The following is a 57,056-nucleotide window of genomic DNA, read 5'->3' on the forward strand; positions in this document are numbered from 1 at the left end:
CAGCAACACCCAACGAGCAGACGCTCTTGCACCCTGGCTGGACTACTACAACAATCGACGCCGCCACAGCGCACTCGGTGGGCACCCCCCGGCCAGCCGACTGTGACCAACCTATTGGCCGGATACAGCTAGGGCGTGTCTAGGCGAGGCGCGGTCGGTCAGTGGTGCAGGCCGCGCTTGCCGGGCGTCCACCGCGACCAGGTCACGCGCTTGGTCGACGGATTCCTGGCCGCGTACGCCTGAGTATTACTTGCGCGCCTTGGCGCGGTCGTGGGACCAGCCGGCGAGCAGGATGCCGACGACGGTCGCGGCCACGTAGGCGGTCAGGCTCGCCGCGAAGCCCCCTGGGAGCCAGCCGAGCAGCCCCGCGTTGTCGTGGTCGACCAGCTGTCGGATCGCACCTTGCGCACCGACCACGAGTAGCACCATGCCGATGATCTGCAGCACGTCGAATTTCATGGGAGCCCTTCGTCGTTTAGCAATGCGTTTGCATTGTAATAGGATGCGAGTACTGATGCAATGCGGCCGCATTGCATAGCCGGGAGGGTGCATGCCGAAGGTCGTCGATCATGAGGCGCGACGCCGGCATCTCGCCGAGGCGGTCTGGGCCCTGACGGTCCGGGACGGCCTGGAGGGCGTGACCCTCCGGAAGGTCGCCGCCGAGGCGGGGGTTTCGATGGGCCAGGTGCAGCACTATTACGGCAGCATGGAGAAACTGGTCGGCGACGCCGTCGCCCGCGCCGTCCATGCCCTCAACGCCAAGATCGAGTCGTCCATCCAGGAGGCGGCCGCGCGGGCGGGCGGGACGGCGAGCGCCGAGACCATGCTGCGCTCCTGCCTGCACGCGATGCTCGCACGCGACGAGGAGAGCCTGCGCCTGCTCCGGCTGTCCGTCGCCGTGCTCGGGAAGGCCATCTCCGATCCGGCCATGGCGGGCGTCCTAGCGCCCGGCGACGACGAGCTTCTCTCGTTCACCGCCGGATTCATCACCGAGGCCCGCGCCGACCGCGGCACGCCCGCCCGGGGTGACGCCCGGCTCGACGCCGACATCTGCTGGAGCCTGGCCGTGAGCCTCGGCGTCGACATCGCGATCGGTCACCGGACACGCGACGAGGCCGAACGACTCCTGGACTACCACCTGGAGAACGTCCTGGGCTGAGCTCAGGTCCGGGCGGTGACGCGGATCTTCGACTGCTTGTGGTCGTTGGCCTCCCAGTCCTCCATGAACGTGGCGTCGAGCTTGTGCTCGGCGGCCAGGGAGACCAGCGTCTCCGTCCGGTAGTAGAAGTCCTCACGCAGCACCTGGTGCTCTTTGCCCTCGGTGCGGTTGAACGTGAAGTCGAAGAATCCGCCCGGCGCCAGCACCCGTCCGACATGGGCAAAGCACTCGTCGATGACGTGCAGTGGCGAATGCGAGAAGACGCTGTGCGCGTGAACGACGTTGAAGTGCGCCGCGGGCAGGAACTCCAGCTGCAGGTCCCGCACCGGCGTCAGGTGCGGCACCTTTTCCTGAAGGTCATAACGGACGAGCGTCTCCTCGGCCGCGAAGAGGATGTCGGGTGAGATGTCGATCCCGTAGTAGTTCCCGGCATCCAGATGGTCGATGAACAGGCGCCCCGCCCGCAGGTTGCCGCACCCGATCTCCAGCATCCGGTCGCCCGGCTTGAGCCCGTGCTTGACCAGGTAGTCGAACTGCAGCTCGCCCAGCGCCAGCCATCGCTTCTCCGAGGGCGTCCCGACCGCGCCGAACGGCGTGCGCGAGGCGTCCGAACGCATGACGGCGCGGTAGTAACCCACGTGGTCACGCGTCTTCATCCTCAACCACGCGTCCCGCGCGAGGCGACGAGCGTACGGCGGGACCCTCCTGGGATTCCGCGCCGCGTACCGAACCTTGTGCGTGAGGCTCGCACGATTCTTGGAAGCCATCGCCCCAGTGAAGACCCACGGCCCCCGCCAAGCAAGGCTCAAACATTAAAGGTCGTTCTGATCGCCACGTTCATCGCACTGAGCGGTGACCCGGCCGAGGACAGGCGCGTGCTGCCGCGTACTGGGGCCCCGTCGTCACATCGTTGGGGCGCGCGTACGAGGATGGGGGCCATGCGTCTTCGGATCTTCACCGAGCCCCAGCAAGGGGCTAGCTACGAGACATTGCTGTCAGTCGCCAAGGCCACGGAGGACCTTGGGTTCGACGCCTTCTTCCGGTCGGACCACTACGTCAAGATGGGCGACGTGCCCGGCGACCCCGGGCCGACGGACGCCTGGATCACGCTGGCCGCGCTGGCCCGCGAGACCAGCCGCATCCGGCTCGGCACGCTGATGACGGCGGCCACGTTCCGGCTGCCCGGCCCGCTGGCCATCTCGGTGGCACAGGTCGACCGGATGAGCGGCGGCCGCGTCGACTTCGGGGTCGGCACCGGATGGTTCGAGGAGGAGCACACCGCGTACGGCATCCCGTTCCCGAGCCTGAACGAGCGGTTCGAACGGCTTGAGGAGCAGCTGGAGATCATCACTGGGCTCTGGCGGACGCCGCGCGGCGCGACGTACGACTTCGAGGGCAAGTACTACCGGGTGGCCGATTCGCCCGCGCTGCCCAAGCCCGCGCAGGCTGACGGCCCGCCTGTGCTCATCGGCGGTTTCGGTGCCAAGCGCACACCGCGGCTGGCCGTCCAGTACGCCGACGAGTACAACCTGCCGTTCCACAAGATCGATGACACGGAGATGGCGTTCGGGCGCGTGCGGAAGGCCTGCGAGGAGGCGGGCCGCACCAAGCCGATGGTCTACTCCGCCGCGCAGGTGGTCTGCTGCGGCCGCGACGAGGCGGAGCTCAAGCGCCGCGCCGACGCCATCGGCCGTGACCTGACAGAGCTGCGCGAGAACGGACTGGCCGGCACGCCCGCCGAGCTGGTCGACAAGATCGGCAAGTTCGGTGAGGTCGGTGCCGAGTGCCTCTACCTCCAGGTGCTCGACCTGCACGATCTCAACCACCTGGAGCTGCTGGCCTTCGAGGTCCTCAACCGCCTCTGACCAAGCCTCTGACCAGGCCTCTGATCAATGAGTCCCGCACCCGGACACTCTCCGGGTGCGGGACTCCAGTGACGGCTTTAGTGGGTGGGCTCCTGGTCGGGGCGGGGCTGTTTCGGCAGCAGGAACGTGACGGCGAAGCTCAGCGCGAGCATGCCGGCCACGACCCAGAGCGTCACGTTCATGGCGTGCTCGAAGTGCGCGCCGGACGCCGTGAAGTGCTCGCCGAGCAGGTTGAAGAAGAGCGTGCCGAGCACGGCGGCCCCGAGGGCGCTGCCGAGTTGCTGGACGGCGGTCAGCGTGCCGCCGGCGGCGCCGGTCTCGTGCGGTTCGACGCCGGCGAGGACGGTGTCGAAGAACGGGGCCATCAGCAGGCCCATGCCGATCCCGGTGACGACGAGCGCGGGGGCCAGCTGCCAGGGGGTGACGCCCATTCCGGCGGCGTGCAGGGTCGCGGCGATGCCGAGGACGCCGCCGGTCATGATGACCGTGCCGCCGTGGATGACCTTACGGCCGAAGCGGGCCACCGCCTGGGCGAGACCGAAGCCGACGATCATGCCTGCGGACCACGGGATCTGCGCCATGCCCGCCTTGAACGGCGAGTAGCCGAGGCCCAGCTGCGTGTAGAGCCCGAACACCAGGGCGAAGCCGGTCATGCCGGAGAAGAACACGATCCCGACGGTCAGGCCGCCGCTGAAGCCGCGCTTGCGGAAGAGGCTCGGCATCACCAGCGGGTCGCCCCCGGCGCGCTGCTTGCGGAGCTCGTACCAGATGAAGACGGCGAACACCGCGGCCGAGCCGGCCATCATGGCGAACGTCCAGGCCGGCCAGCCGAGCTCGCGGCCCTGCACGAGCGGGTAGACGAGCAGCCCGGCGCCGAGCGCGGCCAGCACGGCGCCGACGAGGTCGAGCCGGCTGGCGTGCCGGGCCTTCGACTCGGGCAGGAACTTCAGCCCGGCCAGCAGCGCGGCGATGCCCACCGGCAGGTTGATCAGGAAGATCATGCGCCAGCCGGTGCCGAAGAGGTCGGCGTCGATCAGCCAGCCGGCCAGCACCGGGCCGCCGACCGACGACAGGCCCATGACCGGCCCGAACGCGCCGAACGCCGCGCCCATCTCCTTCGGCGGGAACATCTCCTTGATCAGGCCGAGCCCCTGCGGCAACATCACGGCGCCGAACAGGCCCTGCAACACCCGGGAGCCGACCAGCATCTCGGGTGACACCGCCAGGCCGCACAGCAGCGACCCGGCCGTGAAGCCCGCGGCGCCGATCAGGAACATGCGCTTGCGCCCGTACAGGTCGCCGAGCCGGCCGCCGGTGATGAGGCCGATCGCCATGGCCAGCGTGTAGCCGGCGGCGAGCCACTGGATCATGCCCGCCGACCCGCCGATGTCGGCGCGGATGGTCGGGGCGGCGATCGTGGTGATCAGCGCGTCCACCAGGTCGAGGATCTCGCCGGCCAGGATCACGAAGAGGGCGACCCAGCGCCAGCGGTAGGGAGTCTGCGCGGCCCCCGCTTCGGGGCCCGCGTCGAGGGTGGTGGTCATCGGTGCCTCCGGGAAGTTGGAACATAGTTCGTCGTTACGAACACTGTTCTACGGAGGAACAGTGTTCGTGTCAAGTACGATGTTCGTGACGAGGACGCAGCCGAGGAGAAGCCGGAGGCCGGACGCAATGACAACGGTCGATCAGGGCCAGGACGCGGAGCTCCCCGCGCCACCGTGGCGCAAGCGTCGCCGCAGCACACCGGCGAAGGCCAAGCAGCCGCTCAGCCAGGATCTGATCGTCGACACCGCGCTCCGGATCCTCGACGCGGAGGGGCTCGACGCGGTCAGCATGCGCCGGGTCGCCCAGGAGCTCGACACCGGGCCCGCCTCGCTCTACGCGCACGTGTCCAACAAGGAGGAGCTCCTGGAGATCCTGCTCGACCGGGTGTCAGGCGAGATGCGCCTGCCCGAGCCGGACCCCGAGCGCTGGCGCGAGCAGATCAAGGAAGTGGCCTACGAGATCCACCGGGTGCTGAGCGCGCACGCCGACATCGCCCGGGTGCCGCTCGGCATGATCCCGACCGGCCCCAACGCGCTCCGCATCAACGAGCGGGTGATGACCATCATGCTGGCGGGCGGGGTCCCGCCGCAGATCGCGGCCTGGGCGGTCGACCGCTTCTATCTCTACATCAACTCCGACGCCTACGAGGGCTCGATCCATGTGACCAAGCAACGGGCCAGCGGCCTGGAGCCCGCGGAGTACATCGCGAGGTTCCTCGGCCAGGTCCGCGAGTACTTCACCAGCCTGCCCGCCGACCGTTTCCCGGTGACCGTGCGGCACGCGCCCGAGCTCATGTCCGGCGACGGCGAAGACCGGTTCGAGTTCGGGCTGGAGCTGATCATTCGCGGGCTGGAGTCGTACGTGGAGGGCTCCCAGGACTCCTAGCCGACCCCCCGGAAGTCCTAGCCGAAGACGCGGTCGAACGCGGCCTGGCGCGGGGCGCCCTTGGCGGTGTCCCAGACGGCGAAGACGACGTGCTCGAACCGCCCGGCGAACTCGCCGCCGCCGGCGCGCAGCGGCTCGGCGAACGCCTGGGCGACCTCGGCGGGATCGTTGCGGAAGACCCCGCAGCCCCACGCGCCCAGCACCAGCCGCCGGTGCCCGTGCCGGAGGGCGACGGCGAGCACCTTGCGCGCTCGCAGGCGCAGGACCTCGGGGATGCGGGCGGCCTGGCGTTCGTCGCGGATCGCTCCGCGGTTGGGCGCCGGCGAGGTCAGGAAGGCCACGTCGTACGGCTCGTCCAGCAACCGGCCCGCGTCGTCACGGAACACCGGGACGGCGGGGGAGTAGATCATGTGGTCGCTGTAGAGCAGGTCACCCTGCGAACGGTGGAAGTCATAGAACTCGCGGGCCGCACGCAGCGACGCGTACAACGCCGACGATCGGGCCAGGCCTTCTTCCTGGGCGTGCGCGCCGTTCAGGAACCCGCCGCCCGGGTTCTTGGCGGAGGCGAAGTTGAGCGCCAGCGGCACGGAGCCCAGACCGGAGAGCCGCCGCGCGGCGGCCAGCGTCGTCTCACCGGTGACCTCGATGCGGGTCTCCAGGCCCGGTGACTCCGGCAGGCCCGCCAGCAGGGCGTCGAGCTCGTCCGGCCGGTGCAGGACGGTGCCGCGCACGGTCGCCTCAACGGCGTCGGCGATGGTGACCGTGCTGCCGGAGGGGGCCACGTAGTCACCGCGGTCGAGGATGCTCACGGTCTCTTGGGCGGTCTGCCGCCTGGGATGTCTGCTCATCTCACGCAGAGTCTCCCGGTCGGACGCGGCCGGTGACAACGCGATATCACCATGAGTCCGAAATGCCGGATCTCACTGCACATGTGGGGCTGGTGGTGTAGGTGTGGTTGCTTTGCTCCCCCGAAAGAAGACAGAGAAATGCCTGAATACTCATCCGTCCGCCGCGTTCAGTACCTGGGCCTCGCCGTCGTCCTCGCCGTGTCCTCGCTCGGGGCCGGTGCCTGCAAGCCGGGGAAGAAGAAGAAAAAGTCCAAGTCCGGCGGCGTCACGACCTCGCAGACCTCGCCCGCGCCCACGTCGCCGGGGACCGCTCCGGTCCAGGACAACGGCCTGGCGAACAAGCCGCCGAAGGTCATCCTCTCCCAGGTCGCCACCGCGCTGCGCGGTGCCACCTCCCTGCGCGCCAAGGGCACCATGAAGGACGGCCGTGACCTGCTCGCCTTCGACATGACGTTCACCAAGCGGGGGGCCGCCAAGGGCAAGGTCCGCGGTCCGATCCTGCGCAAGAACGTGACCGTCGAGGTCATCCTCGTCAACGGCAAGGCCTACCTTCGCGGCCGCCAGCTCTGGCTGGCCGCCGGCGGGCAGGCCGCAGCCCGGCGCATGGGCTCCAAGTGGATGGTCGTACCCGGCAAGCAGCAGCCGGCCGGCGGCAATCTCAGCATGAACGGGTTCGCGAAGTCGCTGAAGCCGAGCGGCCGGGTGGTCAAGCTGCAGCCGGTGATGCTCCGCGGGCAGCGCGTGATCCGGCTGATGGACATGGCCGACCGCTCGGTGCTCTTCGTCGCCACCACCGGGAAGCCCTACCCGTTGCGCGTCGCGCAGAAGGGCGGGAAGCAGGTCATGGACTTCGATCAGTTCGACGCCCCCGTCACCATCACCAGGCCACTTAACGTGGTGACCCGCCCCTAACGGGAGATTTCCGGGCATCCGGCGGCGGGCGCATGTTGCGAAATGATCAAATGGGCGCGTCTTTCTGGCATGCTTTCCAGCGATATGCAGCCCCCACGTTCCCGCCAGGGCCGGCGCCGGCGCCGGCCCGACCCCCCACGGCGGCACCCCGCGCCCCCGCCGGCGGCGTCCGGCTCGTACGAGCAGGGTCCGTACGAGCACGACCCCCACGGTGCCGGCCAGCAGCAGAGCGGACACGATCCCCAGGGCCGCGGCCCCGGCGGATACGATCCACAAGGCCGCGGCCCCTACCCGCCCGATCCGAACACGCCCGATCCGAACACGCCGGGTCTGTACGGACCCGATCCGTACGGTGAACCGCCCCGCCGCCGGGATCCCTACCAGGGATCCAGCGGGATGGGGCAGGACCTCGACCGGGCGTTCGTGGGTGCGTCGCGCAGCCGCCGGTTGTTCCGCGCCATGGTGGTGATCGTCGTCGGGCTCATCCTGCTGGCCGGGATCGCCGCGTTCGGCTTCCTGCTCTTCGGCTCGCCCGGCGGCAAGGGCGGCCTGGCCGCGCCGCGCAACGACCCCGGGCCGAAGAGCAGCCCCCAGGGTCACGCCGACGCGGCTCCGGGCACCCCGCCCGTCATCACCCCGCGGCGCGCGCCCTACATCCCGGCCGTCGGCACCGGACGCTTCGTCCGCCCGGCGGCGGGGACGAGCCGCGTGTACGGCCGCGGCAAGGTGATGCGCTACATGATCGAGGTGGAGGGCGGCATCCGCCAGCAGCCCCTCGTCTTCGCGCGGAGCGTGGAGAAGATCCTGGCCGACCCGCGCGGCTGGACGGCCGGGGGCCGGTGGGGTTTCAAGCGCGTGGACTCCGGCACGTACGACTTCGTGGTGCGGCTGGCCTCGCCTGGAACGGTCGACAAGTTGTGCGGTGCCTACGGCCTGGAGACCAACGGCCAGGTCAACTGCAGCGGCGGCAAACAGGTCGTGGTCAATCTCCGGCGCTGGCTTCTGCTCACCACGTACTACAGGCAGCAGCCGGACCAGTATCACGCGCTCGTCATCAACCACGAGGTCGGCCACAGGCTGGGCTACAACCACATGACCTGCGGCAGGAAGGGCCGTCTCGCGCCCGTCATGCAGCAGCAGATCTTCGGCCTGAAGGGTTGCCTGGCCAACGGCTGGCCGTACGACCGGCGCGGCCGTTTCATCACCGGCCCTGGTGTCCCTTAAGCCGTTCCAGCGGAAATGCGTTGGGTGGCGGCGGCCCGTTCCGCCATCCTTGAGACGTGCTTCTGACGATCACGACAACGCTGTCCCCGGCCACGGACCTGGGCTTCCTGCTGCACAAGCACCCCGACCGGGTTCAGCCGTTCGAGCAGGCCTTCGGCACCGCGCACGTCTTCTACCCGGACGCCGGCGCGGACCGCTGTACGGTCGCGCTGCTCCTCGACGTCGACCCGGTCAAGCTGGTGCGCACACGCGGCAAGGGCACGCCCGACTTCTCACTCGGCCAGTACGTGAACGACCGGCCCTACGCGGCGTCGTCACTGCTGGCGTCGGCAATGGCCAACGTCTTCCGTACCGCCATGCGCGGCCGTTGCGACCTGCGTCCCGAACTCGCGGAGACGGCGCTCCCCTTGGAGATCACGCTGCCCGCGCTGCCCTGCCGGGGCGGCCCCCAACGCGCCGAACGTTACTTCGCGCCGCTCGGCTGGCAGGTCACGGCGGCCCGCGTGCCGCTCGACCCGGAGTTCGAGGCCTGGGGCGACTCTCGATACGTCTCGCTGACGCTGACGGGGCAGCTCAAGCTCTCCGACGCCCTCAACCAGCTGTACGTGCTGCTGCCGGTGCTGGACGACGCCAAGCACTACTGGATCGCGCCTGACGAGGTCGACAAGCTGATCCGCGCAGGCGAGGGGTGGCTGGCCACGCATCCGGACCGGGCCGACATCACCCGCCGCTACTTGGCCAACCGGCGCGGGCTCGTCCGGACCGCGCTCGGCCGGCTCGCCGACGCCGACGACGCGCCCGAGGACGAACTCGATCGCGACCCGATCGAGGAGGAGCCGCCCGCGGTCGATCCCACGGCGGCCGAGCCGGGCACCGCGCCGGAGGCGGAGTCCGCAGCCGCCGCACCGCCGGTGCCGCTCGCCGAGCGGCGCATCCAGGCCGTGCTGGAGACGCTGCACGCCCAGCAGGCACCGCGCGTCATCGACCTCGGGTGCGGCTCGGGCAAGCTGGTCGCGCGCCTCAAGCAGGACGCCTACTTCCAGCGGATCGCGGGTGTGGACGTGTCGGACCGCGCTCTCCAGGGCGCTCGCCGCCGCGGGCAGCCCGAGGACGTCGCGCCCGACCGGCCGCCGCGGGTGGAGATCTTCCAAGGTGCCCTGACGTACGCGGACGAACGTTTCCGCGGCTACGACGCGGCCGTGCTGATGGAGGTCATCGAGCACATCGACCCGCCGCGGCTGCCCGCCGTGGAACGGGTGGTCTTCGGCGACGCCAAGCCGCGCGTGGTGGTCGTCACCACGCCCAACTCCGAGTACAACGTGCGGTACGAGGGGCTCGCACCGGGCGCGATGCGCCACCCCGACCACCGCTTCGAATGGACCCGCGCCGAGTTCCGCCGATGGGCCGAGCGCGTCGCCGCCGGCCATGGCTACCAGGTCCACTACGTGCCCGTAGGCGACGACGATCCCGAGGTCGGCGCCCCGACCCAGCTGGGGGTGTTCACCCGATGAGCGAGACGCGCGGCACCGAGACTCACGGCATCGAGAATCGCGGTACCGAGATCCGCGTGCCCGAGATGGGCCTCGTCGTGCTCGTCGGCGTGTCCGGCTCCGGCAAGTCGCACTTCGCCCGCAGGCACTTCAAGCCGAGCCAGGTGGTGTCTTCGGACTACTGCCGGTTCGTGGTGTCCGATGACGAGAACGACCAGAGCGCGACCGGCGACGCGTTCGACCTGCTGCACTACATCGTCCGCAAGCGGCTGCGGCGCGGCCTGCTGACCGTCGTGGACGCCACGAACGTGCAGCAGAAGGCCCGCCAGTCGCTGCTCCAGATCGCCAAGGACCACGACGTGCTGTCCGTGGCGATCGTCCTGGACGTGCCCGAGCACCTCGCCGCCGAGCGCAACGCCGCGCGCCCTGAGCGCGACCTGCCCGACCACGTGATCCCGCGGCAGCGCCGCGAGCTGCGGCGCGGCCTGCGGTCGCTGGGCCGCGAGTTCAAACGGTCGTACGTGCTGTCGGGCGTGGACGAGATCGACGCCGCGACGATCACGTACGAGAAGGCGTGGACGGACAAGCGCGAGATCACCGGGCCGTTCGACATCATCGGCGACGTCCACGGCTGCCGCGCGGAGCTGGAGGAACTGCTCGGCGAGCTCGGCTACGAGATCGAGTGCGACGCGCTCGGCCGCGCCGCGGGCGCGAACCACCCCGGCGGCCGCACCGCCGTCTTCGTCGGCGACCTGGTCGACCGGGGGCCGGACACGCCGGGGGTGCTGCGCCTGGTCATGGGCATGGTCGAGGCGGGCCAGGCTCTGTGCGTCTCCGGTAACCACGAGAGCAAACTCGTCCGGGCCCTGCGCGGCAGGAAGGTGCGCGTCGCGCACGGCCTGGCCGAGTCGCTCGAGCAGCTGGCCGCCGAGCCGGACGACTTCCGCGACCGGGCCCTGCGGTTCATGGACGGCCTCATCAGCCACTACGTCCTGGACGAGGGCCGCCTGGTGGTCGCGCACGCGGGGCTGAAGGAGGACTACCACGGGCGTGCCTCGGGACGCGTCCGCTCGTTCGCGCTCTATGGCGACACGACCGGGGAGACGGACGAGTACGGGCTGCCGGTGCGTTACCCGTGGGCCAACGACTACCGCGGCAAGGCGATGGTCGTGTACGGGCACACGCCCATTCCCGAGCCGGAGTGGATCAACAACACGATCTGCCTGGACACCGGCGTGGTCTTCGGCGGGAAGCTGACCGCCCTCCGGTATCCGGAGCGCGAGCTGGCCGCCGTGCCCGCCAAGCAGGTCTGGTACGAGCCGACGCGGCCGCTCGTGCCCACCCCGGCCATGAAGGCGGGCGGGCACCGCGAGACCGACGTTCTCAAGATCGAGGATGTGCTGGGGAACGAGGGAGTCGAGACGACCCTGATGGGCCGGGTCTCGGTCCGCCATGAGAACGCGCTCGCGGCGCTGGAGGTGATGAGCCGGTTCGCGGTGGACCCGCGCTGGCTGGTCTACCTGCCGCCGACCATGGCGCCGCCCGCCACCTCGACCCTGCCCGGCCACCTGGAACACCCGGCCGAGGCGTTCGCCGCGTACCGCGAGCAGGGCCTGGACCGCGTGATCTGCGAGGAGAAGCACATGGGGTCGCGGGCCGTCGTGGTCGTGGCGCGCGACGCCGACGTCGCGGCCGCCCGCTTCGGCGTGACCGACGGCACCACTGGTGCGATCTTCACCCGTACGGGCCGCGCGTTCTTCCGCGACCCGGCGCGGAACGGCGAGGTCCTCGACCGTGTCCGGACGGCCATCACCAGTGCCGGGCTCTGGGATGCGCTGGAGACGGGCTGGCTCGTGCTGGACTGCGAGCTGCTGCCGTGGTCGGCCAAGGCCATGGACCTGATCCGCACCCAGTACGCGGCGACCGGCGCGGCGGCCCGCGCCGCGCTGCCGGTGGCGTCGGACGCGCTCGCCCGCGCCGCCGCCCGCGGTCTCGACGTCGGCGGCCTCCGCGAGCGCATCGACCGGCGGGCCGCGAACGCGACGCTGTTCCGCGACGCCTACGCCCGCTACTGCTGGCAGGTGGACGGACTGAGCGGGCTGAAGCTCGCGCCGTTCCAGGTGCTGGCGGGGGAACGGCGTACGTGGGCCACGTTCCGCGAGCACGACTGGCACATGGAGATCGCCGCACGGCTGGTCAAGGCCGACCCGTCCGGGCTGCTCACCGGCACCGGCTCCATGGTGGTCGACCTGGGCTCGGAGACGTCGGTGGCCGCCGCCACCGGCTGGTGGACCGAGCAGACGGAGGCCGGGGGCGAGGGCATGGTCGTCAAGCCGCTGGGCCCGCTGCCCGAGGACCGGAAGGTGCAGCCCGGCATCAAGTGCCGTGGCCGCGAGTATCTGCGGATCATCTACGGCCCGGACTACGCCGAGCCGGAGAACCTCGACCGGCTCCGCAACCGGTCGCTGGGCCGCAAACGTTCGCTCGCGATGCGCGAGCACGCGCTCGGCCTGGCGGCACTCGACCGCCTCACCGCGGGCGAGCCGCTGTGGCGCGTCCACCAGGCGGTGTTCGCCGTGCTCGCGCTGGAGTCCGAGCCTGTGGACCCGCGTCTCTAGGACTGAGTCTCCAGGCCCGCGCTTGTGGACCCGCGCATGGAGGGGGACCTGCGTTTACCTGGCGGGTTGTGTCGAGGCGGTCGCTTCTCTGCGGCGTCGGCAGAGGAGCGACCGCCCGCGTCCGTCAGGTTGTGAAGAGCATGTGGAAGACGCTCCCGTGGTGGGGGCGGTGGTGCGCAGCACCGTGGTGATGGTGGTGGACCGCCGCAGCAGGCGCGCCCCAGGCGGGGGCCGCAGGAGCAGCGGGGGGCGGCGCCTGGAAGTTGGCAGCCATGTTGCTGAGGGCCTCGAGCTCGCCATAGTCGAGGAAGATGCCCCTGCAGTTGTCACATTGCTCGATGTGGACGCCGTTGCGGGTGTACGTCCGCATCACGCCACGACACTTAGGGCAGTGCATGCCTTCTTGTCCTTCCGGTATGGAATCCCCAGGTAGAGGCTAAATCTAGAGCAGTCTCCACGTCACGTCATGCCGGGATTCCCGCAATGGAGATTCTGCGGCAGGCATCGACGAGCGCGAGTTCCGGCTCTTCGAGCGGTCGGTCGCCCTCCCGCGCGGATATGACGCACGTGGCGGCGATTTGGATCACGAGAGTTCGGGCAGGTACGTCCAGGGTCGGCCACGGGTCCCCGTCCGCCGGCACCGCAGGCCCTCCCGCCGCGCGGTAGGCCCCCAGCAGGCGTTCCCAATCCTCCGGCGGCAGCACGCCCGCCGAGTAGAGCGCGGCGGGACGGGCGAGATCCCACGCCGGATCGCCCACTCCGAGGTCCTCCACATCGATGAGCCGCCACGCCCCGGAGGCGTTCCGGACCATCTGCCCCAAGTGCCAGTCGCCATGGATGAGGCACCGGGCGCCATCTGCGGGCTCTGCGGTTTCGCCGCGAATCCAGGACGGAAGTGTGGCGAACGCGCGACGGATCTCGGTCGCCGCCGGACCGTCCTCCAGCCGTGAGACGAGGCGCGCGACCCGGGCCGGGCGGCCCCAGCTCGGTGCCCCCGTGGGCACGGTCCCGGCGTGGAGCGTGGCGAGCAGCCGCCCGGCGTCCTCCCACGGCAGCGGGCCCGCCGGGTCCACCGGCGTCGCGTACGGCCAGACCGTCACCACCCGGCCCTCGATCTCCCGCCGGGGACCCAGGGGCGGGAGCAGCAGATCCGGGAGCCCGGCGGAGACGTCCATTCGCCGCTGGAGCAGGGGACCGCCGTCCCGGTCCGGCTGATGCGCCTTGACGACCACGTCCCCGACCCGTACCACCAGTACCGAATGCCGGTCGTACAGCACCTCTGCTTCGGCGTCCGCACACACGTCCGCTCGCGCGTCTGCCCGCGCGCCCGCCCGCGCGCCCGCCCGCGCGCCCGCCCGCGCGTCCGCTCGCGCGTCTGCCCGCGCGTTCACCGACGCGTCCGCCCGCGCGTCCGCGCTCGCCGACCGGGCCGTGGTGCGGGCTAGGTCGGCGAGCGAGGCGAGCAGGGTGGAGGGCACGCGATCAGTTAACCATCCGCCCTACCGGTCGTAGACCTCCATCTCCCAGAGTGAGTAGCCGTACGTGGTCGCCCGTTTGAGGCCGTACATGCGGATCCAGCGGGCGTCTCTCGGGGTGAACGAAACCCAGTCATCGCCACCGTTGCCTCCCGTGACGGTGCGCACGGTCGTCCACACGCCACCGCCGGTGGAGGTCTGCACCCGGTAGTCGCGGCCGTAGGCGGCCTCCCACTTCAGGTTCGCGAAGCCGACCTTCTTGACGGTGCCCAGGTCCACCTCGATCCACTGCGTATCTGTCCGCTGGCTGGACCAGCGGGTCGTCATGCTCCCGTCGACGGCCTTGGGTCCTTCGAACCCGGCCTTCTCGACGCTGGAGGTCTTGGCCGGGCGATTCAGCGCCAGGTTGGTCTTCAGCCGGTAGTTCGCCGTGAGGGTGGTGGCGGTCGCCGGGGCCACGATGTTGTGGGCCGACGCGCCGCCGTCGGACCAGCCGGCGAACTCATAACCCTTGCGGGCGACCATCTGTGTCGTGGTCGGCGCCGAGACCGACACCGTGGAGCCGATGATCACTGTGCTGGTGAACGGCGCGGCCTTGGTCGTCTGCAGCAGGGTCAGCGGGATCCCGGCCGGGTTGGAGGCGACCGTGAGCTGCGTTGTCTTGGGCTGCAACATCACGCTCTTGGTGTCGGTCAGCCCTTCGGAGTCGGTCGCGGTGAGCCGCAGCTCGATCCGGGAGGGGTACTCGTGGTCGGGTGCGACGAACGACCCGCTCTCGCCGTTCTGGCCGGTGACGGTGTGCTCGTGGCAGTCGCTCGGGCAGTGGTGCATGATCATCTGCCACTTCAGCGAGGCGCCGGTGAGGGCGCCGTCCTCGGCATCGGTGCCCCCACCGGAGAAGTCGACCCGCTCGCCCACCTGCCAGGTCAGGTCGGCGCCCGGTGCCGTGATCGTCGCTGTCGGCGGGGTCGAGCCGGCCACGATCGGCTGGGTCGAGGTGTCGGCAGCGCCGCGCGCGTCGGTGACCCGCAGGCCGACCGTGTACGTCCCCTTGGCCGAGTAGGTGTGGCTGGGCCTGGGGTCGGTCGAGTCGTCGTAGGCGCCGTCGCCGTCCAGATCCCACGCGTACGTGAGCGGCAGGTCCCCGTCGGCGTCACTGGACGTGGTGCCGTCGAAGTCGACGGTCAGCGGCAGCGCGCCGCTGGTGACGCTGGACTTGATCGCCGCCACCGGCGGGTTGTTGACGCCGTTGTAGACGTAGCGAACGATCCGGCCGCCCATGATGTCGGTGCCGAAGAGGTCGCCGTTCGGGCCGGACTGGAGCTCGACGATGGTGCCCGCGTCGGTGGCGAATGTCTCGATCTTGGTCTTGTCGGGCAGTCCGTTCGTGCCGGGCTTCATCGCCCACACACAATTGCGCGAGTAGTCGGTGAAGAACAGCGCGCCTCTGTACTGCGCCGGGTAGGTGGTGCCTGCGTAGAACGAGACGCCGCTCGAGGAGGAACTCCCGGTGCTGCACGTCTCGTTCGGCACGACCTTGGCGCTGTGGTGGTAGGCGTAGTACGGGGCGGTCACGGCCGAGGTGCCCGCACCGTAGAGGTTCTCGCAGATGTTGAGGTTGGCGGCGTCATAGGCGGATTGACGTGCTGTCCCCTCGTAGCAGGGCCACCCGAAGTTCCGCATGGTGCCGAACGGCTCGGTCAGGCGGTTGATCTCTTCCCAGGCGCCGTAGCCGACGTCGCCCAGCCAGACCTCGTTGGTGCCGGGCCGGATGGTGAAGCGGAAGGGGTTGCGCAGGCCGTACGCGACGATGCGCCGCACGTTCACGCCGCCGCTGGGCAAGGGGTTTCCCGCCGCGCCCTCACCCGTGTCGGGGTTGACGCGGATGATCGTGCCGTCCAGCGTGGCCGGGTCGCCGGTGGTGCGCAGGTCCTGCGAGCGCAGCGCGCCACCCTGGCCGGTGGGGGCGGTGAGCGCGGTGCCGGCGGCGCCGGGCGGGTCGCCGCAGGCGTTGTTCTTCTGGCCCCAGTCGGCGTAGTTGAAGCTGGCGCCGTCGCCGCCGCCCGCGTAGAGCATGCCGTCCTTGCCGAACGCCAGCGAGCCGATGGAGTGGCTGGAGAACTGCTGGCACCAGTCCTCGATCAGCACCCGCTCGCTGACCGGTCCCGCCTGTGCCGCGCTGGACAACGCGGCGCGCGCTTGGACGGCCGGGCTCAGGACCGAGATGCGCCCGGCCACGACACAGCCCTCGTTGTAGGCGCCCGGCGGGTCCGGGCAGTTGTCGCTGGAGCCGTCGGCCGAAGGCCAGCGGGGGAAGTTCCCGCCCATGACGCCGTTGTAGCTGTACATCACGTACACCCGCGGGTCGGCAGGGAACTCCGGGTGCAGTGCCATGCCGAGCATGCCGCGGTCCCACCCGTTGAACGTCTGCTGCCGCAGGTCGGCGAAGATCTCGGGCTCGGTGTCGGCGAGCGAGTCGAAGACCTTGATGATCCCGCTCTTCTCGGCCACGAAGACCCGGCCGTCGGGAGAGAACTCCACGTTGGTGGGCGCGGTCACCTTGCCCTTGAAGAGCTCCTTCTGCTGGAAGTTGGCCGGCAGCGCCGCGGCCCGCGCGGTCGCGTCGACGGGCTGCTGCCAGGCGATGACGGCCAGCAGCGTGGCGGCCAGTGCCACGGCGAGCAGTCCTGCGAGAAAGGGATTGTGGTTTCGAATGAATCCGGGCGAACTGCGTGCTCCCACGGACGGCCCCCTTCGTGCCCCGTACGGAGGCCAGCGATGTGGCGCTCCTGCACAGAAGATGAATCAACTCTGGGGCTTAAGGGGCGGTTGGACCTCTATTGGCCAGCGGTTCATCCACAATTGGTCACCGTGTCAACCGATTAGCGTGATCGTGCGACGCGTGCTCTGATTTGTGCCGGAACGGGCCTGTGTCGAGCGCGCGGCCGGATCCGGCCATCTTGGATCGAGACCCTCGCCAGTCACTGTCCGGATGCATCAGATTGCTGTTAGTAGTCAACGGTGGTCTGAGACACGGGGGCGTGCGATTGATGGAAAGGCATTGGCGGCTCGCGTCGGCCGTCGGGGCGATCGTCGTGATGGCCGTCGCCGTCACGCTGACGGCGGTACGCGGGGGACTGGAGCACGCAAGCTGGATGGCGGCCATCATCAGCCTGCTCACGGTGCCCGCCGCCGTTCTGGCCTGGGCGCTCCGCCGTTCGGATCCGCCGGCGTCCTCGCTGGACGAGCACCTCGCGGGTGTCGCGGACGAGCTGGCACCGCGGATCCGCGCCGAATGGATCTCCGAGGCGAAGGTCCGCGGGCTCATCGGCCCGGCCTGGGACCAGGCGGGGGAGACCGAGCCCTGCCACCTCCTGCCGGTCCGGTGGTCCAAGGTGGGCGCGAACTGCCGCCCCGGTGGCGCCCCGCGCGGGCGAGTGCACCGCGCCGACTCGGTCGCCGGGCTCGTGGCCAGCTATCTCGGGGTGAACGGGCGGCGGCTCGTCATCCTGGGGGAGGCGGGTTCGGGCAAGTCGGCGCTGGCCGTCCTCATGACCCTTGGCCTGCTCAAGGACCGCCTGCCGGGCGGCCCGGTTCCGGTGCTCTTCCCGCTGGCGTCCTGGGATCCCGGCGAGCCCCTGATCGACTGGCTGGCGGCCCGGCTGGGCGAGGCCGTGCCGCCGCTCGGCAAGCGGATCGCCAGGAAGCGGCTGCGCGAGCACGTGCCCGCGTACCGGCACGGGAAGCTCCGGAAGCTCGAACGGACGCTGGCCTACCAGCTCATCCACACCGGGCGGATCCTGCCCGTCATGGACGGTCTGGACGAGATCCCCGGCGCCCGGCACGGTTCCGTCGTACCGCGGATCAACGAGGCGGCCGACCGGCTGCCGGGGTACGTGCTCACGTGCCGCGCGGACGCGTACCCGGAGGCCGAGCCCGCGCCCGAGCTGGTGCCCGAACCAGCGTCTGAGCTGGCGTCCGCGCTTGAACCGGCGTCTGAGCTGGCGCTTGAACCGGCGTCTGAGCTGGCGCTTGAACCGGCGTCTGGGCTGGCGCCCGAGCCCGCGCCTACGTCTGCCGCCGCGGCCGCGCCTGTGTCTACCGTGGCGCCCGCGTCCGCGCGGGGGCGAGAGGTTCTCCATGACGTGTGGCGGGTGCGGCTGGAGCCCGTCCCCCTCGACGATGCAAGGAGGTTCCTCGCAGACCCCGCCAGTGACGGCGAGGACCGGTGGGAGCCGGTTTTCGCCAGGCTCGCGGCTACGGACCGGTCAGACCATGAGAAAACGCTGGCCGATGTTCTCGCGAGCCCGCTCATGTTGTCGCTCGCGAGCAGGGTCTACCGGAGCCGTCTGGAGAAACCGACCGAGCTGCTGGATCCGGAAATCTGTGCCGACAAGGGCGCCATGGAGAGAAGGCTGCTGTCAGGCCTGGTACGCCAGGCGTTCCGGGACGCGCGCTGGCCGCTCGCGAAGGCCGAGAGATGGCTCGCCGAACTCGCCGCCCAGACCCATCGGCAGAATCCGTCCAGGATCCGCTGGTGGGAGCTCACCCGGCATCTCCGCCCCGCCACCGCCGTGCTCGCGGGCGTCTTGGGCGCGGTCATCTCAGGGGTGGCCACCGGTCTCGGCTTCTACGTGGTGTTCGGGCCCGTCACGGGGCTCGTCGCGGGCCTTGCCGGCGCGATCGCCCTGGGCGTGCCGTGCGCCCTGTCCGTGCCGGCTCCCGCCGAGCTGCAGTTCCAGCTGAGCGGGCGGATCCGGCGGGCCTTCGTCAGCGGGTCGGCCATCGGCACGGTGAGCTTCCTGGCGGGGCACGTCGCCTACGACTGGGAGATCGGCCTCGCGGCGTCCCTCACTCTCGGGCTGCCGGTCTCGGTGCTCTACGGCTGCTCCGTACAGGGGGAGATCTCCAAAGTGGTCACGCCGGGCTCGCTGCTGCGCCGCGACCGGGTGGTGGCGCTCGCCTTCGGGCTCGTCTACGGCGTCCCGCTCGGGGTCATCGGCGCGGTCGTGGTGGGCCACAAGCACGGGGTACCCGTCGGCGTCGTCTTCGGGATCGTGTTCGGCATCGCCGCAGGGCTGGCCGGGGGACTGCTGTACGGGCTGTTCTGGGCGCTGGCCCTCAAGGTGATGAACATCGGGGTCATCGCGTGGGTTCATCTGATCCTCGTCCAGGTGTGCCTGGTCGCGCGTGGCCGGGGGCCCTGGCGGCTGATGCAGTTCTTCGAACATGCCCACCAGCGGGGCGTCTTCCGGCAGATCGGCGCGGCGTACGAGTTCAGCCACGCGAGGTTGCAGGACGAGCTGGCTCAGCGCCAGCGGCCCTGACGGAACGAGAACGAGCGGAACCTGTCGTGCACGTCGAGCAGATCCACGTTCACCCCGAGGGCGCGCAGATGGTCGGAGGCCCGATGGCTGTGTCGGGGCAGGCAGCCAGCCAGGTGTGGATAAGGCAGCACGCGGGGTTCGCTGACCGTGGGATCGCGGGCCCGCAGGCCGTCGAGTTTCAGCTCAGCACGCCGCCGCCACAGCTCCAGCCAGCCGCCTTCGGGTGGTGGTTCGTTAAGCGCGGGCTCGCCGAGCGAGGGTTCGTCCAGTGCGGGCTCGTCCAGTGCAGGATCGTTCGGTGAGGGCAGGCCGAGGTGCTCGGCCCAGAGGTCGCGGCGGAACGGTCGAACGTCGTCCTCGCCTACGCAGGTGACGTTCACCTCGGTGGCACGTGCCTGCCACGGATCGCCGCCGGACGCCCCGTTCACGAGCCGGCCGAGGCGGATCAGCGGCGGCCGGAGAAGCTCGTGCTGGCTGTGGCTGAGCGAGAGGGAGTCCAGGTTGGCCGAGCCGACGGACAACCAGGAGTCGTCGACGATCGCGACTTTCGAGTGAACGTGGTTCCGGAGGATGCGGGTGCGGTGTGTCCCCTGCTCATGGCTCCACAGCGTGAAGATCCCCAGCCGGTCGTCGCCCAGCTCCGCCATCCCGGCCAGCAGGCGTTCCAGCGCGCGCCGTTGCCAGATGACGTAGTTGGGGACGTCCGGCTTGATGTTGAGGAGCAGGATCAGCTGCAGTCCGGATGCCCGCCGCGCGGCGCGGATCAGGGCGTCGACCAGCTCGGGGCAGGTGAGGTACTGGTTCTCCAGGTAGACGAACCGCTCGGCGGACTCCAGCGCCCGGAGATAGGACTCGTAGATTCCCGTCTCGCCCGCGTCCGCCTCCGCATAACGCCGTGCGCCAGTCAGTGTGCGCGTCACCTGGAGCGTCGTGGTTCCTGTGGCGGCGGGTTTCCCTTCCGCCTTTTCCGCCAGCGGCTCGAACGGGGCGGGCGCAGGACCCACCGTGCGTTTGGGGGAGGGTCGGGCATGGTCCCAGTGCAGGCGGAACGTGGCGTCCAGATCGGCCACTGCGGGCCCCTCGATTCTGGCGCTCACATCGTGGACCGGCGCCCGCACCGAACTCCGCCAGCGCAGATGGCCACGGCGTGGATCGTCGATGCGGTGCTCGCGCCCGTCGAAGTACTCCTGGGCGAACACCGAGCCGATGAGGAACGCAGCCCGGTCGTCGATCACGAAGACTTTTGCGTGGATCGGCAAGGTCTGCGGCGTGGCCAGACGGCGTGTCCGCACGAGGCCCTCCGGGTCGTGGCGCCGGAGGAATCGTTCAACGGGGTGGGTGGTGTTGGCAGGCGACGCGGCGGGGGTGGGGTGGTTCAGCACCACGTGCACCGCGACGCCGCGCCCGGCCGCCTCCAGCAGGCTCTCTTCCAGCCGTACCCCGCCCGCCGGGCCGGGATTGCCGACCGGGTCCATGCCGAATTCCATCCGCACGTGCGGCACGTCCAGCATGAACAACATCGCCCGTACGGAGCGGCGCGCCGTCGCGACCTCCTCGGCAAGCCGCGCCCAGGCGGACTCGTTGTCGATGAGGAACTCGATCCTGTTGCCCGTGGTCGGCTGCGGCCCCTGCGCGGCGGCCCAGCCGGAGCCGAACCTGGTGAGTGCGGGCATCGTCGTGAGCGAGGCGGGGCCGCGCGTCACCCAGAGCTCGGCGAGCCTGGCACGGACACGTTCATCGGCGAAGCCATAGCCGCCGTTCTCTCTGATGAGGATGCCTCGGCCGACCATGGCGTTCAGCAAACCGCGGCTGGGCACGAGCCGTTGCCGCCGGGCTGTGCGCGTGCCGCCGCCGCGCGTACCGCCGCCCGTGCCCTGCGCCAGCCAGGCCAGCGCGCGGCGTGCCGTCCCGGCCGCCACCGGGTCGTCGCCGCAGGCGCTGTCGATGAACGCGTCGATCTCGTGGGCCTCGCCGGCTTCGGTGGACTCGTCGGCTTCGGTGGCCATCCGGCAAGGTTAGGGCGCGTCGCGCAGGAGGGCAGCTGACTTTGAGACACGCCCTAGGGCCGTGGCTCCTGAGGGGAGGCCTCTTCGCGGAGCTCGTGGCGGAGCACCTTGCCGAGCAGGGTGCGGGGCAGGTCGGTGCAGGGGATGAAGGCCGTCGGGACCTTGTAGTGGCTGAGGAAACGTTCACAATGGCGGCGCAGCTCGTCAGCCGAGAACGGGTAGGCGGGGTGCTCGACGACGTACGCGACGACCCGTTCACCACGGCGCTCGTCGCGGGCGCTCACGACGGCGCAGTCGAAGACCGCGGGATGCCGGCGCAGCACCTCCTCGACCTCGGACGGGAAGACGCTGAAGCCGCTGACCTTGATCACGTCGCGCCGGCGTTCCAGGATCGTGACGAAGCCGATCTCGTCCATGACCGCGATGTCGCCGGTGCGGAGCCAGCCCTTGGAGAGCGCCTGCGCCGTCGCGAGCGGTGCGTTCCAGTACCCGGCGAAGACCTGCGGGCCGCGCACCACGAGCTCGCCCGGCTCGCCGTACGGCAGCACCCTGGTCGGCTCGTCGGGGTCGACGATGAGCGCGTCGGTCATCGGCAGCGGGACGCCCATGGTGGTGTTGCGGGCACCACTGCCCAGTGGGTTGGCCAACACGGCGGGTGACGCCTCGGTCAGCCCGTAGGCCTGGATGAGCCGGTCGCCGCCCAGCACCTCCAGCCGGTCGGCCGTGGCCGGGGGGAGCTCGCTGCCGCCGGAGATGAAGATCCGCACCGAGTCGAGGTCGCCGGGGTCCAGCCGCGGGCTGTCCAGCACGTTGTCGTACAACGTCGGCACCCCGGGGAAGATCGTGGGCCGGTGCCGGCGCAGTGCCTTGACCACCTGGTCGCTGTTGTAGCGCGGCAGCAGCACCACCGTGCCTGCCCGCGCCACCGGCGCGATCATGCAGATGACCAGGCCGAACGAGTGGAAGAGCGGCAGGACCGCCAGGGTCACCTCCCCGCCGTCCCGATGTGCCGTGTCCCAGGCCAGCTGCTGGTTGGCGTTCGCGATGAAGTTGCGGTGGGTGAGCATGGCGCCCTTGTGCTCCCCGCCGGTGCCGCCCGTGTACTGGATGGCGGCGAGGTGCTTGGCGGGGTCGAGCCGGTACTGCCGTACGCGGCGTTGTGAGGGACGCTGCATCTCGGTGAACCGCAGAAGCCCGGCGTCGGTCGGCACCTCGGTGGTGAGCCTGGCCCGCCGCCGCTGCATCTGCACGAGCGGCAGCCGGAGCAGCAGCCGCTTCAGTGGCGGGAGGAAGTCGAGGAGGGAGGTGACGACGACGTGCTCCACGGAGACCTTGTCGCCGATCGCGTCGAGGGTGGCATAGGAACGGTCCAGGACGACGGCGACCCGGGCCTCGCAGTCCGCGAGCTGGTGCCGCATCTCCTCTTCGGTGTAGAGCGGGTTGTGCGGCACCGGGATGGCTCCGCGCCGCAGCGTGCCGAAGAACGCGATCACGAACTGCGGGCAGTTGGGCAGGATGAGCGCGACCCGGTCGCCGGGCTGGACGCCGAGCCGGTGCAGCCCCGCCGCGAACCGGTTGACCGCCGTGCGCAGCTGCCGGTAACGGATGCGCCGGCCGAAGAAGATCAGCGCGGTGTTGCGCGGCCGCCGTTGGGCCGCGTCGTCCAGCAGCCGGGTGACCGGGATGTCCGGGATATCGAGCTCGGTTGGGACACCGGGCTCGTACCAGCGCAGCCACGGACGAGGGATTTGTGACGACGGCCACATAGGCGTGGATTCAACCATGGATAGGTGTCGCTAGGGTTTCGGCATGGCAGACGAGCAGACGATCAGGCAGTTGTCCTCGCGCGTCGTGTACGAAAATCGCTGGATGACCGTACGCGAGGACGAGGTCGAACGCCTCGACGGCTCGCGCGGCATCTACGGGATCGTCGACAAGGCCGACTTCGCGCTCGTCATACCCGCCGAAGGTGACGGTTTCCATCTGGTCGAAGAGTACCGCTATCCGATCGGACGCCGGATGTGGAACTTCCCACAGGGTTCGTATCCGGACCGCAAGGTGGCCGACGATCCGGAGGAGCTCGCCCGGCACGAGCTGGCGGAGGAGACCGGTCTGCGCGCCGCGTCCCTGACTCGGCTCGGTTACCTGCACGGCTCGCATGGCACCAGCAACCAGGGCTTCCATGTCTTCCTGGCCACCGGCCTCACGCAGGGCGAGCCCGACCGGGAGCTCGAGGAGCAGGACATGCGCCAGCGCTTCGTCACCCGCGAGGAGTTCAAGCGTCTTGTGCGGGACGGCCTCATCACCGACGACTCGACGGTCGCCGCCTACGCCCTCCTGCTCCTGCACGAAGAGTCGTGACTGTCGTACGAAGAGGTATGACGGATGCACGAAGAGGCGTGATGGTCGTGCGAAGGGGCGTGACGGTCGGCGAAGAGCGCCCATGGCGGGCGCTGTCACTTGTCGCTGAGGACCAGGTTCAGCAGGCCGGGGAAGCGTGCTTCCAGGTCGTCGCGGCGCAGGGTGATGTAGAGGTTGCGGCCTTCGGGGCGCTGGAAGATGACCCCGCACTCGCGTAGTACGCGCCAGTGCCCTGTGAGCGTCGACTTGGGCGCGCCTACGTCGATGTTGCCGCACCACGTCTCCTCACCCGAGGCGATCTCCTGAACGATCCTGTGCCGGAGCGGGTGGCCGAGGGCGTGCATCACGTCCACGAGCTGGATCTCGTCTCGCGCGGGATGCAGGAGTGCGGCCATGTGTACCACTGTACGGGATAGTCGTACTGTCGGTTGACTTCTCATTCGAATTGTACGAAAGTCTCGTAGGTTCAAACTGTTCGACCTTCCCGGACAATCGTATCGAGGGGGATTCCTCATGCCCGCAGCGCCTTCGCGCCGCACGGGCTGGGCCTTGGCGCTTCTGGCGTTCGCCCAGCTCATCATCGCCCTGGACTTCAACATCGTGTACGTGGCGTTGCCGGAGATCGGCCGGGAGCTGAGCTTCTCCGACCAGGGCCTGCAGTGGGTCGTCAGCGCTTACGCGGTGGTCTTCGGCGGCTTCCTGCTGCTGGGCGGGCGTGCCTCCGACCTGCTGGGCCGCCGCCGCATGTTCGCCCTGGCCCTGTCGCTCTACGCGGTGTCTTCGCTGGCCGGTGGGCTGGCCGAGGGGCCGGGGTTGCTGATCGCCGCCCGTGCCGTGCAGGGGCTCGGCGGTGCCCTGCTCTTCCCGGCCACGCTGTCACTGATCAACACCACGTTCACCGAGGGCCGCGAGCGCAACCGCGCGCTGGCGATCTGGGGCGGGGCCGGGGCCAGCGGGTTGTCGCTGGGCTCCCTGCTCGGCGGGGTGCTGACCGACGCGTTCGGCTGGGAGTCGGTCTTCTACGTCAACGTGCCGCTGGCGGGCGTCGCGGCGCTGCTCGCCTTCGTCCTCCTCGCTCGTGATGGGCGGCGCGAGCGGGGGCGCGGCTTCGACCTGCCCGGCGCGCTGACCGTGACGGCCGGTGTGACGTTGTTCGTGTTCGCCTTGGTCCAGGGCCCCGAGGCCGGCTGGACCGCGCCGGAGATCCTCGCCGCGTTCGGTGCAGCCGCTGTGCTGCTCGCGGTGTTCGGATGGATCGAGGGGCGGGCCGAGGATCCGCTGATGCCGCTGCGGCTGTTCACCAACCGCAGCCTGAGCGCGGGGATGGCGATCACGTTCACCTTCATGGGCACGTTCGGCGCGCTGCCCTACTTCCTGACCATCTACCTGCAGAGCGTGCACGCCTACAGCCCGCTCGCCACCGGCCTGGCGTTCCTGGTGCCGTCGCTCGCGATCGCGGCGGGCACACAGGTCGGAGAACGCCTGGTCGGCCGGATCGGGCTGCGCGCGACCCTGCTCGGCGGGCTGCTCGTGGGCGCCCCGGGAACCGCGCTGATCGCGTACGGCATCACCGCGGACGGATCGTACGCCGCGCTGCTGCCCGGGATCCTCATCTCCGGACTCGGGCAGGGAGTCACGTGGACCGGCATGTGGATCGCGGCGGCGTCCGGCGTCGACGCGGGTGAGCAGGGCGTCGCCTCCGGGATGGCCTCCACCGCCCAGCAGGTCGGCGGCGCCGTCGGCCTCGCGGTCCTCGTCGCGCTCACCAACTCGGGCTTGAACGGGCTCAGCGGCGAGGCGCTGCGCGTCGAGCTCGCCGGCGGGATCCAGACGGCGACGTACGTGGCGGCCGCGGGCATCCTGCTCGGCGCGCTCATCACCCTCGGCCTGAAGAAGCATGCGCGCGAGCCCGAGCGGAACCGCGCGCCCCTCGCCCCCGAACCCGTCCTCATCGACGACTGAGATTCCAGGGCTGACGTCCAAGGCTGACGTCCAAGGCTGACGTCCAGGGCTGACGTCCAAGGCTGACGTCCAGGGCTGACGTCCAAGGCTGACGTCCAGGGCTGACGTCCAGGGCCGACCTCCAAGGCTGACAGGGAGACCAAACGTGGATTTCGAGGTGGCCGTAGTCGGCGGCGGACCGGTGGGCATGCTGCTCGCGTACGAGCTCACCCTGCAGGGTGTACGGCCCGTCGTGCTGGAACGGCTGCCGGAGCGCACGTTCCAGTCCAAGGCGGGCACCCTGCACGCTCGCACGGCGCAGACCCTGGACCGGCGCGGCCTGCTTGACGACGTGGGCGGCTTCCGCGGCACACGCCTCGCCCGGCACGCGCCGCGCGGGCCGGTGCCGTTCCACTTCGCCGGGCTCTTCGACCTCGATCTCGCCAAGCTCGACCTGGAGGGCCCGGCCATCGTGGGGGCTCCGCAGGCGTGGGCGGAGCATGTCTTCGCCGAGCACGCGGCGTACCGCGGAGCGGAGATCCGGCGCGGCCACGAGGTGACCGGCCTGGCGGATCACGGTCGTCACGTCACGCTCCTGGTCGAAGGACCGGACGGCCCGTACGACCTGAACGTCTCGTACGCCGTCGGAACGGACGGCGCGCGCAGTGCGGTGCGCAAGCTCGCGGGCATCCCCTTCGTGGGAAGCGGTGCGACCGTGGCCGCGCTGATGGGCGACGTCCGGCTGCTCGATCCGTACGACGTCCCGCCGGGCTGGCATCGTACGCCGCGTGGCTGGGCCATGCTGATGGTGAATCCGCATGGCCTCAGCCGCGTGTTCACGTACGACTTCCGGACGCCCCATCCGGACCGCCGCGCGCCCGTCACCCTGGACGAGTTGCGCGAGAAGATCGAGTACATCGCGGGCATGCCCATTCGGATGGACCAGCCGCAATGGTTGACACGGTTCGGCGACGCGGCCCTCCAAGCGGAGACGTACCGCAAGGGGCGAGTGCTACTGGCGGGCGATGCCGCTCACGTGCACTTCCCGGCGGGAGGCCAGGGCGTCAACACCGGCATGCAGGACGCGGTCAACCTGGGCTGGAAGCTCGCCGCGACCGTCCAGGGCCAAGCCCCGCACGACCTCCTGGACACCTACCACTCCGAACGCCATCCGGTAGGCGCACGCGTTCTCTGGAACACACGCGCCCAGGTGGCCCTCATGAACCCCGACCCTGCCGTAACCCCGCTGCGCGAGCTCTTCACCGAGCTCATGCACCTCGACCAGGTGAACGAGTATCTCGGCGGCATGATCAGCGGTCTGGACATCGTCTACGACGTCGGGCGCCCGGACGACCCGCTCGCGGGACGGCTCGCGCCCGACATGGAACTGAAGAACGGCCAAGGCGCCATCCGCCTGGTCGAGCTACTGCACGCCGGCCGCCCCGTACTCCTCGACCTCACTGACAGCCCTGTCCTGCGCGAGACTGCCCACGCCTGGGCGGCTCGCGTGGACGTGATGACTGCCGTCACCAACGTGGAGAGCGCCGCTGCGGTCCTCATTCGCCCGGACGGCTACGTCGCGTGGAGCGGAGAGGATCCGGAGACCCTCCGCGCGGCCCTCATTTGCTGGTTTGGCCCTGCGTGACCCACGTTTGCACGTCCTCGTGGTTGAGCATGCGGCAGGTGGCGAGGGAGCCGACGCCGACGAGCTCGTCGGGAAGGAGCGGCAACACGTCGGGAATGAGCGGCAACCCCGTCGGGAATGAGCAGCAACACGTCGGGAATGAGTGGCGACCTAGCGTGTCCAACGGACAGGATGGCCGTCGGATCCCGAGGTCAGCCAGGTGCCATCGCCCAGAGGCTCGATGTCGTAGGCGCTCTCCGAACGAGCGTCAAAGTCCCCCGACACCCCGCCCGTCCGTAGGTCGACTCGATAGTGGCGGTGCCACTCCTCCTCGTCCTCGGTTTCGCCCCCAATGGTGACGATCGCGGTATCGGCGTCCAGATAACCGCCGCTCCATTCAAAGAAGGCATCGTGGGGCTCATGCCCGAAGACCTCCATGGACAGCTGCAGGACCACCTCGCCACCCGGGTAAGTGTGGAAAGCGACATCAGACTGGTCGTGGTAAACCGTCATGAACTGGCGGCCGTCCGGGGCGAGATCGATGAGGCAGCGGTCACTCCACGGATATTTGAACAGCTCCAAGCGGTCACCCGCGAGCACGCCCCGGAAAAGATTAACGCCGTCCTGGCCCTCGCCCACATCCAACAAGATGTCCACCCCGTTGGGATGCCGACGGTGCTGACCCCCATGGCCAACCGTGCCCACCTCGGCCTGCGCGACGACCGCACCCGAATCCGCGCTGAGAACGACCCACTGGTCCTGGTTGGCGCGGTTGGCCATGGCATCGGGCCGGAAGACCCACACGGTCTTGCCATCAAGAGAGAACTCACAGCCCGGCCAGTGCCCGTACTTCTCGTTCGAACGCGGAAGCAAGTCGTACCGCCACAGCTCGCCACCATCACGACCGATGCACACCACCGCATGCTGCGTGGCGTATACGACACGGCTCAGATCCGGAGCAACGGCATGCCCAGTCACCTCGTCGCCCGACTGGACCTCAATGCGCGCCACAGGCTCAAGCGCCCCCGCGGACGCCACGCCCACGTCATAGACGCAAACGCTCTCGTCCCGGAAGCGGGTAAGAAACCGCCTCACCTGCGAACGTCCCTGACCAGCAAGGCCACCATCCCCTGACGTGATCGAAGTGCATTCCCCAATCGCTGGATCGTAGATCAGGGCGGCCGCTAATGTCCCGGGCATGGCGGTTCGTCCCACTGATTCCTGGCGGCAGTCCGTCGTAGAGGAAGCCCGGCAGGTCGCGTCAGGAGAACTCGATGCCGAGTGTGCGTTCGCGGCGGAGCTGTTTCCTGAGTCCATGCTGGCCCGGACCGACGAGGTGCTACTGCTCTTCGAGAGCGAACTGGCGGCGCTGAAAAGTCCCTCCGACGAGAACATCTTCAAGGCCATCCAGCATGTGGTGCTTGAGCTCAACAGGGTCAACGACCAGTACGACGGCGCAGCCTACGAAACCGACGAACGCGAGCAGTTGTGCAAATACATTGAGGAGTCGCTTGCCGGCGCCGGAATCGATGTCGACGCACTGGCTACGCGCCGTGGTCTCGGGCGCCACGAGATCACAGACGAGTGGCGCGCCTGGTAGGACTCTGGGCGTGGAATTCTTCTGCTATCACCGTGATCGGCCCGGCTCCATGGCGTTGCGAGACGAGTTGCTGGAAGAGCACTGGTCCTACATGGACGGGTACGCAGCCGGGATGATCGCACGTGGCCCGACCATGGCCGACGACGGCGATACGGCGACCGGCAGCGTGCACATCGTCGACCTGCCGGATACCGCCGCCGCCCGCGCGTTCGCCTTTGATGAGCCGAACTACAAGGCCGGCGTTTACAGGGACGTGCTGCTGCGCCGGTGGCGCAACACGTTGGGGCGCACAATGTGGGATTTCCCCGGTGGCCCGACTGACGGCAGCCGGTACCTGGTGCTCGGCCTCGGCTCGGGGGAGGCCGCCGATCTCGCCGTGCCGCCCGGCCAGGACGAACTGATCGCGTACGGGCCCCTGCTGGCCGACGACGGCACCACCTGGCTGGGTACGGCGGCACTGGTGCGGGCACCGGACGCGGACACGGCACGCGCCGTCCTCACCCTGGACCGGTACGCCGACATCGAGGTCCACAACTGGCAGTTCGGCGGCCGGTCGTAGGGATATTCGGTCAGAGGCGCACACAAGAGTGTTGTCGGGGGAGTTCGCGCCTTGGCTGGGCAACCAGTTGCCTACGAGGCTTGGCTTGGTCAACGCGTCCCGTTTTCAGCCAGATGAATGCCAGATCGTCCTGGCGGATCCAGCACGCGCGATCGAGGTCGAGCCCCGGCAGCCGGCGCAGCTTCTCGACGGGCGACCGCTGAACGCCGCTCCCATCATCACCCTGCCGTCCCTCGTGGTGGAGGCCAACGATCCGATCTTGAAGATGTTCGATTTTCGCGTTCTGCCCGATCTCGATGACGGCGATGAACGGGGGCTTCGTCCGGACGAGAGGTTCGGCGATGCTTGGGTTGACTACTGCTGGGAGAGACTGGGCTACCAACCCGGACGCCGAGGACCACGACGGCGGATTCGGAGACCGGAACTCAGCTACCCCGGCTTACACAAGAGGCGGCCCCGAGGTCTCCACCACGACCACGGGGCCGGGCCTACATGCTCATTAGGCCTACCCCTCCGCGCCGTTCATCTGCACGGTCTCGCTTGCATCCTTCCGAAACCGGCCGACCAGGGCACCACCGGCTGCGGCGGGAGGCGGCCCAAGCGCCAGCAGGTCGCCGGAACGACAACTCGCCGTGCGCAATGAGGCCTCCACATTGACCGCGATCAACGAGTAGTGCCGTAATCGTTGCTGAAGCAGCCCCCCGCCTCACCGGGAATAGGCGGGTCAGCCCCAGTGTGCTAGCCGGGCGCCATCGGTTGTATGAACGTGGGCGCACTCGCGCGAGCGGGCAGCGCTCGAACACATGTGCGCTGCCCCCGGAGGGAAAGCCATGATCGCTCGGCTGTATCGACGACTCCTTCGGCCGCCGCGGCCCGCGGCACTGACCAGTGTCAGCCGGTGTCGGGCATGGGCACACCCATGACCGCGGTCTCACCGTCGGTTCGGTTCACGCTGCCCGCCCCGACCGGCAACGAGCGAGTCGGCACCATGTCACTGCACCTCATCGACCGGTCCCGCGCCGACCCCTGGGTACCCGACCAGCCGATCCGGCAGCTCATGATCCAGATTTGGTACCCAGCCGCCACTATCCGCGGCTATCCCCAAGCGCCGTGGATGACGCCTGCTACGGCACGTGCCTACGAACAGGTGGCCCGTCTCCCCGTTTTCAACTGGCCGACGACCGCCGGGCACCGCGGCGCTCCGGTAAAGCGGCGCCAGGGTGGGTGGCCCGTGCTGCTGTACTCCCACGGCTTGGGTGGGCCGCGCACTGAGGCCACTGCTCTCGTCGCCGACCTCGCCAGCCACGGCTACATCGTGGTCACCATCGACCACACTCACGACTCGCTCGTCGTCGAGTTCCCCGATGGGCACCTGGAACACTCCGCCACCCCCGAACTCACCGATGACAACGAGCTCGAGGTGACCACCAAATCCGTCAACGCGCGCGTGGCCGACACCCGGTTCGTCCTCGATCAGCTCATCGAGATCAACCGCGGACACAACGCCGAACACCGGCCATTGCCGCGTGGCCTGCCCGGCGCGTTCGACCTGGCACACGTCGGAATGCTCGGCCACTCCGACGGAGGCTCCACCACCGCCGCGGTCCTGCACGACGACTCTCGCCTCGCCGCCGGAATCAACCTGGACGGAACCCTCTGGACACCCTCCGCCATTGCCGGCTCCGACCGCCCACTCCTGCTATTGGGCAGGGACGAACAAGACCGCGGAAGGGATGCCAGCTGGGCGACCTTCTGGACCAACCATCGCGGCCCGAAGCTGCAGCTCAAGCTCACCGGGGCTGCCCACAATGCCTTCCTCGACTTCGCCATGCTGCTTCCCCAGGCAGCACCCATACTCGGCATCCCGCCCAACCAAGTCGTCAAAGCGGCCGGCGCGATCAACGGGCAACGCGCGGCCGCAGTAGTCCGCGCCTACGTCAACGCCTACTTCGACTGCTACCTACGCCACCGGCACACCCCTCTGCTGGACGGCCCATCCCCGCACTACACAGAGGTCCAGTTCACCTCCTGACAACACACATCAACCAGCACCGCGCCCGCCGCCGTCTCCGACCGCAAAGCCCGTCCTTCCCGGCCGTCTCGTGTCGCTGAAGTCGAGACACTGCGAGATTCCTGGCCCAGTTCGCTGAGGACGTGGGAATCAGTCGTCGCTGTTTGCCGAGCTGTGGGGGTGATGAGGATGGAGACGACGGCACCGGCAGTAAAACGGGCTGGCTGACTACGGCGGAGAAGTGCGGGAGGTCAGGAAGCAGGAATCAGCCGGACTGCGATGTCGTGGCCCGGTAGCCGGAGACCCTAGAACGGGCGCTGGATCTGTTTCCGAATCGGCTTCAAATCCGCTCCAAAGCAACGGCTCGCGCGGCCCTCTAGTCATGCGGGAAGGGGTGTCGCCGGAAGCTACGCGCTAACAGGTTCAGGTGAGCAGTGGCGGTGGCGGTCGCCCCTTTTGGAACCCTTTCGGCAACGGTTGCCCTTTTGGCTGGAGCGGTCACCCGACTGCGGATTAGCGCGGCTTAGCTTCAAACTTCGGCGGCGAAGAACGAAGGTTGCCGGGCGCTTGGGGCTTGCATCTGTCTGCCGGTTTGCGCATCTGCGGTTACTGCTGTGCCGCTTCGCGGTTGGCGGCAGCGGTCACCCCTTTGGCTCCGCACGCCGCCCGGCAGCCGGTCGGTTTGGGGTTGAGACTTAAAAGCGGCGGCGACAAGAAGGTAGTGGGCGGGGACGGCAGGGTGCGTTCGCGCAGGGTTCCGGGCGGCAGGTTATTTCGTGCCGCTTCGCGGTTGGCGGCAGCGGTCACCCCTTTAGCTCCGCACGCCGCCCGGCCAGCGGGTGGGGCGGGGGGGGACTGAAGGTCTAAAAGCGCGGCGACAAGAAGGCAGGCGGCGGGCACGGCAGGGTGCGTACGCACAGGTTTCCGGGCGGCAGGCTACTTCGTGCCGCTGCGCGGTTGCGGCAGCGGTCTCCCCTTTGGCTCGCGCCCCGCCCGGCAGGCGGGTGAGGCGGGGTTAAAGACCTAAAAGCGCAGCGACAAGAAGGTAGGCGGCGGGCGCGGCAGGTGCGTACGCACCGGTTTCCGGATGGGAGCCTAGTTCTTGCCGCTGCGCGGTTGGCGGCAGCGGTCACCCCTTTGGCTCCGCAGCCCGCCCGGCAGTCGGGTGGGTCGGGTCTGAAGGCCTAAAAGCTGCGGCGACAAGAAGGGAGGTGGCGGGCGCGGCTGATGGGTGTTGTGCGGGTTGGCGGTGGCTGATGTTCGACCCTTTAGCCCGCGCGGAGCGCGGGATGTGCCACAACCTCAGGCGGCGGCCCACCCTCACCCTTCGCGCATGGCTGGACTCCCGCAACCGCAACCAACGTGACCGCAACACACAACAAAGCCGCACAAACCCGCAAACGGTCATTTCGGCACCGCTCAACCACCCACCCAAACCAGCCGACTTAATCCCCGATCCACCCGTCCGCAACCGACAACGACCGTGGGACGACACCCCCATCCCAGCCACCCACAAAGACGACCACAAACGGACACGCTGATCCCGGCGAATGACTTCGACATAACCTCCCCGGCTCGCCGCTCCTGATCAACGGAAATCGTAGGACGGCCACCTGTCGCACCCGGCGCAAAAAGGTGGCCGGATACCGTCGGCAATCGGCACTCAACACCTTGCGATATCACCGAAGGTGACGATAGAATAACAGCATGGATTCGATCGTGGCGGGACTAGATTCCGCTTCCACCGCTGAATTGGTGGAAGCGGCCGCCGCGATCACCACCCAACTCGCGCAACGGTCGGCACCCGACTCCGGAACCGCCTGCATGGAGTTGGCCGAGCAGTTCGCTACCGCCCTGGATCAGGGCGAGCAGGTGCTGGCCGGGTTGATCGCGGTGGTGGACCGGACCGGCGAACCCAAGCACTGGGGGTTGGCGTCCACCCAGGCGTGGTTGCGGTGCCGGCTGGGCATGCGCGAGGGCCGCGCCCAAGAACGCCTCACCCTGGCCCGGCAACTCCCCCGCCTGCAGCAGGTGAACCAGCAGCTGGCCACCGGCGCCCTGTCGTATGGGTATGCCGCCACCATCGCCGACGCCGTACAACGCCTCAACGATGAGGACTGCGCCGCCGCCGAGGGCATTTTGTTGGAGGCGGTGGCTGGCGGGGTGTCGGCGCGGAACCTGGCGCGGCTGGGCCGCAGAGTGCATGACCTGGTCGCCGAACTCACCGGCACCGACCAGCCGCCCGAGGACGCGCAGCGGGGGTATCAGCGGTCGTGGATGACCGTCAGCCGGTCGCTGGATGGCGGCTGTTACCTGCACGGGTGGCTCAACCCCGAAGACACCGCCATCCTGGACGGCACCCTCGCGCCGCTCGCCAAACCCGCGGGCACCGACGACCGCCGCGACCTGGCCGAACGCACCGCCGCCGCCCTATCCACCGTGCTGTCTGGTGGGCACCGGGACACCCGGGTCACTGTCATCGCCGACCTGCAGACCCTGACCGGCGACGACACCCCCGGGCGGCTGCGTGACGGCACGCCGATCCCGGCGGCGCAGGTGCGGCGCATCGCCCTCAACGCCGGAATCTCCCCACTGATCCTCAGCCCCGACCACGTCCCGCTGTATTTGGGGCATGCGGTGCGGATCGCCACCGCCGGGCAACGCCGGGTGCTGGAAACCCTGTATGACACCTGTGCGGTGCAGGGGTGCGAGGTGCCGGGGCTGTTGTGCGAGGTCGACCATGTCGATGGGTGGGCGCTGGGCAACAGCCCCACCGACATCGACAAACTCGCCCTATGCTGCGGCTGGCACAACCGCTGGAAACACACCCACCCCCACCAGATACACATCACCACCACCGACGACGGCCGCTACCGATACCGGGCACTGCCACCTGACGGGGTCGCCAGATCCAGACACGGCAGACCCGTCGATCAGGCCGACAACCCCTGGCACGACCACGCGGCCTGACCACCCCCACACCCCAGCCCTGTAGTAGCCCGGCGCACCCCCAGCGCCGGGCCTACAGGCACGCCCCCACCCCGGGCCAACCGTTCACCATGGGCGGCAGCCGCGTCCGGCAGCCTTGGCGCCCACCCTGGCGCCCGCCCCCTGCCCGCAGCCCCGACCAGGTGACCGCCAGCCCCCAAGGGGACAGGCCACCCACCGCGTCGGCCAGCCCTGGGCCGCCACGGGTGTGAGCACCGGCCGGGATACACCAGCACCAGCCACCCCCCGCGCACAGCGCCACAAAAGCTCTTCCCCCAGACACGCGGCCACCTTGACGCCCAGACTTCCTCCCCCGGCTCACCTCGCCGCCGGTCTGAACCAACCCCAGCGGTGACCCGCAGCCGGGCAATCAGCCGCACAAAAAGGGGGTGGCCCATGCTCCGATCACAGCCCTTAGGCCGCTGCGGCCAGGAGCATGGCCGGGTCGCGGCAGTCTCAGCGTCCCCGCGCGCAGCGCGGCAAGTTTCTTCCTCCACCGGATATGCGGTCACGTTGGCGCCCTGCTGGGCCGGACGCTGAAGAAGCGTGCCGACGACGTGCTGGCCTACTTCGACCGGCCCGGCACATCCAACGGCCCGACCAAGGCGATCAACGGACGATTCGAACACCTCCGCGCTCGGATTCCGCAACATCACCAACTACATCGCCAGATCGCTGCTCGAGACCGGCGGCTTCAGACCCCGGCTACACCCTGGATTGGGATGAGCCCGCAAAACGCCGCGGATCACGCGGAGGCCGCCCGGTCACGCTCGACGCCGCCGACCACCGGAATCGCAACGTGATCGAACGCCGCTACTGCCACATCAAGCAATGGCGAGGACTCGTGACCCGATACGGCAAGCACGCCACCGTCTACCGCCGTCGTCCTCAACGCCGTCATCGCCTGGACCCGGCAGTTGTCAGACCCACCGTGGTTCCTGATTGCTCAACGGGCTTGTTCGATCGCCATCGGAGCTAATCGGCCCGGCTCGCTAGCATGCAACACATGGCCATCAAACTTGAGAACGTCGGCATCACCGTTCGCGACCTCGAAGCAGCGATCTCCTTTTTCACAGACCTCGGTCTCACAGTCGTCGGCCGTGACACGGTCAGTGGCGAGTGGACCGACACTGCCGTCGGCCTTGATGGCAACCACGCCAACATTGCGATGCTCCAGACGCCAGACGGTCATGGTCGCCTTGAGCTCTTCGAGTACATCCACCCCAAAGCGATCGAGTCGAACCCCACTCGTCCCAACGAGATTGGCATGCACCGCGTCGCCTTCTCAGTCGACGACATCGACAAAGCCCTTGAGATAGCCGCGAAACACGGATGCCGTCCGCTTCGCGGCGTGGCCACCTATGAGGACATCTACAAGCTCACCTACGTCCGCGGTCCCAGCGGCATCATCGTGATGCTCGCCGAGGAGCTGAAGAAGAACTGATGTCCGATCGGAGGATGTGTTGCTAACCTCCTCAGGGCTGTAAGTCCATCCAGTAGGCCATCACTATCGCGCCGTCGTCCTCAAACGCCGTGATCGCCTGGACCAGAGCATTGTCAGACACGCTCTAGTTGTTTCTTCCTCCACCGGATATGCGGTCACGTTGGTGCCCTGCCCTCCGCTCGCCTCGCTGCCAAGTCTGAACCCCAGCCCCACGGTGACCCGCAGCCGGGCGACCAGCCACACCAAAGGGGCGGCCGACGGGCTGCGCGGAGCCGGCCGCGACCAGCTGCTGGCCACCGCCAAGCCGCTGGCACCCCGGACGGCTGGTCGACGCCGCCCTGGCCATCAACCTGCCCTACCACCTGGACGACCCGGTACCGGCACTGGAGGAGGCCCGCCGTGTCCTTGCCCCGGGCGGTGTATTGATCGCCTCGGCCATCGTTCGCGACGACAGCCCCGAACTCGCCGAGGTGTGGCGCCGCGCACCCACGCCCTACGACGCCGAACGGGCCCCGGACCTCGTCGCCTGCGTCTTCGGCGCGGTCCAGGGACAACGGTGGGACGCCCCACCACGCCGTCCGCGACTACCTGATCGCACGCCAAGTACCCCACCAGACCGCCACCGATGCCGCGAGCCGGGACACGACGCCACTTGCGATCACCGAACGCGGCGCCCTGATCCTGGCACACCGGTGATCACAACAGCGCCTGATCAGGCACTGCAGGTGCTCAGAGCGGCGGGAGTGTGCGGTGTCAGGTCGCCTGCTCGTAGACGTAGTCCATGCCGAACAGGCTCGGCTCGACACCCACTGGAGCGCCTCACGCGGTGAACTCAGCAGACTCGGCACGGGAAGCCACTAAAGGCGGCCAGCCTGCAGTTCAGGTATGACTTCGTGACTCCGCCCGGCTGGTGACCAGCCGACCAAACAGTCTGGCCAAATGCGGGCGTGAGCGTTGACGGGATGCAGCAGCACCACCTTCCCCGTGCGGAGCGCGGCAAAGCCCCCACCGGATGTGCATTGGCGCGTTGTTCTCCCCCTCCCTGCGGAGTTTGTGCCCCACTCTGCGGCGACCCGCGGACGGGTGATTAGCCGTGCCCAGGGGGCGATCGATGCCGGTTCGCTTGTTTCGCTGGGCGGGTCGACGTGCGTCTCACCGCACCAGTCACGTCCATGCCACTCCCACCGCCGAGGCATGAGCTTTCGTCGGAATGCCCTAGTTCCGGACTTCCCGCGCGAAGCGCGCCAAAGTCTTTTGTCGGCGAGTGGTCACGTTGGCGCGTTGCTCTGCCGCTCGCTCACCTTGCTGCCGAGTTCGTATCCCGTGGTTAATGTGCGGTGTTTGTAGCCGAGACACGGTGCTCGACTACAACGGGCGGCAGGTGCTGAGCGAGCTCGTATGTCGTACGGGCCTGCAAGCCGGACGGAGAGATTGTGGCGCGGACGTATCTCGGGCTGGTGGTCTGGGACGCGGGGGTGGGCGGGCTCGGGTTGTTCATAGCACCTCGCCAACGAGTTGACCGTCGAGGGTGATCATGGATGCGCAAGAAAGTTCAAGACCGCTGGGAGCGGGCCGAGCATGATTCGCCGCATGGCGACGATTCACAAGGAAATCCTGGTCGATGCGGCTCCCGAGGTGGTTTGGGAGGCGCTGAAGGACTATGGGGCACTGCACGAGAAGCTCGCGGTCGGGTTCGTGACCGACGCGCGCATGGAGGGTGATGACCGGATCGTCACGTTCTTCACCGGGGCGGTGGCTCGGGAACGGCTCGTGGGGATCGATGAGGAGGCCCGGCGTATTGCTTATTCGGTGAGCGAGTCGCCGATGGGGTTCACGCACCACATGGCTTCGGCGCAGGTCTTTGCCGAGGGGGAGCAGGCGCGGTTCGTGTGGATCACTGACTGCCTGCCCCATGAGGTCGCTGGGTTTGTTGACGACTTCATGGGGCGCGGGCTCCTGGCCCTGAAGAAGACCCTGGAAGGGGTGACCCCCGGCCGGGAGGTCCGGCCGGGGGTCTGACGTCAGTTACGCGTCTTGAAGGCCTGGTAGAACGTCTGGTTGACGGTGTTGCCGTCGGCGTCTTGGGCCTGGAAACGCAGGGACACGGTCTTCGCGGCGGTCAGGGTGGCGTTGGCGGTGTATGAGTTGTCGTTCTTCTTGGTTGTGGTGATCTGCTGCCAGGTCGTTCCTTCGTCGTAGGAGATGGACGCCTGGAGCCTGGACAGGTTCGGGTCGGCGGCGCCCGGCTGGTGGTGGCCGCTGACGGTCATGGTGAACGCGCCTGAAGCGGCCTTGTTCGTCAGGTCCAGCGGGATGTCGTAGTCCAGGAGCAGGGCCGGGGTCGCGGCGCAGTCGGCCTTGCCGTCTCCGCAGATATAGCCGGCAGGCACGTTCTGGCTGGTGGGCTTGCCTGAGGTGAAGCCCCAGGTGGTGTCGACCTTGTCGAGCAGGTCGGATGTGTAGACCAGGCGCAGGTCATAGCGGGCAGAGGGTTCGGGGACGTCGTAGACGGTCATCGGTCCTTCCTTGCGGGCCGGGACCTCGGTGCCGTCGCGGGTGAGCGTGCTGATGACGGTCTTTCCGTCCGGCCAGGGCAGCTGCCCGTCGAGCAGGAGCGGGTGCATGTACTCGCTGTGCCCGTCTCCGGAGATGAAGTGCGGCGCCGGATAGAGCGTGTTGCCTCGCCGGGCGGCGAACAGCGGCGTCAGACCGGGGCCGCCGAGCTCAGGTGCGGGCTGGTTGGTCCGCGCGAGCTGGCCCAGCCGGAGGGGGATACGGGCCCGGGACTCCTTCCGGGGTGTGGAGTTGGTGAAGACGTCCCAGCGCGACCAGGTGGGGGAGAAGAACCAGGCTCTGTCTCCGTCGGGGATCGCCATCCGCTGCCACCGCAGGTCGCTGTCCACTGGGAAGACCTCCAGCCGCTTGACCGGAGAGGGAGGCGGTGAAGACGTCCTGGACGTGGTCGTGCGGCCAGGCCGAGTTGGCCGTGAGGTAGAGCTTGTCCTCGACGGCGGGGTAGTTCGATTCGACCACCGCCATGTTGGCCGGCGTCATGGTGATGCTCGGGTCTGCGGGGACTTGCCCCCTCCAGTACTTGGCCGGGTTGTAGACCCAGCCAGAACGGGGCCGGCTGGTCAGCTTCACCTGGGTGGGCTGGGTGCCGATCGCCTGCTGGAGGCGGAGACCATCGGCCCTGGTGACTCCGGCGACCACAGCCTTCTCGCCGCCGTACAGCACCTCGAGACCCGTTTCGTAGCCGTCCCGCGACTCGAACACGATGGCGCCCTTGGCGCCGGCGTCGGCGAGCTGTTCCGCGAGGGCCTGGCCCTCCGCGTAGTCGTAGGTGTCACGCTGGATCAGGACCACGTTGCCCCGTACCGGCACCTTGGCCAGCTCCGCGGCGCTGCCGTCGCCCGCGTACACCATCGTGACGTCGCTGCTGCCCGCCGCGAACATCTCCAGCTTGGGGTTGAGTTGGGAGGTCCGTTCACGGTCGTGCGCCAGGTAGCGGGCTTCCACGCGGGTTTGACCCGCCTCGATGACGACCTGCGGCGCTATGCGCTGGCCCATGAAGCCCGTGGTGAACGTGCCGTCGGTCACCGGCTGCGGGGTTGGCAGCACGTAGACCTTGGTGGGGTTGTAGAAGACCGCCGCCCCGTCCTGCATCGGCACGGCGCGCGGACCCAGTTGACCATTGCGGCCGCGTCGTAGCCGGTCACCGGTGTTGTGACGTTGATCGGCCGCATCTGCCGTACGTCGAACGTGACGGTGGTGTCGTCCCTGACCTCCACCTGAGGGTTGGACGGCCAGCATCGACTCGGGTTGGATGCCGTTGCGGTCGTTGGCGTCGGTCGCGGAGCCCGCGAGGACGAACGTGTAGGACCCAGCGGGGAGCTCCAGCGTTCCGCCGCCTGTGAGCCGGTATTCGGTCCAGCCCTGGGTCGGGTCGTCGTTGGAGCCGACGGTCAGGGTGCGTTGGTCGCCGTCGAGGGGAGTGCCGTCGCGGTCGAACGTCTGGAACGTGACCTTGCGCAGCGGGCCGGTCTGTTCCAGGCCCACGGCCGTACGGACCACCTGTGCTCCGGCCGTCGCAGTGACGGCGCCGGTGTAGAAGCCGCGAGCGCCGGCCGAGGTCGTGAGCGCGAGGGTGGCCTGGCCCGTCTGACCGGCGGCGATGGTCAGGCTCGACGTGGACAGCTTGGCCGAGTCGGCGGGCAGCGGCTTGCCGTCCGGTCGGTTGACGGCTGCGGCCAGGTTGAGCGTCACCGGGTCGGTCCCGGTGTTGGCGTAGGTGATCGTCTTGCTGACCTGCTGGCCCTGATCAGCCGCCACCTTGCCGAAGCTCAGGCTGGGTGGGTAGGCGGTCACCGTCTGCTCGATGGCCTTGTCGACCTGCACCCTGCCCGAGCCGACCTGGAACGAATTCGCGCCGACGTCCTTGGCCGAGCCGATGAGAGCGGCCTTGAGCTGGGGCCCCTTCCAGGTGGGATGCCGCTGCTTGAGGATCGCGGCGGCGCCGGCCACGTGCGGGGTCGCCGGTGAGGCTCATGCGGGCTTGGCAGGAGGGTCAGGCGGGAGGTCAGGCGAGCCCGGCGGGAGGTCAGGCGAGCCCGGCGATGGCACGGAAGCGTTCAACGAGCGGGCTGGGCTCCTCGGCGCGCCAGACCAGATGCTGCGTCGTGGCAGTCCCCTCCAGGGCGCGGGCGGCCACCCCCACGCGGCGCAGCGCACGGTGCGAGTCGGCGATCACGGCTCCGCCGAAACCGGCGGCCACGAGCGCGAGGAGCGTCTGCGCGCTGTGGCCTTCCGCTCCGATGCGTGGCACGACTCCGGCGTGATGGCAGAGCGCGATGATCTCGTCGTACGACCGGGCGGACACCTCGCGCGGCCACAACACCAGCGGAATCTCGCCGAGGGCGGTGAGCGGGGCGGGCTCACCGGTACGGGCGAGCGCATGCCCGGCGGGCAGGAACAGGGTGAGCGGCTCCCGCCACCACACGCGGGTGGCCAGCCGGGCGTCACGCATCGGGAGCCGCTGGACGGCGAGGTCGTAGCGACCATCCAGGACGCCCTGGGACATGTCGGCGTCGCTGAAGCTCTCCTCCAGCCGCAGATCCACGCCGGCCAGCTCGGTGCGAGCCCGGCCGAGCGTCTGGCAGAGCGGCCCGTTGATGCCCGATCCGGCGAACGTGATGGTGAGGCGGCCGGTCATCCCCCGCGCCGCGAGGCGTACATCGTCGAGCGCCGCCTCGGCCTCGGCCAGCACCGTGGTGGCGCGGCGCACCAGGGCCTGCCCCGCCACGGTCGGCACGAGACCACGGCCCTTGCGAGCGAACAGGTCGACGTCCAGACGCCGCTCCAGCTCACGCAGCTGGCGGCTCAGGGTCGGCTGGGTCAGATGCAGCCGCCGGGCGGCGCCGCTGATCGTCCCCTCCTCGGCGATCGCGACCACATACCCGAGCAGACGGAGCTCCATCTATACCTCCCAAGCATGACAAGCATAGCTATTCATGCCTGAAGGACAGAGAAACCGTGGCAATGAGTGAGGCTTGAGACGTTCCCGTACAAGGAGAAACCAATGAGCAACCGCGAACAGCGCTATGAAGACGGCATGAAGGTCCTGGCCGCAGTGGACGGCGAGGGTGGGCAGCGGGTCGTGGAAAACCTCGCCGACGTCTCGCCGGAGCTGGGGCACCAGGTGGTGGCGTGGGCCTTCGGTGACATGTACTCCCGGGCGGAGCTGCCGCCCCGCGACCGGCAACTGGTCACCCTCGGCATGCTCACCGCGCTCGGCGGTTGCGAGATCGAGCTGGACGTGCACATCAACGCGGCGCTCAACGTCGGCCTCACGCCGGTGGAGATCTCCGAGGCGCTGCTGCACTCGGCCGTCTACTGCGGCATGCCGCGTGCGGTCAACGCCACCCTCGTCGCCAAGAAGGTCTTCGGCGAGCGCGGCCTGCTCCCCGTCGCGTCCTGATCGCACGGATCACTGTGAGATCGTCACGTGGTCACTGCGTGAAGCCGTGGATGAGTGCTTTGACCATCTGGGCCGGGTCGGGCATCGGCAGGCCGATGAGGACGCGGTAGACGACCAGGCCGACGACCATGTCCGACAGCAGCCACAGGTCGGCGTCGGGGGACAGTTCGCCCCTCGCGATGGCGCGATCGTAGATCGCCCAGTCGCGTTTCCTCTTGTCGCGCATGCTGGTGCGGATGACCTCGGCAACACCCGGGTCCCTGCCCGCCTCGCCGAAGATCTCGCCGGTCATCTTCGCGAACTGGGGTGACTGCACGCCGGCGAGGGTCTGGGTGACGATCACCATCAGGTCGCCTTCGAGTGAGCCGGTGTCGGGGGTCTCGGGCACCTGGGCGTCCAAGGCGAGGGCGAGCGCGTCGAGCAGCATGTCGCGTTTGGTGGTGTAGCGGCGGAAGACGCTGGCCCTGCTGACACCGGCGGCGGCGGCCGCCTCGTCCATGGTGAACGCCATCCCCTTGGTCACCAGCAACGTCACCGCGGCCTCCTTGATGCGCGCATCGATGGTGGGATCGGGCTTGCGTCCGCGTGCCTTCATTGTGATACTCCGAGTATCAGAAACTGTGAGTCTCAAATTAGGGGACTGAACATGAAGGTACTCATTGTCGGCGGCGGTGTCGCCGGGCTGGCCGCGGCACGCGGGCTGACTGCGGCAGGTCATGACGTCGAGGTGTACGAGGCCGCACCGGAACTGCGCACCGAGGGCGGATCCATCACACTCTGGCCCTCGGCGGCCGGCATCCTGCGCGAGTTCGACGTCGACATGGACGGCGCGGGCCGCCGCCTGGAGACGCTCGAGACCTGGTCGGTGCGTGGCCGCAAGCTCGGCACCATTGATCTGAACGTGGTCGAGCGCCAGTTCGGCGGACTGCACGCCATGCACATCGCCAGGCGCGAGCTCGTCGAGCGCCTCGCCGAGGGCATACCTGTCCACTACGGCCACCGGATCCAAGCGGTCGACCCCGACCGGGCGGAAATCACCTTCACTGACGGGAGCACTGCGCGCGGCGACCTGCTCATCGGCGCCGACGGCCGTAACTCCGTCGTCAGGCAGGCGCTGTGGGGTGAGAGCCCGAGCAAGCTCAACGGATGGGTCACCTGGCAGGCGTTCACCACGCTGCCCACCGAGTTCACCGACACCGGCCGCTCCATGATGATCTCCAACGGGCGCGCGTTCGGCAGCGTGGCCCCGGCCGGGCACGGAAAGGCGCTGTGGTGGTTCGACCTGCGCGCCAAGCCGGGCAGCTCGTTCTGGGGGGACACGCCCGGCGCGCTGGATCGGCTGCGGGAACGGTTCGGGCATTGGCCAGAACCGTTCCCCACGGTGCTCGACCACGCCCATTCCGCTCTGTTCCATCCGCACTACGGCCATCGCGTGCCGGCGACCTGGGGTCGGGGCCCGACCACGCTCATGGGCGACGCGGCCCACACGATGTCGCCGGCGATGGCGATGGGCAGCGGGCAGGCGCTGGAGGACGCCTGGGCGCTGAGCCGGTCCGCCGACGACCTGCGCGGCTATGAGCGCGCCAGGACCAAGATCGTACGTAGGGTCGCCAGGATGGCGGGCAGGGAGCTTCCCAGCAGGCAAGGGCCACTGGCGGGACTTATGCCCGACGCGTTCTCGACCAGATCCTTCATCTCCTGGCTCCGCTCGGCCAGCGGCTACCTCCAGGAGGAAGCCTGGCTCCGGGAGGAAGCCTCGCTCCAGGAGGAAGCCCGGCTCCAGCGTCCCCTGGGGGTGGAGTTGGAAGCAGCTTCTCAGCGGGCGTCGGCGTAGATGGCGGGCTTCCGGTCGTGCCAGGGCACGGCCTGCTCTAGCTGCGCGGCGACCCGCAGGAGCAGATCTTCTCTGCCCTGGGCAGCGACCAGCTGCACGCCGATCGGCAGGCCCTCGCGGCTCTGCCCGAGCGGCAGGCTGATCGCGGGGTTGCCGGAGACGTTGAACGGCGCGGTGAACGGCCCGTACTCGAAGATGTGCCGCAACCAGGAGCGCGCCGAATACTTGGGATCGTTGTAGTCGAGCGTGCCGTGCAGCGCCGGGAGCTGTCCCAGCGTCGGCGTCACCAGCAGGTCGTGGTCCTCGAAGAACAGGCCGACGGGCCGGGTCACCTGGTGCTGGGCGTCGATCGCGGCCATCATGTCGAGGGCCGTGAACGACTCGGTCTCGGCGATCACCCGGCGCGTGACGGCCTCCAGCAAGGCCGGGTCGAGTCTCCTGGGTGCCCTCAGCAGCGCGGCGCCGGCCGCGATGAAGCCGAGCATCATCGCCTCGACGAGCAGATCGGGATCGACGGCGGGGCTCGCCTCGGTCACCGTGTGCCCGAGCCAGTCCAGCACCTTGCCCGCGTTCAGCGCGACGGCCGCGACCTGCGGATCGACGGCCACGCCTGACCACGCGGCAGTGGTGATCGCGACGCGCAGGCGGCCGTGATTGGCACTCAGCTCGTCGGCGTACGGACGGGACGGGGGTGGCGCCGCGTACTTCTCGCCCACGGGAGGCGCGCCTATGACGTCGAGCAGGTACGCGGCGTCGCGAACGGTCCGTGTGACGGCGAACTCGGCGGAGTGCCCGAACGCGGCCTCGCCGATCAGCGGCCCGCAGGGGATGCGGCCGCGGCTCGGCTTGAGCCCGACGAGCCCGCAGGCCGCCGCCGGAACGCGGATCGATCCGGCGCCGTCGTTGGCGTGCGCGAGCGGCACCGCCCCGGCCGCGACGAGCGCGGCTGCCCCGCCGCTCGACCCGCCGACGCCGCGCTCCAGGGCCCACGGGTTGCGCGTCGGCCCGTACCGCACGGACTCGGTCGCGAAGCTGAGCGCCATTTCCGGCGTCGTCGTCTGCCCGACCGTGACGAGCCCGGCGGCGCGGAACCTGGACATGAGCTCGTGGTCGACCCAGGCGGCGGCGCTGCGGATGGCCCGGCTGCCGATGGCGAACGGGACGCCCCGCGCGAACGGCTGGCTGTCCTTGATCAGGAACGGCACGCCCGCCAACGGCCCGGCGGGGTCGTGAGTGAGCGCGGGCTCGAAGAGCGGCAGCGTCAGCGCGTTGAGGTCGGCGTTGACCAGCTCGATCGCGCGCCGCGCCGCCGCCTCGACCTCGTCCGCGCTCACGTCGCCCGACTGGATCAGCCGGCGCAGGCCTACCGCGTCCTGACCTGCGTATTCATGTCGTTCCACGTGTTCGTCTCCCCCGGGTGACTGCGCTCAGCGTCGCGCATGACTTCCTGGGAAGCGAGCGAATTTTCAGCCGGCTTCAGTCACCTTCAGCCGGCCTCAGTCGGCGAGTTTGAAGGCCAGCTCGGTCTCCCACTTGCCCATGTCCGGCTGCTCGGCCGGGTTGGAGTGGTAGAGCTCCAGGCGGCAGGCCCAGTGCTCGCCCTCGTCGTCCTCGGACATGTCCCAGGTGAGGCCCTCCTTGGCCGCCCAGCCGAGCAGGTCGGTGGTGACGCCGACGAGCTGGTCGGGATGGCCGACATGGGTCACGGACGCGTACCGCCCCGCAGGCAGGACGCCGGCGTAGACGTCACCCTCGCCCTCTACCGGCGCCGCGACGGGCACACCCGCCTCCACCTCGCCGTCCTGCTCGCCGCCGATCGTGACGTACCGGAAGAACGGGGCGCCGGCCGGCTGGATCCCGCGAGCGGCGAGCCAGCCGATGATCTCTGGCAGGCGGTCGGCGATCACCGGGAACTCCGCCCAGGTGATCCACCGTTTGACGGCCACGTACGGCTGCTCGGAGCGTTCCTTGATCTCAGGAATGTCGACAGTCATACGCCGTTAGACCAGCCGCACGGGCGAAACTCATCGCTCCCGCCTCACAATTCGATCTGTTCACCCGGCTTGGGCAGGTGGAGGAGGCCGGTCAGCCCGGCCTGCTGGAAGGCCGTCACCAGGGTGTCGGCGCCCTGGCTGAAGTGCTCCCACTGCTCGAAGTGCAGCGGCACGACATGGCGGGCGCCGAGGATCTTCGCGGCCTCGGCGGCGCCCTCGCTCGGCAGGGTGAGGAAGGCGTCGCCGAGCAGCGGGGTCTGCGCGCCACCCGCGAAGAGCACGGCGACGGCGATCTCGCCGATCCGGTCCGCGATGCGCTGGACGACGTCCAGCGAGGCGTTGTCGCCGCTCACATAGACGGTCGGAAGGCCTTCCCCGGCCAGGACGAACCCGGTGACCTCGCCGGTCCACTGCTCGGTGCCGTCAGGGCCATGCTGCGCCGGGACGCCGATGACGCGCAGCGTTCTGCCGTCCGGGCGGGGCAGCTCCACCTCGTCCCAGTTGGGCAGCGTGCGGACGGGGTCGCCGATGCGTTCGCGCGCTGAGGCGGTGGAGAGCACGAGCGGGGCGGACATCAGGTAGGCGCGGCCCTGGGTGTCCAGGTTGTCGGGGTGCTGGTCGTGCGACAGCAGCACCGCGTCCACTGTTCCGATCTCGGCAGGGCCGAACGCCGGCCCGGCGGTCTTGACCAGGGCGCGGTCACCGATCGGGTACTCGCCGGGCTCGTCGAACGTCGGGTCGACCACGAACCGCAGCCCGCCGAGCTCGAGGAGCGCGGTCGGCCCGCCCACATACCTGATCTTGAATGCCGCCATCGTGTCTCGCCTCTCCGCGTCGTCCCACGTCGTCCCGCTGCGGACAACACGATCTCCGGTCCGGCGATTCCGGGGCAAGCCGCCGTGGTGGAATCGTCGAGGCTGACGAGAGGAGCCGTAATGATCGCGAGAATCTGGGGTGCCATCGCAACGGAGAAGGGCGCGGACGCCTACCGGAGCCACTTCGAGGGGTCGGTCGTGCCGAGCCTGCGGCGCGTCCCCGGCCATCGCGGCGCTTATCTGATGGAACGGGACAACGAAGGGTCGGTCGAGATCGAGGTCGTCACGCTCTGGGAGTCGATGGCGGCGATCTGTGCCTTCGCCGGGCCGGACGTGGACACGGCGGTGGTCGAACCGGCGGCCCGCGCGGCGCTCACCGGTTTCGACGACACCGTCACCCATTTCACCGTGGTGGTCGACACCGTCCGGTGACACGCACGGAGGCGGCGGCCAGGAGCGCGAGACCGCCGCCGAACCACATGACGCCGGGCAGGGTGATGTCGGCGATCCGGCCGCCGGTCAGCGCGCCCAGAGCGATGGCCACGTTGAACGCGGACACGAACACCGCCGACGCCGCTTCCGGTGAGGCCGTCCCCGACTTGAGGAGCCAGGTCTGCGTGGTGACCGAGACTCCGCCGTAGGCGAGCCCCCACACCACCAGCAGCACGATCGCGCCCGGCGGCACCGTCCCGGCGACCGGAACCAGCAGGACCACCGTCCCGAGCAGCGCGGCGATCAGGAACAGGGTCCGGCGCGGTCTCCGGGCGGCCGCCACCCCCGCCGCGAAGTTGCCGATGACGCCGGCGATCCCGTACGCCAGCAGCAGCCCGCCGATCAGCCCGGCGTCGATGCCCGAGATCTGCTCCAGCGCGGGCCGCACATAGGTGTAGGCGGCGAAATGCCCGGTGACCAGCAGCAACGTCACCGCCAGTCCGGTTCGGGCCCGGTCGTCGCGTAGCAGCCGGGGCACTTCGGTCACCCGGAACGGCGCGTTCGGTGGCAGCGGTGGCAGCAGCAGGGCCAGTCCGGCCAGCACCACGAGCGCCAGGATGCCCATCGCCGCGAACGCGCTCCGCCAGCCCGCCAGTTCCCCGGCGAAAGCCCCGGCGGGCACGCCGAGCACCGAGGCGACCGCCACCCCGCTGAAGATCGTCGAGGTGGCCGTGCCGACCGAGCGTTCCGGTACGAGGCGTACGGCCAGTCCGGCCGCGATCGCCCAGAACCCGCCGATGCTCAGCCCGACCAGAATCCGGGCGGCCAGCAGCACCCCGAACCCGGGCGCCGCCGCCGACAGCAGATTCGCCGCAGCCAGCAATGCCATCAACGCGCACAACACAAGCCGCCGGTCGAGCCGGCCCGTGCAGAGGGCCACCGCCGGGGCAGCGGCGGCCGCGACGAGCCCAGGTAGCGACATCGTCAGACCTGCGGCGCCGCCGGACACCCCCATCTCCGCGCCCATCGGGGTGAGCAGTCCCACCGGGAGCATCTCGGTGGTGACGATCGAGAACGTGCCGAGGGCGACGGCGCCGACGGCGGACCAGGAACGAAGAGACATGAGTCAAGTCTTTGATCAGACCTGACCGGGAACAATGACGAAGTCCCCATCCTTGGATTAACCAGGCTTATCGATCTCAGGGGGGACCGTGCTCGACCTGCGAGAGCTGGAGTGTTTCCTGATCCTCAGCGAGGAGCTGCACTTCGGCCGCACCGCCGAGCGCCTTTACGTCAGCCAGGGCCGGGCCAGCCAGCTCATCCGGTCCCTGGAACGCCGGATCGGAGCTCGTCTGTTCGAACGCACCAGCCGCCGCGTTCGCTTGACCCCGCTCGGCGAACGGCTTCTGGGCGACCTGCGCCCCGCCTACGACGCCCTGCGCGGCGCGGTCGAGGGAGCCCACGCCGCCGCCCGCGGCGTCGAGGGCACGCTCCGCGTCGGATTCCTTTCCGGCACCACGCACGAACGCGTGACCGGCATGATCGGTGCCTTCCAGACGGAGCACCCGGACTGCGAGATCCAGCTCGCCGAGATCCCGCTGTCCGACCCCTTCGGCGCCCTCCGCCGCGGTGAGCTCGACGTCGCGATCGTCATGCTCCCCGTCATCGAGCCCGATCTCACCAGCGGCCCACCGTTCTCCAAAGAACCCCAGACCCTCGCCGTCTCGGCCCGCCATCCCTTCGCGGGCCGATCTTCCATGGACGCCGAGGAACTCGCCGAGTGCCGGCTCCTTGACCTCCGCGGCCCCGCCCCGGCCTACTGGCGTGAGCTCACCGCCCCGACCAGGACCCCGGACGGGACGCCCGTCCCGCGAGGCCCCCAAGTCTCAACGCTGCAGGAGGCGCTGACCCTGATCGCCGCTGGAGCGGGCGCCATGATCTTCTGTGCGCCGACTGTCCGTACCCAGGCCCGCACCGACATCACCTACGTCCCGGTGACCGGCATCCCGGACTCCTCCCTCGGCCTCGTCTGGCGCAAGGACGAGGAGACCGCGCTCCTTCGTGCCTTCGCCGAGGCCATCACCTGAGGTGGCCGGTCGCCCACATGTGGCCAGGGGAGGGGCATCCGGCCGGGCGCGCGGCGGCCTAACGTTGAGGGCATCCCCAGTCGCAGGGAGTGACCATGGCTGCCGACATCGAGCACGTCGTCGTCCTGGCTCTGGAGAACCGCTCGTTCGACCACATGCTCGGATTCGTCGTTCACCCTGACCCCGCGTTCGACGGGCTGCTGGAGGGCGGGCCGTACGTCAACCCGGGCACCAAACGCGGGGAGACGGTCCCGGCGACGGCTGACGCGAAGCGGGTGCTGCCCATCGATCCGGACCATTCGCACCAGGCGATGTTGGAGCAGCTTAAGGGCAACGCCGGATTCGTGCGGTCGTACGAGAGGAGGGGCCGCGGGAGGCCGCCCGGCGCCTGGGGTGGCCTGCTAGGGCCGGTCGTCAACCTCGCCGGGCGCCTCAGGCGGGGACGCGCTGTGGAAAAGATCAAGGGCCGGGGGCCGCTCATCATGCGGTGCCAGCCTCCGGAGCATGTGCCGGTGCTGGGCACGCTGGCCACGCAGTTCGGCACGTTCAGCAGGTGGTTCTGCTCGGTCCCCGGCGAGACCTGGCCCAACCGCAACTTCCTGCACGCCGCGACGTCCGACGGCGACACCGAGATCCAGCCGCGCTTCTACACCAACACGACGATCTTCGAGGTGCTGGAGCGGGCCGGAGCGGACTGGCACGTCTACTTCGACGACATCCCACAGGTGATGGTGTTCGTGAACCTGTGGACCGAGCCGCGGCGCCTGGCCAACTGGTACGCGATGGAGGAGTTCGCGCGGCATGTGGAGAACGGGACGTTGCCCGCGTACTCCTTCATCGAACCCAACCACCGGCCTCCCGTGCGGCTGGCGGCCGGGCACCCGAGCAACAGCCAGCATCCGGGCAACGCCCTGGTCGCCGATGACGAGTACGACGCCTTCACAAACGACGGGACCGGCGACTTCGCGCGGGCCGAGTCGCTCCTCGCCCACGTGTACGAGGTGCTGCGCGCGCATCGTGAGGTCTTCGACAAGACCGTCCTGCTGATCACGTACGACGAGAACGGCGGTTTCTACGACCACGTTCCCGCCGCGCAGGGCATGGCCGACCCGGGGCGTGACCCGAACGCGCTGACCGGGATCCTCCGTTTCCTCCTCCACCGTAAGAGCGCCGCGTTCGACTTCACGGTGACCGGTGGCCGCGTCCCGGCCGTGGTCGTCTCCCCGTACGTTCCGCCAGGCTCGGTCAACGCGGAGACCCGCGACCACACAAGCGTGCCCGCGACGTTGCGCGCGCTGTTCGCGCCTACGGCAGAGCCGCTGACACCCCGGGACGCGGCGGCCGCCCGGTTCGACACGTTGCTGACACTGGCCGAGCCACGCCGGGATCTGCCCGACCTGTCGGAGCACACAGCGCCGCCAGTGACGCCTCTAGCAGCGCCAGCCGGGGCGAAGGACGAGGTGCCGGAACACTACGAGCCCTACGTTCAGCTTGCCGACAGGGTGGCCGGAACGCTGAGCCAGGTAAATCTGGCCAGCATCTCCGACCGTCCCTCCCGCGACCGAGCCGACGAGCTTCGCGCCGCGTTCCTCAACGCCGCCGAGCTCGCCCGCGCCGAACTCTGAGCAACCTCGCATTGTTCGCTGGCACCTAAAGTCTCCTGAGCCCTTCCTTAAGCGGGGCCTAAGGGAATACCGGTGGGGCCGTTACGGTGCGAGATTCATTCGCGTGGCACTCCGATACGGCAAGAGCGCAGTCGACGAGACCGTCCCGCAGACGTACGTCCCCAGGGTGGCGACCGCGGGTCTCCGCCCTGCGGTTGTCGCGCGGGCGTACCGGTCACTTGCCCCTGTCCACCGAGAGATCCTCACGGAGACGGTGTTCCGTGAGCGCTCGGTGAACGAGGCCGCGGCGTTGTTGGGGCTTTCGGTGGACGAGGTCAAGGTCCGCGTCTATCACGCCCTGCGCGCCTTGCGGGACGCCGTTGGCTAGTTCCAGGCGGTGGCGCGCGGGGCCGGTCCGGACGCGTCCCGTACGATCGATCAAGTGACGCACGCGGTGTACATCGCGGCCAGTGACGCCGCCACCAAGAAGGCCGCGATCGCGGTGGGCATGACCGAACTGCTCTCGCGCCGGGTCGGGCGGGTCGGCGTCTTCCGGCCTGTTGTGCGGGCTGGGCGCCCGGATCATCTGGTGGAGACGCTGCGGTCGCGTTTCCGGCTGGTCCACACCGCCACGGGTGTGACGTACGAGGACGTGCACGCCGACGCGCGGAGGGCCACGGCGGACATCGTCGCTCGTTATCGGGGCCTCGCCGACCAGGTCGACGCGGTGGTCATTGTTGGCACTGACTACACCGATGTGGGGGCGCCGACGGAGTTCGGGTTCAACGCCAAGCTCGCCGCTCATCTTGGCGCTCCGCTCCTTCTTGTGGTGAACGGGCGCGGCCGCACCCCGGCGGAGAACGGCGTCGCCGTCGAGCTTGCGCTGACCGAGATCAAGGCCGAGCACGCCACTGAGCTGGCTACCGTCGTCACTCGTGTTGATGCCGCTGACGTTCCGGCGGTGGCGCGACCTGAGCAAATGCTGTTCGCGCTGCCGGAGGTGCCCCGGCTGTCGGCGCCGACCGTGCACGATCTGATGGAGGCATGCGACGGGCAGTTGCTGCTCGGCGAGGAACGGCTGCTCGGCCGCGAGGTCGGCGCCATCCTGGTCGGCGCGATGTCGCTGCCCAACATCCTCACCCGCCTGAGTGAGGGCGCCGTGATCATCATCCCGTCCGATCGCGCCGCCGGGTTGCTGCCCGGGCTGCTGGGCGCGCACACCGCCCCCACGTTCCCCTCGCTGTCCGGGATCGTGATGAGCGGCGGGATGGAGCTCCCCGAGCCGGTCGCCCAGCTGCTGGACGGCATGTCGGCCCGGCTCCCGGTGGTGATCACCGAGGAGGACACGTTCGAGACCGCAACCGACCTGTCCAAGGTCGAGGGCAGGTTCACCCCGGAGGCGGACGGGAAGATCGAGACGGCGCTCGGGCTGTTCGACGAGCACGTGGACGGCGACGCGCTGCTCGACCGGCTGCAGGTGAGCAAGACCGCGGTCACGCCGCTGATGTTCGAGTACGACCTGCTCGAACGTGCCCGTGCCGCCCGGCGTCACATCGTTCTGCCGGAAGGTGAGGACGAACGCATTCTGCGCGCCGCCGACCTTCTGCTGCGCCGCGGCGTCGCGGAGCTGACTTTGCTGGGAGACGCCGCCGAGATCGAACGCCGCGCCGCGATGCTCGGGCTGGACGTCGGCAGCGCCCGTGTGGTGAGCCCGTTCGACCCGGCGTTGCGCGAACGCTTCGCCGAGGAGTACGCCCGCGTCCGCGCGCACAAGGGTGTCAACCTGGACCTGGCCCGCGACACGGTTACTGATTTGTCCTACTTTGGGACGCTGATGGTGCATCTCGGCCTTGCCGACGGGATGGTTTCGGGCGCCGCGCACACCACCGCTCACACGATCCGGCCCGCGTTCGAGATCATCAAGACCGAGCCCGGCACCGAGCTCGTGTCCAGCGTCTTCTTCATGTGCCTGCCCGACCGGGTGCTCGTCTACGGCGACTGCGCGATCAACCCCGAGCCCGGCGCCGAACAGCTCGCCGCCATCGCGGTCTCCGCCGCCGCGACCGCCGCCCGGTTCGGCGTGGAGCCCCGGGTGGCGATGTTGTCGTACTCCACCGGCGACTCCGGCCACGGCGGCGACGTCGACAAGGTCCGCGCGGCCACCGCCCTCGTCCGCGAACGCCGCCCCGACCTGCTGATCGAGGGCCCGATCCAGTACGACGCGGCGATCGATCCCGGCGTCGCCCGCACCAAGCTCCCCGGCAACCCGGTCGCGGGCCGTGCCACCGTCTTCATCGTTCCCGACCTCAACACGGGCAACAACCTCTACAAGGCCGTCCAGCGCAGCGCCGGGGCCGTCGCCGTCGGGCCGGTCCTGCAGGGCCTGCGCAAGCCCGTCAACGATCTCTCCCGCGGCGCCACCGTGCAGGACATCGTCAACACGGTGGCCATCACCGCGATCCAGGGAGAGCTGCCGTGAACGTCCTGGTCCTCAACTGCGGCTCGTCCTCGATCAAGTACCAGCTGCTCGACGGCACGAACACCCTCGCGTCCGGCCTGCTGGAACGCATCGGTGAGGAGACCGGCACCCTCACCCACAACTCGTACGAGAACGAGGATCATTACCCCGACCACGAAACAGGCCTGCGCGCCATCCTCAAGGCCTTCGAGGATCACGGCCCGTCCCTGACCGACGTCGTCGCCATAGGCCACCGCGTCGTCCACGGTGGCGACCGCTTCAGCGACCCCGTCCTGATCGACGACGCGGTCGAAAAGGCCATCGACGAACTCACGCCCCTCGCCCCGCTCCACAACCCCGCCAACCTTGAAGGCATCCGCGTGGCCCGTGGCGCGTTCCCCCAGCTTCCGCATGTGGCGGTCTTCGACACCGCCTTCCACCAGACGCTGCCGCCTCACGCCTACACCTATGCCGTCCCCCGCTCCTGGGCTGACATGGGCGTACGCCGTTATGGCTTCCACGGAACGTCCTGCGCCTACGTCTACCGTCGCGCCGCCGCACTCCTTGAGAAGCCGTTCCCCGACATCATCGTCCTGCACCTGGGCAACGGCGCCAGCGCGACCGCCGTCTCCGAAGGCCGCTCCGTCGACACGTCCATGGGTCTCACGCCCCTGGAAGGCCTCGTCATGGGCTCCCGTTCAGGCGACGTCGACCCTGCCCTCCCGGCCTACCTGTCCCGCGTCGCCGGCCTGAGCCTCCTGGAGATCGACGCCGCTCTCAACAAGCACAGCGGCATGGTCGGCCTGGCCGGCGCGGGTGACCTCCGCGAGGTCTGGCGCCGAGCCGGCGCCGGCGACGCCCAAGCCGCGGAGGCCCTGGACATCTACTGCCACCGCATCCGCAAGTACGTCGGCGCGTACTACGCCGTGCTAGGCAATGTCGACGCCATCGTCTTCACCGCAGGCGTAGGGGAGAACGACCCCCGCATCCGCTCCCGAGCCCTCGCCAACCTCGACCGCCTGGGCATCAAGCTCGACCCCGCCCGCAACGAATCCCCATCTCGCGCCGAACGAGTCATCTCAGCACCCGACGCCGACGTAACAGTGCTGGTGATCCCCACAAACGAAGAACTGGAAATAGCCACCCAAGCCCTTGCCGTGACCAACCCCGCCTAAGCGGCGACGCGGCGAAGCTTAGCAATCGCTTTTTGCGATCGAATCAAGCAAAAACTATCGCTTTTCTTGTCGCCTCCGCCGCCCTAGCGTGAGCGTCATGACCAACTACGTTGCACTCCGCTCCACAGGTCGACGCCCATGACGCCCCTGCGTTCGGCTCTCTGGGTGCCGCTGTTCGACGAACTCGCCGACCCTCGAACGGTCGCCCGCCTGGCCGCCGAGGCCGAGGAGGCGGGATGGCACGGCGTATTCCTGTGGGACCACGTGCTCTGGCGAACCCCCGTCCAGCAGGTGGCCGACCCCTGGATCACGATGGCGGCGATCGCCGGGGCCACCGAACACCTGCGGTTCGGCCCGATGGTCACGCCCCTTGCCCGCCGCCGGCCCGCCAAGGTCGCCAGAGAAACCGCGACCCTGGACGTGCTCAGCAACGGCCGTCTCACCCTGGGTGTCGGACTCGGCAGTGACCGCTTCGCCGGCGAACTGTCCAAGACCGGCGAGCAACTCGACGACCGGAAGCGGGGCCAGATGCTTGACGAGGCGCTGGAGATCCTCACCGCCGCCTGGTCCGGTGAACCCGTGCATCACCACGGCCAGCACAACACCATCGACGGCATCCAGTTCCTGCCCCGGCCAGTCCAACGTCCCGGCGTGCCGGTCTGGGCCGCGGGATTCCCCCAACACACCAAACCGCTACGCCGGGCCGCCCTCTACGACGGGTTCTTCCCCATCAACCTCGACCACCCCGACCAAGTTGCCGAAGTCGTCACCACCATCAACACCCTCCGCCCGGATCCAGCCATGCCCTACGACATCGCCATCGCCCTCCCACCCGGCACAGATCCGGCGCCTTACGCCAAGGCCGGTGCCACCTGGTGGCTGACCGAGTTCGACCCGGACGAGCTGACCGCCGACGAGGTCCGCGGCGTACTCCGCGACGGCCCGGCAGCCTAGGCGGCTTAGATCTACCTAAACGTGGGCGTCTGCTGGGCCGGCCATTGGCTACTGAGCGTAAGAATCTGTCGCGTACCGTAGCCTTCCCCCAGAAGTGAGGCGATGCGATGAGGTCACCCACCCACCTGGCCGTGCTCGGCGTCAGCAGTGCCGCGCTGGCGTTCATGGCCTGCCTGGTGCCCGCCGCCGCGGCAGAGCAGCGCGGCAAGTGGCGCGACACCGGCGCCCGGTTCTACTGGTACGAGAGCTGTCGCGAGGCCGGCGAGGCCGGCGTCCGCAACGAGGGCTGGGAAGCCTGGGACTGCAAGGGCAGTTCCGCGCCCTGGTCGCAGTACCAGCTCTGGTCCCTGAAGTAGATCGAAAGGGCCGCGCCGCAGTTCCTCCCGCGGCGCGGCCTCCTAAATGTGTTGCCAATAGGGAACCGTTTTGGCAGAGTGAACGTCGAAGGCAGCAAAGGCCCCGACCGGAGAGGAGCTCGCAATGCGAATGCATAGTCGTCTCTCTGGGCTCGGGAGTAGCCGCCGAACGTGACGTTCTGGTGTGCCTACCGCCCGTGTCCACACGGGCGGTTTTTCTTTTCCCGGAGGGTTGGCCGAGCGGTAAGGCAGCGGCTTGCTAAGCCGTCGTCAGGGTCACCCCTGCGTGAGTTCGATTCTCACACCCTCCGCGCCGGATATGGAAGCTGGTGCTTCCGGTGGCTTCATAAACCACATTAGGTAGGTTCAATTCCTGCATCCGGTATGTCTCCGTGGCGCAGTGGAGAGCGCGTCGGGTTGCGGACCCGAAGGTCGCAGGTTCAAATCCTGCCGGAGACACTGTTGGAGACGCGGCGTTCGTGGTGTGGTGGTCTGCACGCCAGGTTGTGGTCCTGGAGGTTCCGGTTCGATACCGGGCGATCGCCCTATGTGAGTTGCTCGAAGTACGCCTTTTGGGCGGGGTAATAGTCGTCGAAGTTTGGTTGCGGAGTGCCTTCACGAGAAGACACGAGCATGTCCAGGTAGTACTCCCAGCCGGGCCCTGTCTCGCCGATTCCTTCTTCGGTGGTGAGATGGTGGATCAGCGTCAATTCGGTGACGCCGTTCTGCTCGGTCAGCAGGAGTTCCAGGCGCCAGTGCCCCGCTTCGTCGTCGGCGGTGACCAGCAGGCGTTCGGGTGGCTCGCAGGCGTCGATGTAAAGGTCGCTCCATGGCTCTCCTTCCTCGAATGCCATCCGGACCTTGACGGTGCGGCCTGGCCCGGCGTCACCTTCCCAAGGGCCGAACCATCGGGCGGTTCGCTGGGGCTCGGTGACGCTGGCCCACACGTCGTCGATGGGCGCCTTGAACGTCCGGGTGAACACGAGGTCGCTGCCGTCAGTGGTGCGCAGTAGCCGGGCGGTGGGTTTCATGCGGTGTTCTCCTTGGGTGCCGTCGAGTCGGGTGTGGTGGAGCGCTCCCGGGAAGTGCGCCGGACCTCGGTCTCCAGCGCGTCCAGGCGGTGCTGCCAGCCCGCGGGGGAGCGCAGGAAAGTGATCCACTCGGCGAGGCCTGTGAGGGGTGCCGTGTCGAGGGTGTACAGGCGCTGCCTGCCGACGAGTTCGTCGTGGACGAGGCCGCTTTCCCGGAGCACCCGGAGGTGGCGGCTGATCGCGGGACGGCTGATCGTGAACCGCGACGCGATGTCGCTGACCGTCCGGGGCCGTTCACGGAGCAGGGCCAGGATCTCCCGGCGCACGGGATCGGCGATCGCGTTCACCACCTCATCCATGACCAAAAGCGTAACCCATAGGTTACGCGTTTGAGAGGGTGGGTGTGTCCGGATGCGGCCAGGGAGGCCGGTGGGGTGCGTTCTTGCACGGTTGCGGG

General features: G+C 69.1%; 49 protein-coding genes, 4 tRNA genes and 2 pseudogenes. 34 read left to right on the forward strand and 21 right to left on the reverse strand.

Annotated elements, in window-relative coordinates; genetic code table 11:
• A partial coding sequence (locus ACH34W_RS50815) for an integrase core domain-containing protein (RefSeq protein WP_395968555.1) occupies positions 1-106 on the forward strand: 106 nt, incomplete at its 5' end.
• Between the two features lie 140 nt (positions 107-246).
• On the opposite strand, the gene ACH34W_RS50820 is transcribed toward ACH34W_RS50815, so the two are convergent.
• Entirely contained in the window at positions 247-459 is a 213-nt protein-coding gene (locus ACH34W_RS50820) for a hypothetical protein (protein ID WP_395968496.1), read from the reverse strand.
• A gap of 91 nt (positions 460-550) precedes the next feature.
• On the opposite strand from ACH34W_RS50820, the gene ACH34W_RS50825 reads away from it, so the two are divergent.
• The gene (locus tag ACH34W_RS50825; protein ID WP_395968497.1) at positions 551-1,159 is read left to right on the forward strand and encodes a TetR/AcrR family transcriptional regulator; all 609 of its coding nucleotides are present in this window, start codon (positions 551-553) and stop codon (positions 1,157-1,159) included.
• 2 nt (positions 1,160-1,161) lie between these two features.
• Here ACH34W_RS50825 and ACH34W_RS50830 read toward each other — a convergent pair whose 3' ends face one another.
• The gene (locus ACH34W_RS50830) at positions 1,162-1,926 is read right to left on the reverse strand and encodes a class I SAM-dependent methyltransferase (protein ID WP_395968498.1); all 765 of its coding nucleotides are present in this window, start codon (positions 1,924-1,926) and stop codon (positions 1,162-1,164) included.
• Between the two features lie 171 nt (positions 1,927-2,097).
• Between ACH34W_RS50830 and ACH34W_RS50835 the strand changes: the two genes are divergently transcribed.
• A complete protein-coding gene (locus tag ACH34W_RS50835; protein ID WP_395968499.1) occupies positions 2,098-3,024 on the forward strand; it encodes an LLM class F420-dependent oxidoreductase in 927 nt (308 codons plus the stop codon).
• Between the two features lie 77 nt (positions 3,025-3,101).
• Here ACH34W_RS50835 and ACH34W_RS50840 read toward each other — a convergent pair whose 3' ends face one another.
• Entirely contained in the window at positions 3,102-4,568 is a 1,467-nt protein-coding gene (locus tag ACH34W_RS50840; RefSeq protein ID WP_395968500.1) for an MFS transporter, read from the reverse strand.
• Positions 4,569-4,695: 127 nt separating this feature from the next.
• Here ACH34W_RS50840 and ACH34W_RS50845 point away from each other — a divergent pair, with 127 nt between their 5' ends.
• Positions 4,696-5,454, forward strand: a complete 759-nt coding sequence (locus ACH34W_RS50845; RefSeq protein ID WP_395968501.1) for a TetR/AcrR family transcriptional regulator — start codon at positions 4,696-4,698, stop codon at positions 5,452-5,454.
• 17 nt (positions 5,455-5,471) lie between these two features.
• Here ACH34W_RS50845 and ACH34W_RS50850 read toward each other — a convergent pair whose 3' ends face one another.
• The gene (locus tag ACH34W_RS50850) at positions 5,472-6,302 is read right to left on the reverse strand and encodes a TIGR02452 family protein (RefSeq protein ID WP_395968502.1); all 831 of its coding nucleotides are present in this window, start codon (positions 6,300-6,302) and stop codon (positions 5,472-5,474) included.
• A 138-nt stretch (positions 6,303-6,440) separates the two neighbouring features.
• On the opposite strand from ACH34W_RS50850, the gene ACH34W_RS50855 reads away from it, so the two are divergent.
• The 4 genes from ACH34W_RS50855 (at position 6,441) to ACH34W_RS50870 (ending at position 12,546) form a co-directional block, all read left to right on the forward strand.
• Positions 6,441-7,214, forward strand: a complete 774-nt coding sequence (locus tag ACH34W_RS50855; RefSeq protein WP_395968503.1) for a hypothetical protein — start codon at positions 6,441-6,443, stop codon at positions 7,212-7,214.
• A gap of 69 nt (positions 7,215-7,283) precedes the next feature.
• A complete protein-coding gene (locus ACH34W_RS50860; RefSeq protein WP_395968504.1) occupies positions 7,284-8,438 on the forward strand; it encodes a DUF3152 domain-containing protein in 1,155 nt (384 codons plus the stop codon).
• A 56-nt stretch (positions 8,439-8,494) separates the two neighbouring features.
• A complete protein-coding gene (locus ACH34W_RS50865; RefSeq protein ID WP_395968505.1) occupies positions 8,495-9,949 on the forward strand; it encodes a 3' terminal RNA ribose 2'-O-methyltransferase Hen1 in 1,455 nt (484 codons plus the stop codon).
• On the forward strand, positions 9,946-12,546 hold the full coding sequence (locus ACH34W_RS50870) for a polynucleotide kinase-phosphatase (protein WP_395968506.1): 2,601 nt from the start codon (positions 9,946-9,948) through the stop codon (positions 12,544-12,546). Before ACH34W_RS50865 ends, ACH34W_RS50870 begins: the two co-directional genes overlap by 4 nt.
• Positions 12,547-12,670: 124 nt before the next feature.
• Here the strand turns inward: ACH34W_RS50870 and ACH34W_RS50875 are convergent, their stop codons facing one another.
• The 3 genes from ACH34W_RS50875 to ACH34W_RS50885 form a co-directional block, all read right to left on the reverse strand.
• Positions 12,671-12,943, reverse strand: coding sequence for a zf-TFIIB domain-containing protein (locus ACH34W_RS50875; RefSeq protein ID WP_395968507.1), 273 nt, complete (start codon positions 12,941-12,943; stop codon positions 12,671-12,673).
• A gap of 67 nt (positions 12,944-13,010) precedes the next feature.
• Complete coding sequence (locus tag ACH34W_RS50880) at positions 13,011-14,024, reverse strand: phosphotransferase family protein (RefSeq protein ID WP_395968508.1); 1,014 nt, start codon at positions 14,022-14,024, stop codon at positions 13,011-13,013.
• Positions 14,025-14,045: 21 nt separating this feature from the next.
• Positions 14,046-16,697, reverse strand: a complete 2,652-nt coding sequence (locus ACH34W_RS50885) for a PQQ-dependent sugar dehydrogenase (RefSeq protein ID WP_395968509.1) — start codon at positions 16,695-16,697, stop codon at positions 14,046-14,048.
• Between the two features lie 365 nt (positions 16,698-17,062).
• Here ACH34W_RS50885 and ACH34W_RS50890 point away from each other — a divergent pair, with 365 nt between their 5' ends.
• Positions 17,063-19,348, forward strand: a complete 2,286-nt coding sequence (locus ACH34W_RS50890) for a hypothetical protein (RefSeq protein WP_395968510.1) — start codon at positions 17,063-17,065, stop codon at positions 19,346-19,348.
• On the opposite strand, the gene ACH34W_RS50895 is transcribed toward ACH34W_RS50890, so the two are convergent.
• Complete coding sequence (locus ACH34W_RS50895) at positions 19,330-21,354, reverse strand: phosphatidylserine/phosphatidylglycerophosphate/cardiolipin synthase family protein (protein ID WP_395968511.1); 2,025 nt, start codon at positions 21,352-21,354, stop codon at positions 19,330-19,332. The genes ACH34W_RS50890 and ACH34W_RS50895 overlap by 19 nt on opposite strands.
• Positions 21,355-21,407: 53 nt before the next feature.
• A complete protein-coding gene (locus tag ACH34W_RS50900; RefSeq protein WP_395968512.1) occupies positions 21,408-23,120 on the reverse strand; it encodes an AMP-binding protein in 1,713 nt (570 codons plus the stop codon).
• A gap of 43 nt (positions 23,121-23,163) precedes the next feature.
• Between ACH34W_RS50900 and ACH34W_RS50905 the strand changes: the two genes are divergently transcribed.
• A complete protein-coding gene (locus ACH34W_RS50905; RefSeq protein WP_395968513.1) occupies positions 23,164-23,715 on the forward strand; it encodes an NUDIX domain-containing protein in 552 nt (183 codons plus the stop codon).
• Between the two features lie 95 nt (positions 23,716-23,810).
• On the opposite strand, the gene ACH34W_RS50910 is transcribed toward ACH34W_RS50905, so the two are convergent.
• On the reverse strand, positions 23,811-24,110 hold the full coding sequence (locus ACH34W_RS50910) for an ArsR/SmtB family transcription factor (protein ID WP_395968514.1): 300 nt from the start codon (positions 24,108-24,110) through the stop codon (positions 23,811-23,813).
• Between the two features lie 118 nt (positions 24,111-24,228).
• Between ACH34W_RS50910 and ACH34W_RS50915 the strand changes: the two genes are divergently transcribed.
• Entirely contained in the window at positions 24,229-25,677 is a 1,449-nt protein-coding gene (locus ACH34W_RS50915; RefSeq protein ID WP_395968515.1) for an MFS transporter, read from the forward strand.
• A gap of 145 nt (positions 25,678-25,822) precedes the next feature.
• Positions 25,823-27,301, forward strand: a complete 1,479-nt coding sequence (locus tag ACH34W_RS50920; protein ID WP_395968516.1) for an FAD-dependent monooxygenase — start codon at positions 25,823-25,825, stop codon at positions 27,299-27,301.
• 150 nt (positions 27,302-27,451) lie between these two features.
• Here the strand turns inward: ACH34W_RS50920 and ACH34W_RS50925 are convergent, their stop codons facing one another.
• Positions 27,452-28,324, reverse strand: coding sequence for a hypothetical protein (locus ACH34W_RS50925; protein WP_395968517.1), 873 nt, complete (start codon positions 28,322-28,324; stop codon positions 27,452-27,454).
• 154 nt (positions 28,325-28,478) lie between these two features.
• Between ACH34W_RS50925 and ACH34W_RS50930 the strand changes: the two genes are divergently transcribed.
• The 8 genes and pseudogenes from ACH34W_RS50930 (at position 28,479) to ACH34W_RS50965 (ending at position 37,901) form a co-directional block, all read left to right on the forward strand.
• Complete coding sequence (locus tag ACH34W_RS50930; protein WP_395968518.1) at positions 28,479-28,880, forward strand: hypothetical protein; 402 nt, start codon at positions 28,479-28,481, stop codon at positions 28,878-28,880.
• A 10-nt stretch (positions 28,881-28,890) separates the two neighbouring features.
• Positions 28,891-29,439, forward strand: a complete 549-nt coding sequence (locus ACH34W_RS50935) for a YciI family protein (protein WP_395968519.1) — start codon at positions 28,891-28,893, stop codon at positions 29,437-29,439.
• Positions 29,440-30,346: 907 nt separating this feature from the next.
• Positions 30,347-31,471 (forward strand): alpha/beta hydrolase family protein, encoded by a 1,125-nt coding sequence (locus tag ACH34W_RS50940; protein ID WP_395968520.1) that lies wholly within the window; start codon positions 30,347-30,349, stop codon positions 31,469-31,471.
• A 1,686-nt stretch (positions 31,472-33,157) separates the two neighbouring features.
• Positions 33,158-34,420, forward strand: a complete 1,263-nt coding sequence (locus ACH34W_RS50945) for a DUF222 domain-containing protein (RefSeq protein ID WP_395968521.1) — start codon at positions 33,158-33,160, stop codon at positions 34,418-34,420.
• Between the two features lie 542 nt (positions 34,421-34,962).
• Positions 34,963-35,164 (forward strand): annotated as a pseudogene (locus ACH34W_RS50950) (transposase); the annotation flags it as partial.
• Between the two features lie 280 nt (positions 35,165-35,444).
• A complete protein-coding gene (locus ACH34W_RS50955; protein ID WP_395968522.1) occupies positions 35,445-35,882 on the forward strand; it encodes a VOC family protein in 438 nt (145 codons plus the stop codon).
• 338 nt (positions 35,883-36,220) lie between these two features.
• Positions 36,221-36,712 carry a class I SAM-dependent methyltransferase gene (locus ACH34W_RS50960; protein ID WP_395968556.1) on the forward strand — a complete coding sequence of 164 codons (492 nt, stop codon included), beginning with the start codon at positions 36,221-36,223 and terminating at the stop codon, positions 36,710-36,712.
• A 748-nt stretch (positions 36,713-37,460) separates the two neighbouring features.
• Positions 37,461-37,901: an SRPBCC family protein gene (locus ACH34W_RS50965; RefSeq protein ID WP_395968523.1), complete on the forward strand. Its 441-nt coding sequence runs from the start codon at positions 37,461-37,463 to the stop codon at positions 37,899-37,901.
• Positions 37,902-37,903: 2 nt separating this feature from the next.
• Here ACH34W_RS50965 and ACH34W_RS50970 read toward each other — a convergent pair whose 3' ends face one another.
• The 3 genes and pseudogenes from ACH34W_RS50970 to ACH34W_RS50980 all read right to left on the reverse strand — a co-directional run bounded on the left by ACH34W_RS50970 (position 37,904) and on the right by ACH34W_RS50980 (position 41,358).
• A complete protein-coding gene (locus ACH34W_RS50970) occupies positions 37,904-38,758 on the reverse strand; it encodes a hypothetical protein (RefSeq protein ID WP_395968524.1) in 855 nt (284 codons plus the stop codon).
• A 310-nt stretch (positions 38,759-39,068) separates the two neighbouring features.
• Positions 39,069-40,412, reverse strand: a pseudogene (locus ACH34W_RS50975) (PA domain-containing protein); the annotation flags it as partial.
• 70 nt (positions 40,413-40,482) lie between these two features.
• Positions 40,483-41,358 carry a LysR family transcriptional regulator gene (locus tag ACH34W_RS50980; protein WP_395968525.1) on the reverse strand — a complete coding sequence of 292 codons (876 nt, stop codon included), beginning with the start codon at positions 41,356-41,358 and terminating at the stop codon, positions 40,483-40,485.
• Between the two features lie 102 nt (positions 41,359-41,460).
• Between ACH34W_RS50980 and ACH34W_RS50985 the strand changes: the two genes are divergently transcribed.
• Positions 41,461-41,859 (forward strand): carboxymuconolactone decarboxylase family protein, encoded by a 399-nt coding sequence (locus tag ACH34W_RS50985; protein WP_395968526.1) that lies wholly within the window; start codon positions 41,461-41,463, stop codon positions 41,857-41,859.
• A gap of 31 nt (positions 41,860-41,890) precedes the next feature.
• Here the strand turns inward: ACH34W_RS50985 and ACH34W_RS50990 are convergent, their stop codons facing one another.
• Positions 41,891-42,454: a TetR/AcrR family transcriptional regulator C-terminal ligand-binding domain-containing protein gene (locus ACH34W_RS50990; RefSeq protein WP_395968527.1), complete on the reverse strand. Its 564-nt coding sequence runs from the start codon at positions 42,452-42,454 to the stop codon at positions 41,891-41,893.
• Between the two features lie 51 nt (positions 42,455-42,505).
• On the opposite strand from ACH34W_RS50990, the gene ACH34W_RS50995 reads away from it, so the two are divergent.
• Complete coding sequence (locus ACH34W_RS50995) at positions 42,506-43,693, forward strand: FAD-dependent oxidoreductase (RefSeq protein ID WP_395968528.1); 1,188 nt, start codon at positions 42,506-42,508, stop codon at positions 43,691-43,693.
• On the opposite strand, the gene ACH34W_RS51000 is transcribed toward ACH34W_RS50995, so the two are convergent.
• The 3 genes from ACH34W_RS51000 to ACH34W_RS51010 all read right to left on the reverse strand — a co-directional run bounded on the left by ACH34W_RS51000 (position 43,675) and on the right by ACH34W_RS51010 (position 46,502).
• Positions 43,675-45,093, reverse strand: coding sequence for an amidase (locus ACH34W_RS51000; protein ID WP_395968529.1), 1,419 nt, complete (start codon positions 45,091-45,093; stop codon positions 43,675-43,677). The genes ACH34W_RS50995 and ACH34W_RS51000 overlap by 19 nt on opposite strands.
• Before the next feature lie 96 nt (positions 45,094-45,189).
• Positions 45,190-45,687: a GyrI-like domain-containing protein gene (locus tag ACH34W_RS51005; RefSeq protein WP_395968530.1), complete on the reverse strand. Its 498-nt coding sequence runs from the start codon at positions 45,685-45,687 to the stop codon at positions 45,190-45,192.
• A 44-nt stretch (positions 45,688-45,731) separates the two neighbouring features.
• Entirely contained in the window at positions 45,732-46,502 is a 771-nt protein-coding gene (locus ACH34W_RS51010) for an MBL fold metallo-hydrolase (protein WP_395968531.1), read from the reverse strand.
• Positions 46,503-46,622: 120 nt separating this feature from the next.
• Between ACH34W_RS51010 and ACH34W_RS51015 the strand changes: the two genes are divergently transcribed.
• Positions 46,623-46,934 carry an antibiotic biosynthesis monooxygenase gene (locus tag ACH34W_RS51015; protein ID WP_395968532.1) on the forward strand — a complete coding sequence of 104 codons (312 nt, stop codon included), beginning with the start codon at positions 46,623-46,625 and terminating at the stop codon, positions 46,932-46,934.
• On the opposite strand, the gene ACH34W_RS51020 is transcribed toward ACH34W_RS51015, so the two are convergent.
• Complete coding sequence (locus ACH34W_RS51020; RefSeq protein ID WP_395968533.1) at positions 46,906-48,057, reverse strand: MFS transporter; 1,152 nt, start codon at positions 48,055-48,057, stop codon at positions 46,906-46,908. The genes ACH34W_RS51015 and ACH34W_RS51020 overlap by 29 nt on opposite strands.
• Positions 48,058-48,145: 88 nt before the next feature.
• Between ACH34W_RS51020 and ACH34W_RS51025 the strand changes: the two genes are divergently transcribed.
• From ACH34W_RS51025 to ACH34W_RS51075, 11 genes are all read left to right on the forward strand, one after another.
• Positions 48,146-49,021, forward strand: a complete 876-nt coding sequence (locus ACH34W_RS51025) for a LysR family transcriptional regulator (protein ID WP_395968534.1) — start codon at positions 48,146-48,148, stop codon at positions 49,019-49,021.
• Positions 49,022-49,116: 95 nt separating this feature from the next.
• On the forward strand, positions 49,117-50,646 hold the full coding sequence (locus tag ACH34W_RS51030) for an alkaline phosphatase family protein (protein WP_395968535.1): 1,530 nt from the start codon (positions 49,117-49,119) through the stop codon (positions 50,644-50,646).
• Between the two features lie 103 nt (positions 50,647-50,749).
• Positions 50,750-51,013, forward strand: a complete 264-nt coding sequence (locus tag ACH34W_RS51035; protein ID WP_395968536.1) for a sigma factor-like helix-turn-helix DNA-binding protein — start codon at positions 50,750-50,752, stop codon at positions 51,011-51,013.
• Positions 51,014-51,067: 54 nt separating this feature from the next.
• Positions 51,068-53,104 (forward strand): phosphate acetyltransferase, encoded by a 2,037-nt coding sequence (pta, locus tag ACH34W_RS51040; RefSeq protein ID WP_395968537.1) that lies wholly within the window; start codon positions 51,068-51,070, stop codon positions 53,102-53,104.
• Entirely contained in the window at positions 53,101-54,258 is a 1,158-nt protein-coding gene (locus tag ACH34W_RS51045; RefSeq protein ID WP_395968538.1) for an acetate/propionate family kinase, read from the forward strand. Before pta ends, ACH34W_RS51045 begins: the two co-directional genes overlap by 4 nt.
• A 138-nt stretch (positions 54,259-54,396) precedes the next feature.
• Positions 54,397-55,212, forward strand: a complete 816-nt coding sequence (locus tag ACH34W_RS51050; RefSeq protein WP_395968539.1) for an LLM class flavin-dependent oxidoreductase — start codon at positions 54,397-54,399, stop codon at positions 55,210-55,212.
• Between the two features lie 107 nt (positions 55,213-55,319).
• On the forward strand, positions 55,320-55,568 hold the full coding sequence (locus ACH34W_RS51055) for a hypothetical protein (protein WP_395968540.1): 249 nt from the start codon (positions 55,320-55,322) through the stop codon (positions 55,566-55,568).
• 226 nt (positions 55,569-55,794) lie between these two features.
• Positions 55,795-55,879, forward strand: a tRNA-Ser gene (locus ACH34W_RS51060).
• A gap of 1 nt (position 55,880) precedes the next feature.
• A tRNA-Met gene (locus tag ACH34W_RS51065) sits at positions 55,881-55,953 on the forward strand.
• A gap of 1 nt (position 55,954) precedes the next feature.
• Positions 55,955-56,027, forward strand: a tRNA-Arg gene (locus ACH34W_RS51070).
• Positions 56,028-56,040: 13 nt separating this feature from the next.
• Positions 56,041-56,114 (forward strand) — tRNA-His (locus tag ACH34W_RS51075).
• On the opposite strand, the gene ACH34W_RS51080 is transcribed toward ACH34W_RS51075, so the two are convergent.
• Together ACH34W_RS51080 and ACH34W_RS51085 are read right to left on the reverse strand one after the other, a co-directional pair.
• On the reverse strand, positions 56,114-56,599 hold the full coding sequence (locus tag ACH34W_RS51080; protein WP_395968541.1) for an SRPBCC family protein: 486 nt from the start codon (positions 56,597-56,599) through the stop codon (positions 56,114-56,116). The genes ACH34W_RS51075 and ACH34W_RS51080 overlap by 1 nt on opposite strands.
• The gene (locus tag ACH34W_RS51085; RefSeq protein ID WP_395968542.1) at positions 56,596-56,958 is read right to left on the reverse strand and encodes a metalloregulator ArsR/SmtB family transcription factor; all 363 of its coding nucleotides are present in this window, start codon (positions 56,956-56,958) and stop codon (positions 56,596-56,598) included. Before ACH34W_RS51085 ends, ACH34W_RS51080 begins: the two co-directional genes overlap by 4 nt.
• Between the last annotated feature and the right edge of the window lie 98 nt (positions 56,959-57,056).

It is taken from the genome of Actinomadura sp. 6N118 (assembly GCF_044326415.1).
Taxonomy (GTDB): Bacteria; Actinomycetota; Actinomycetes; order Streptosporangiales; family Streptosporangiaceae; genus Spirillospora.

Coding starts and splice junctions, on each gene's coding strand:
- ACH34W_RS50820 (WP_395968496.1), bottom strand. CDS start 459: ATGAAATTCGACGTGCTGCAGATCATCGGCATGGTGCTACTCGTGGTC.
- ACH34W_RS50825 (WP_395968497.1), top strand. CDS start 551: ATGCCGAAGGTCGTCGATCATGAGGCGCGACGCCGGCATCTCGCCGAG.
- ACH34W_RS50830 (WP_395968498.1), bottom strand. CDS start 1,926: ATGGCTTCCAAGAATCGTGCGAGCCTCACGCACAAGGTTCGGTACGCG.
- ACH34W_RS50835 (WP_395968499.1), top strand. CDS start 2,098: ATGCGTCTTCGGATCTTCACCGAGCCCCAGCAAGGGGCTAGCTACGAG.
- ACH34W_RS50840 (WP_395968500.1), bottom strand. CDS start 4,568: ATGACCACCACCCTCGACGCGGGCCCCGAAGCGGGGGCCGCGCAGACT.
- ACH34W_RS50845 (WP_395968501.1), top strand. CDS start 4,696: ATGACAACGGTCGATCAGGGCCAGGACGCGGAGCTCCCCGCGCCACCG.
- ACH34W_RS50850 (WP_395968502.1), bottom strand. CDS start 6,302: ATGAGCAGACATCCCAGGCGGCAGACCGCCCAAGAGACCGTGAGCATC.
- ACH34W_RS50855 (WP_395968503.1), top strand. CDS start 6,441: ATGCCTGAATACTCATCCGTCCGCCGCGTTCAGTACCTGGGCCTCGCC.
- ACH34W_RS50860 (WP_395968504.1), top strand. CDS start 7,284: ATGCTTTCCAGCGATATGCAGCCCCCACGTTCCCGCCAGGGCCGGCGC.
- ACH34W_RS50870 (WP_395968506.1), top strand. CDS start 9,946: ATGAGCGAGACGCGCGGCACCGAGACTCACGGCATCGAGAATCGCGGT.
- ACH34W_RS50875 (WP_395968507.1), bottom strand. CDS start 12,943: ATGCACTGCCCTAAGTGTCGTGGCGTGATGCGGACGTACACCCGCAAC.
- ACH34W_RS50895 (WP_395968511.1), bottom strand. CDS start 21,354: ATGGCCACCGAAGCCGACGAGTCCACCGAAGCCGGCGAGGCCCACGAG.
- ACH34W_RS50900 (WP_395968512.1), bottom strand. CDS start 23,120: ATGTGGCCGTCGTCACAAATCCCTCGTCCGTGGCTGCGCTGGTACGAG.
- ACH34W_RS50905 (WP_395968513.1), top strand. CDS start 23,164: ATGGCAGACGAGCAGACGATCAGGCAGTTGTCCTCGCGCGTCGTGTAC.
- ACH34W_RS50910 (WP_395968514.1), bottom strand. CDS start 24,110: ATGGCCGCACTCCTGCATCCCGCGCGAGACGAGATCCAGCTCGTGGAC.
- ACH34W_RS50915 (WP_395968515.1), top strand. CDS start 24,229: ATGCCCGCAGCGCCTTCGCGCCGCACGGGCTGGGCCTTGGCGCTTCTG.
- ACH34W_RS50930 (WP_395968518.1), top strand. CDS start 28,479: ATGGCGGTTCGTCCCACTGATTCCTGGCGGCAGTCCGTCGTAGAGGAA.
- ACH34W_RS50940 (WP_395968520.1), top strand. CDS start 30,347: ATGGGCACACCCATGACCGCGGTCTCACCGTCGGTTCGGTTCACGCTG.
- ACH34W_RS50945 (WP_395968521.1), top strand. CDS start 33,158: ATGGATTCGATCGTGGCGGGACTAGATTCCGCTTCCACCGCTGAATTG.
- ACH34W_RS50955 (WP_395968522.1), top strand. CDS start 35,445: ATGGCCATCAAACTTGAGAACGTCGGCATCACCGTTCGCGACCTCGAA.
- ACH34W_RS50965 (WP_395968523.1), top strand. CDS start 37,461: ATGATTCGCCGCATGGCGACGATTCACAAGGAAATCCTGGTCGATGCG.
- ACH34W_RS50970 (WP_395968524.1), bottom strand. CDS start 38,758: ATGGCGATCCCCGACGGAGACAGAGCCTGGTTCTTCTCCCCCACCTGG.
- ACH34W_RS50980 (WP_395968525.1), bottom strand. CDS start 41,358: ATGGAGCTCCGTCTGCTCGGGTATGTGGTCGCGATCGCCGAGGAGGGG.
- ACH34W_RS50985 (WP_395968526.1), top strand. CDS start 41,461: ATGAGCAACCGCGAACAGCGCTATGAAGACGGCATGAAGGTCCTGGCC.
- ACH34W_RS50990 (WP_395968527.1), bottom strand. CDS start 42,454: ATGAAGGCACGCGGACGCAAGCCCGATCCCACCATCGATGCGCGCATC.
- ACH34W_RS50995 (WP_395968528.1), top strand. CDS start 42,506: ATGAAGGTACTCATTGTCGGCGGCGGTGTCGCCGGGCTGGCCGCGGCA.
- ACH34W_RS51005 (WP_395968530.1), bottom strand. CDS start 45,687: ATGACTGTCGACATTCCTGAGATCAAGGAACGCTCCGAGCAGCCGTAC.
- ACH34W_RS51010 (WP_395968531.1), bottom strand. CDS start 46,502: ATGGCGGCATTCAAGATCAGGTATGTGGGCGGGCCGACCGCGCTCCTC.
- ACH34W_RS51015 (WP_395968532.1), top strand. CDS start 46,623: ATGATCGCGAGAATCTGGGGTGCCATCGCAACGGAGAAGGGCGCGGAC.
- ACH34W_RS51020 (WP_395968533.1), bottom strand. CDS start 48,057: ATGTCTCTTCGTTCCTGGTCCGCCGTCGGCGCCGTCGCCCTCGGCACG.
- ACH34W_RS51030 (WP_395968535.1), top strand. CDS start 49,117: ATGGCTGCCGACATCGAGCACGTCGTCGTCCTGGCTCTGGAGAACCGC.
- ACH34W_RS51050 (WP_395968539.1), top strand. CDS start 54,397: ATGACGCCCCTGCGTTCGGCTCTCTGGGTGCCGCTGTTCGACGAACTC.
- ACH34W_RS51055 (WP_395968540.1), top strand. CDS start 55,320: ATGAGGTCACCCACCCACCTGGCCGTGCTCGGCGTCAGCAGTGCCGCG.
- ACH34W_RS51080 (WP_395968541.1), bottom strand. CDS start 56,599: ATGAAACCCACCGCCCGGCTACTGCGCACCACTGACGGCAGCGACCTC.
- ACH34W_RS51085 (WP_395968542.1), bottom strand. CDS start 56,958: ATGGATGAGGTGGTGAACGCGATCGCCGATCCCGTGCGCCGGGAGATC.